The sequence below is a fragment of the Candidatus Enterococcus huntleyi genome, from assembly GCF_009933175.1.
Lineage (GTDB): Bacteria > Bacillota > Bacilli > Lactobacillales > Enterococcaceae > Enterococcus_K > Enterococcus_K huntleyi.
In genome coordinates this window covers 1-57,671 of sequence record NZ_MAEJ01000011.1, presented here as the reverse complement: position 1 = coordinate 57,671, position 57,671 = coordinate 1, and the positions used below count along the sequence as shown (strand labels likewise).

Genomic DNA, 57,671 nt, shown 5'->3' with positions numbered 1-57,671 from the left:
TAGGTGCATTTTCTATATTAATTCTTTCGATTGGCTTTTTTAAAGAAGGACTTGCCGAAAATCATTTAGTAAAACTCGGACTATTGTCGGGTGAGTATACGCAATATAAGATGATTCAAATAGAAAAAACGAACGAGAAAGATTGTTTTGTCACATTTTATAAAACGAAAAATAACCATTTCTCACTTTTATTTGACACGGATGAACGTAAACTTGTAGACTATTTCTCTGATTTAAATGTACCCATTATTCTAGGAGAATTACCAGAAGAAATAGTTGTAAAGAAGCCAAAAAAGAGTAGAAATCGCGCGAAGCAGCGGATAGTAAAAAGTAAAAGTTAATAGTGCACTTACTTAAGTGATAGGAAATACTGTCTTCACTAAGCAAAAAAACAACCAATCGATTGTGAATTTCACGATCGGTTGGTTATTTTAGTTAGAGTCAATTTACATAGTATAGATTCCCAATTCAAGAGTAGGGTGTGCGCTATTCAAAAATAATCTTGAGTTAGAGTTACATCTAGTATTTCTAATTAATTTTAGTCCCTATCTTCCAATTCTTCGATCCCAACTTTAATCAGTTTAAGCTTTTTAATATTCAAAAAGTTCTGCGCAGAAATCGCGAAGGCGCCGTATAGTGTGGCACTTTTTTCTAAGTAAGTGTTTCTGATTAGGACGTCTTTTGAGAAGCGATTTTTTATTTGGGTGTTGATAAAATCGACCATCTCAGGGATTTTGCGATGTAGCGAGCTGTTGATGACAACCATTTCTGGGTCGTACATCATGATGATATTGTTGATTCCAATGCTGAGTAGTTCGGCATTTTTTTCTAATAGGGTGATGGCTTGCTGATTCTTTTCGTTGAATGCTTGTTGGAGAATGTCTGAATTGACATAGTCCAAGCCGGCTTCTTTGGCGTATTCTTGATAAGTGGCTTTATTAGAAGCGTATTGTTCCAAACAGCCTGAGTTGCCACAGGGACAGTCTAGGCCGTGTGGATAAAGAATCGAGTGACCGATTTCTCCAGCGCGTCCGCGATGGCCGACTTGAAGATGCCCGTTCTCCACAATTCCAGCACCAATCCCGCTATGGATACTGATGGATACGAGATTTTGATAGTGGGAGGAAAAGGTATATTCTCCTAAAGCGGCTAAGTTTGCTTCGTTTTCGAGATAGATTGGGAAGTCATAGAGTGCTTGTAATTCTTCCCACAGATTACTTTTGTCTAAGTCGTAATAAGGCGTAAAATGAATGACATTTTTATAGACTTGTCCATGGATAGCGGCGGTTAGGCCGATAATGCCATGGGGCGTTTCTGGTTGGATTGTCAGAAAATAATCCGTAATTTCTTTGATTTGCGCGACGACGGTTTTGGCTGTCACGTCAATTCTTTTCTTACGCGTGCTGTCAATAATTGTGCCATCTATGTAGGCTAGCATTGCTTCGATATAATTGTAGCCGAGGTCAAACGCAATCACGAGGGCGGATTGTCGATTGAAGGTTAGCATGATAGGTTTTCGTCCGCCGACATTTGAAGCATCGCCAATTCTTGTTTCTGTAATAAAATCTTCCTCAATCATTTTTTTGGTGATGGCTGAAACAGAGGCTTTATTTAAACCGGTTAAGGTTGAAAGCTCTGCACGAGAGACTTCTTTTTTATCTATAATGACTGTTAAAATTTTTGCTTCATTTTGTTCACGAATGGTGTATTTACTTGATATCATAGTGAGCTCCTAACTATTTTTTTCACTAATCTTATAATAAAGTGTCTGTAAGCGCTTGACAACTAAATTCGTTTGTTTTATAGTATCCTTGTAAGTTAGTTTATCGTACTAACAAACTTAAATCAAGCGATTTATTAATAGGAGGAAGAAAAGAATGAGCTATTTTCCAAATGTAGAAAAGATTCAATATGAAGGACCAACAACTGAGAACATGTTTGCGTTTCGTCACTATAACCCTGAAGAGTTAGTAATGGGTAAAAAAATGAAGGATCATTTACGTTTTGCAATTGCTTACTGGCATACAATGACACAAGATGGTTCTGATCCGTTTGGTAATCCTGTCAACCAAAGAACTTGGTTTGCTGAAACACCTATGCAAACAGCGAAAAATCGTGTCGAAGCTTTCTTTGAAATTTGCGAAAAATTAGGCGCAGAATACTTCTGTTTCCATGATATCGATGTGGCTCCTGAAGGGGATAGCTTGGAAGAATTCTTTGCAAACATTGATGAAATTACAGACTTGATTAAAGAAAAAATGGATCAAACAGGGATTAAATTATTGTGGAACACTGCGAATATGTTCTCAAATCCTCGTTATATTAACGGAGCTGCTTCAACAAACAATGCGGACGTCTATGCATTTGCAGCAGCACAAGTCAAAAAAGGCTTGGATATTTCTAAAAAATTAGGCGGCGAAAACTATGTCTTCTGGGGCGGCCGTGAAGGATATGAAACATTACTAAATACAGATATGAAATTTGAGCAAGACAACATTGCCCGTTTATTCAAAATGGCGATTGCTTATGGCGAAAAAATTGGCCATAAACCTCAATTCTTATTAGAACCAAAACCAAAAGAGCCTTCAAAACATCAATATGATTTTGATGCGGCAACTACGATGGCCTTTATTCAACATTATGGCTTAGAAGGCGACTTCAAATTAAACTTAGAAGCGAACCATGCGACGTTAGCTGGACATACTTTTGAGCACGAAATTGCGGTTGCTAGAAGCTACAATGCTCTAGGTTCATTGGATGCCAACCAAGGCGATGTGTTATTAGGCTGGGATACGGATGAATTCCCAACAAGTATTTATGACACAACTTTAGCGTTATATGAAGTGTTAGAAAATGGCGGAATCGCGCCTGGCGGAATCAACTTTGACTCGAAAGTACGTCGTTCTTCATTTGAAATGGATGATTTACTATTGGCTCATATCGCTGGGATGGATACGTATGCGCGTGGCTTGAAAGCTGCTGCTAAATTGAAAGAAGATCGTTTCTTCGATAACTTAAAAGAAGAACGTTATGCTACTTTTAAAGAAGGTATCGGCGCGAAAATTGTGAATGATGAAGAAAACTTAGAATCATTGACAGAATACGCATTAGGTCAAGGCGATGTTGCGTTGAAATCTAGCCATATCGAATATGTGAAGAGCCGTTTGAACGATTATTTAGTATAATTCTTCAACTATAATTGAACCAACATAAGTCAAAAACATTAGGAGTGGGGCGCGAGTCCTGCTCCTTCAAAATTTAGTTAATTGTTTTTCAGTAAAGAATTTTCTTAAATAGAGGAGGAGAAATATGTCATACGTTTTAGGGCTAGATTTGGGAACGAGCTCGCTAAAAGGTTTGTTATTCCGTCAAGATGGCGTTTTGGTTGGCGAAGCGAGTGCGGATTATCCGTTATTGACGCCACAAGCTGGCTACAGTGAACAGAATCCTGTGGAGTGGAAAGAAGCGGCGCACAAAGTCATTCAAACATTGGTTTCAGCCCATGCTGAGATGAAAACTGAATTGGTGGGAATTAGCTTTTCTGGCCAAATGCACAGTTTAGTTTTATTAGATGAGCAAAATGAAGTGATTCGTCCGGCCATCTTATGGAATGATGTGCGGACGACGAAGCAGTGTCGAGAAATCATGGAGGTTGCTGGCGAGAAAGTCTTGAAGTTGACGAAGAATGTCGCGTTGGAAGGCTTCACGCTGCCTAAAATTTTGTGGGTGCAAGAGAATGAACCAGAGAATTGGGCGGCGGTTCGTCACCTGATGTTACCGAAGGATTATCTTTCTTTTTGGCTGACAGGCAAATATTCGATGGATTATTCGGATGCTGCTGGTACGTTGTTGCTGGATATGGAAGAAAAGGTTTGGTCGCAAGATATTTTAACTCAGTTCTCAATCTCAGAAAAAATCTTACCGACTTTATATGAATCTTCTGGTGAAGTTGGCGCGATTACGGCTGCCTTAAAAGAGGAATTTGGCTTTGAGAATGACGTGAAGATTTATGCTGGTGGGGCAGATAATGCGTGTGCTGCACTGGGTTCAGGGATTGTTCAAGAAGGCGCTGGTATGGTCTCAATCGGTACGAGTGGGGTCTTTTTATCCTTTGAAAATTCAGATAAGGTGGATTATGAAGGTCAGCTTCATTTATTTAGTCATTCAGTAAAAGATAAAGTCTATTCGATGGGCGTGACGTTAGCAGCTGGGAATTCGTTGAGCTGGTATCGTGAGACATTCGCGCCAGAGAAAGATTTCAGCGAATTACTAGCAGGTGTTGGCGAAGTGAGACCGGGTGCGGACGGGTTACTCTTTACGCCGTATATTGTTGGTGAACGGACGCCGCATACGGATAGTCAGATTCGTGGCAGCTTTGTCGGGATTGATACGCATCATCGTTTGCCGCATTTTAGTCGGGCAGTCTTAGAGGGCATTACTTTTTCTCTGAAAGATTCGCAAGAGATTATGGAGCAGACGGCTAAGCGGACCTTTACTAAAATTGTTTCTGTCGGTGGTGGCGCAAAAAATCCAGATTGGCTACAGATGCAGGCGGATATTTTTGATTCGACGATTGTCACTTTGACGACGGAACAAGGTCCAGGAATGGGTGCGGCGATGTTGGCAGCGATTGGTAGTGGACTATTTGCTGATGCGCAAAGCTGTGTTGAAACCTTTGTGAGCTATGATAAAGAAATTACGCCAATCAAAGAGAATGTTGAGCTGTATAAGAAAGTTTATGGTATTTACAAGCAAGTCTATGGCGCAACGGCGGATGTTTGTCATCAGTTAGCTGAACTGCGCTAAACAATTTAACGAACCAAATGAAATAAAGTAATTTACTGAGAGCCATTTGACTGGGGTTACCCGTCTGATGGCTCTATTTTTTGACGATTATCTGGGTATAATGGGGTAGGTATTTTAAGGAGGCGTGACTACATGAATTCGAGAGCTGCGACAAAAGAAGATTACTCGAGCTTAAGTGAAATTTGGGCACAATCAGTCAGTGCAACCCATACGTTTTTGCACCCGGCTGATTTTTTAGAAATCCAGAAAAATTTGTCTATTTATTTTGAGGGTGTAACCGTAAAAGTTTGGGTAGTTGATGAAGAAATTATTGGCTTCACTGGAACCTCGGGTGAACATTTAGAGATGCTATTTCTGTCACCAAAAGTTTTTAGAAAGGGCTTTGGCAGACAGATTGTTGAGCGCTTAATCGCTCATGAGGGAATCACGTCAGTGGATGTCAATGAACAGAATACTGGAGCTGTTTCTTTTTATGAATCATTAGGCTTTGAGATGATTGCGAGAGATGCGCTGGACGGACAAGGGAAAGCTTACCCGATTCTACATTTGAAGAAAATAGACTGAAATGAGTAGGGAAATAAATCAATGACCGCCCAACGCTAGAGTGAAATCTAATGTTGGGCGGTCATTTGTGGTACATGTGCTATTTCGTAGTATTATGCCTTCAAAATTTCTTCTTTGCTATGGATTAATTGCGTTAAGAAGTCACAGTAAGGCGTAGCTAAGCCATATTTTTTACCTTTGCGAGAAATCGCTCCGTTGATATAGTCGATCTCTGTTAAGCGATGATTGGTGATTAAATCTTGATACATCGAAGGATAATGCAGGCCAATCGTTTCTGGATCAAAGCACTCTTCGACATGGGCAATGACTTCAGGGACATCTAAATGAACGCCTTCGTGGGCAGCGACAGTGGCAAATTCGTTGACGATTGTTGCGACCATCTCATGGGCAGGTTGAGTCGCGCCTAAGCCAGCCATATTGGTATCTAAAATCGTACATAGTCCATTCATCGTGCCGTTGACACAGGCTTTACGGTAGATAGAATAGTGAATATTATCTGAATAGGCAGCATTCAGTCCAGAATCAGAAAGGACTTTAGCTAAAGCAATCGCTGTTTCTTCTTGACCATGGCCCAAATTTTGTAATTCAACAGAACCGTCACCGAATAATTTTACCTTACCAGGACCTTCTAAACCGGCTGTCCACATGGTATTACCGATAAATATATTTTCCATCGGTACATATTTTTCAACGATATCTTCATGACCAATCCCATTCAACAGGCACAAAACTTTTGTGTGGTCGGCGATTAGGGGTTTGATATCTTGCAACATCGCATCGAGCTGCATCGCTTTCGTAAAGAGAATAATTAAGTCTGTTTTTTCGTCTGAGGAGATGTCAGATTGCAATTCAATCGGTAAGTCAGCAGTGAGCTCTTCTCCGTTATAATTTGCTTTCAGACCGTGTTCCTTGATCTCATTTACGTGAGCCGGCCAGCCATCAATCAGAGTGACGTCATTTCCACCTCTGTGTAGCATCAAGCCGAATCGGCTACCCATGGCACCAGCGCCAGCAATTGTAATCTTCATATGTTAAGGACCCCTTGTGATAGTTTTTTGTACTTGCCTATTGTACTGTGTGGCTCTGATAATGTAAAAGGATATGAATGGGGTTGAGGGAATGGGAACGATTGATAGAATGTGTAGGGTGAAAATGAGAAGGTGGAGGTGGCAGCTACTAATATGAAAATGAGTTCGCAGATGGGTGATGAGTCATTACTAGCGATTAAATTTTTTAGGGGGATGTTTGAGTTTTCCATCAGATAATAAACGAGAAATAAGACTGAAAATAGTAGCTCAATTCCACCTAATATTCACAAATATAGCACTGAGTGCAGGCAGCTTAGTTCAGTTAATTCGCATTAAAACAGACGGTCAATCCAAAGGTTTTACCCAATGGACTGACCGTCTTTCTGTCTAATTTTTACTTGTTTATCTGAGTTATTTTTACCCTAGAAACTCGAAGACTTCTTTTCTATTGTAAAGGTTAAGCACTTTTTCGCACAAGACTTGGCTAGCTAAAGCGCATGCTAGTGGGATGAATAACCAGCAAAGAATAACCAATCCGCCGTTTAAGCCGTGATCTAGAGCGGCTAGTGGGCCAACGATTCCAACTAAACCAAAGCCTGCAGAAGCTGGTGTTCCTGAGATAGAGAAGATCGCTACAGGAACTGCCGAGATGATGGCTGTGATAAAGCAAGGGACCAAGATGATGGGTTTTCTAAATAGATTAGGCATCATCATTTTCATTGCGCCAAGAGCGATAGCGAACGTTACACCTGGTTTATTCGTTCTGAATGAGTTCACCACTAATACGATTGTTGTCGCAGCGACACCCATAGCAGCCGCACCAGCAGCGACACCGTCTAGTTGAATCGCCATACCAATGGCAACTGTTGAGATTGGTGAGATGATTAATAGCGCAAATGAACAGCTGATTAGGATACTCATCAAGATTGGTTGTAGTGTCGTGAAGGTGTTGATACCTTCACCAATTGCTGCTGTTACTTTTGTTACGTAAGGATATAGGTAGAAACCGACTGTACCTGAGCCGATTCCGGCAATCATCGGAGTTAATACAATTGAAACGGATCCGAATTTTTCACCAATGAACTGAATTAAAACGACTGCGACGGCAGCGGTAATCATCGTGTTAATGATGTCACCTGTTCCAGATCCAATGTAGGCGCCTGTTTCGCCAACCTCAGCATTGAATTTTACCACGCCGGAACCAACAAATGCGGCCCCGCCGACAACCATCATAGGCATAGGCTTGAAGTCAAATTGGTGTGCAATAAGGGTCCCAATAATTAACGGAGTTGCTAACTGAAAAATAATAGCTGATTGGCCTAATGCGACGGCTAAGGCGTTATCTCCAAATAATTTTAAAATGGCAGCCAGCACCGCGTTTGGAATAAGTCCGACGATAATTCCTGTTGCTGTTCCTGCAAGAATTTTGTTCAAAAAGATTTTTGGGGTTGTTTTCGTATCCATATTACACCTACTTACTTTCTATGTTCTATTTTTTTGTCGTTTTTAATCAGTTCTTTCTATTAATGAGTTAATTTCCGAACATTGTTTTCATAACATGTACGTTTCTCTTACAAAACTAACTACATTAAATGCCTATTATTTATCCTCCTTAAATTCTAATATTTCTATGAAAATACTGACTGATTGATAAAAGTATTTTCATGAGTTGAATAGTTATTTTCAATAGTATATGAAAATATAAGGCGTAAATCAAGCCTTTTTTTCAATTAATCGAAAAAAATACGAATATTCTGATAAATTATAGAATAATTAGAATTAGATGAAGGTATATGTTTTGTTGGTGTAGCAATAACGAGTGAAGTTATCCGTTTTGAAATCATCCAAATATTTTTCTGAAAATAAATTAAGTGAAAAAACCGAAAAATAGTGACGGACAAAAAAATATAGCTAGTAAAATGGGAAATTTAAAAAATCTAAAAGATAAAAACAATTTAACTGCTTTACTAAAATGATCAGAAATTAGGCGCGTTAATCGCTACATAAAAAATCATTTGTCAGCGTTTACAGATTAGATGAGAGAAAATAACTGACATAATAGTAGGGGAAATAGTTGCCGAATGAGGAGGGCGTTTTGCTTGAAAATCAAGGAGAATTATGTCTGGTTTAACCTGTAAAAATGACAGGTGTCATCACTGGCATATTCAAAATTGTTCGGGTATGCTTTATTCATAAAGCGGATACAGGGAAGGTTTTTGATTTATGAAAATTATGATTATTGGAGGTTCATTTGCTGGTGTGAGTTGTGCGTTTCGAGCTCGGCAACTTTATCCAGAGGCACAGATTACGATTGTTGAGAAGAATCAGCTTTTGGGATTTATTCCTAGTGGCTTCATCCAATATGTAACTGGTGCGGTGGCTTCTTTAGAAGAGGCCGTTTTTGTGCAAAAAAAGGACCTTGAAGCGGCGGCAATTGCGATTCACCTTGAGGAGGCGTTGGTGGCCTGTTTTCCAGAAGAACATCGGATTGAAACGACTAAAGGAGGTTACGAGTATGATCGCCTAGTGCTGGCTTACGGCTCAATTCAGGAGTCTCAGTTGTTAGAAGTGAGTGATGAAGAGGCGTTGTCTCTAGTGCCACTGGCGTATAAAAATTTTGAGTCAGCACATATTTTGGCAGAAAAAGTTCCGACGGCTAACTCAATTTCAATTATTGGTGGAGGGCAGGCTGGTATGGAAGCTGCCAGTGCATTCGTTCAATTGGGTAAACAAGTGTCGGTCTTTGAAACGATGGATTATCCCTTGTTTAAATATTTTGATCAGGCTTTTTTGGCGCCTTTTCTTACAGACTTAGAGGGAATTGAAGGATTGACGATTCATTGCAATACAAGTGTCAAAAAAATTACCCAACGAGCCAATCTTGAAAGAACCGTTCTTGAAGAAACTATTCTTGAAGGCACTAATAAGGAAGCTACAAGCTTTGAGATTGAGACGAATTCGGGGGTCGAAAGAAGTGATTTGGCGCTTACGATGGTCAATGTTCATCCTAAGGCTAATCCATTTTATCAGGTGTTTGAGAGTCACAGCGATAATACCATCAAGACAGATGCTTATCTGGAAACTTCACAAGCGGATGTTTTTGCGGTGGGGGATTTAATCCAGATTCCTGCGTTGGCTTTGAAGGAGCAGACCTATATGCCGCTAATCAATAATGCGGTGCGTTCAGGGCTTGTGGCAGCTGAGAATCTTATGAAAAAAACACAGCCATTTAAAGGTGGCTTGCGAACGATTGGTACACAGTTATTTGGCTGGTATTTAGCTAGCACGGGTCTATTAGAGGCTGAGGCTTTTAATTATCCAGGAAAAATTGCGACGAAAAGCTTTGCTGTGCCGGCCCGTTTATTTGGCGGAGCAGTGATTTATAGCAAGGTTACATTTGATGCAGACACGCATCAGGTGCTAGGTGTGCAATTACTCTCACAAGAGAATTGTTTGGAAAAAATAAACACCGCGGCGTTGGCTATTGAAACTAAACAAACGTTAGAAGCTCTGATGCAAAAGGATTACTTTTTCCAGCCGGCCTATACACCGGTCTTTGATGTCATCAATCAGTTGGGAGTAGGAAGTGGTTGCGATGAGATTTGAAGAACTGCTGGAGAAGAAAGAGGCTAAGCAGATTGGTTTGTTGAAGAATCTGGTGATGACAGGAGGAAAACAGCCGATTCAAGAGATGGCCCAACGGCTGCAAGTGACCAAAAAATCGGTTGAAACATACGTAGAGGATTTACAATTATTTCTTAAACGTTATAAAGAGCAGTGCCGACTAGTGTATGACGGCTATTATCTGGCTCTTTCTTTGGCGCCTGAATTTTCAGTTAGCGAGATTGAGAATCAGTTTTACCAAGAAGCGCCTAAATTTCAAATTCTCGTGACCTTACTACAGGAGCGTGAGATTGCTTTTGTCCGAGTTTCTCAGGAGTTACAGATCAGCGAGTCGTCCTTGTCCCGTAAGATTAAAGAATTAAATTTATTACTGAAGGAATTTGATTTGACAATTTGGCAGGGAAAAATGGAAGGGGAAGAGGCCCAAATCCGTTATTTTTATTTTCAGTTGTTGTGGTATATGGGGAATTCGGTTGAGGAAGTCTCTGGACGTAATCAGCGTTATGTTGAGAATATTGAACGTGGTTTGGACATTCAGCTGCGCCCGGAGGCCCGAAAGCGTGTTTTGCTGTGGCTGAAAATTACTAAGCTGCGTCTAAATGTTCCCCATCAAAAATTTGCGCGTTTGAATAAGAAGTTCCAGCCGTATCTGAAGGATCCAATGTATCAAAAGTTGAAACAGATTGTTTATCGTTCGTTTGGTTATTACGCAGTGGAGATTCAAGAGGAGGAGGCGATGCTTCATTTTTGTTTCCTTTTGAGCATGTCGATTTTATCTGAGGCGGAGTTTCATCAGTATTCCTTAGTTCGTTCGCGCTTTACGCCGACGGGTTTGGTGGATACCTTACTATTAGAAAATATTTTACGTTTTTATCGGCCAATCAAGGTGCATCATGAGGTGGAGGCTCTGTGTTATTACTATTTAGCACAGATTCATCCGCAGCTGTATTTCTTTAAAGGGGATATTGAAGTCTACAATCGGGAAAATATTTGGGCGATGGAGCAGGAATTATCTAGTCGAGATATGAGAGGTTTGTGTCAAAAATTATTGGCGCTGGCGCAAGAGTCGTTTGCTCTTCCTGAGGATGAACAGAATAGTTTGCTGGCGATGACGGCTGTGAAGTATTTGAGTGTGTTAGCTATTTTGGATTTTCAAATGAATCGCGAGGTGCGGGTGGGTATCCATTTAAAGATGGAACCGTTGTTTAAAAATGCCACAATTACCATGCTGATTTTACATTTGAAGAGTTTGAATGGTGTGGTGGTGGAGGAATGTCGTGAAAATCAAACGTATGATTTGATCATTAGTAATGAGAAGCTACCTACCCACAAGACTGTCTACTATTTTTCAGAATTGGGTACGAAGTATGACATAGCACAAATAAAACAGCTGATTCGAAATTTATCCTCGTAGTTATTTCTTGTAGATGACGAATAAAAGGCGCTTTATCAAGATTCCGTCAAAAATTTTTAAAAAATAAAAAAATCTGACAGTCTTGTCTAACAAAATGGCTGTAAGATATAAATGTAGAAAGAAAACGTTAACAAAAAAGGAGAAGAGATATTATGGCAGAGAAAAAATACATTATGGCAATTGACCAAGGAACAACTAGTTCACGGGCGATTATTTTTGACAAAGAAGGACAAAATGTTGGCAGTTCGCAAAAAGAGTTTACTCAATACTTTCCAAACTCTGGTTGGGTAGAGCACAATGCAAATGAAATTTGGAACTCTGTACAATCAGTAATTGCCGGTGCATTTATTGAATCAGGCATTAAACCGAGTGAAGTTGCTGCGATTGGGATTACCAATCAACGTGAAACGACAGTTGTGTGGGATAAAGAAACGGGCTTACCAATCTACAATGCAGTGGTCTGGCAGTCTCGTCAGTCTTCACCGATTGCTGATCAATTAATTAAGGATGGGCATAAAGACCTATTGCATAAGAAAACGGGGCTTGTGATTGATGCTTACTTCTCAGCAACGAAGATTCGCTGGATTTTAGATAATGTTGAAGGTGCGCAAGAACGCGCTGAAAAAGGCGAATTGTTATTTGGAACGATCGATTCTTGGTTGGTTTGGAAATTAACTGATGGTCAAGCGCACGTGACGGATTACTCAAATGCGAGCCGGACGATGCTTTACAATATCCACGAATTAGCATGGGATAAAGATATTTTGAAATTGTTGAATATTCCTGAAGCGATGTTACCAGAAGTTAAAAGTAACTCAGAAATTTACGGCTACACACAAAGTTATCATTTCTATGGTAGTGAGGTGCCAATTGCTGGGATGGCTGGTGACCAACAGGCAGCGTTATTTGGTCAAATGGGCTTTGAACCTGGAATGGTCAAAAATACGTATGGTACTGGGTCATTTATCGTAATGAATACCGGCGAAAAACCACAGCTTTCTTCAAATAATCTATTAACAACGATTGGTTATGGGATTAATGGCAAAGTCTATTACGCATTAGAAGGGAGTATCTTCGTTGCCGGATCTGCGATTCAGTGGTTGCGTGATGGCCTGCGAATGATTGACTCGTCTGCAGAATCAGAAGATATTGCAGCTAAAGCGTCAGGGGAAAATGAAGTTTATGTTGTGCCAGCCTTTACTGGTTTGGGTGCGCCATACTGGGATTCAGATGCCAGAGGAGCCGTGTATGGGTTAACGCGTGGGACAACTAAAGAAGATTTCGTCAATGCGACACTTCAAGCGGTGGCTTATCAATCACGCGATGTTATTGATACCATGAAAGTTGACTCAGGAATTGATATTCCGGTCTTAAAAGTCGATGGTGGAGCGGCTAAAAATAATCTGTTAATGCAATTCCAAGCGGATATTTTAAATACGAAGGTTCAACGAGCAGCCAATCTTGAAACAACCGCTCTAGGGGCTGCCTACTTGGCAGGGTTAGCAGTCGGTTTCTGGAAAGATGTTGATGAATTAAAATCAATGCAAAAAGAAGGCGAAATTTTCGAGCCGAAGATGAAAGAAGACGAACGCGCTGACTTATATGCTGGCTGGAAGGAAGCCGTTGCCGCAACGCAAATGTTCAAACATAGAGCAAAAGCAAAGAAAGAAGGGAAATAGCATGACATTCTCTTATGAAAGTCGCAAACAAGGGATTGAAAAAGCGAAAAATACCACCGCCGATTTATTGATTATCGGCGGCGGGATTACCGGCGCAGGTGTAGCGATTCAAGCAGCTGCCTCAGGGATGAAGACGGTCTTAGTTGAGATGCAGGATTTCGCTGAAGGAACCTCTTCTCGTTCAACAAAATTAGTCCATGGCGGGATTCGCTACCTCAAAACATTTGATGTCGAAGTGGTTTCTGACACGGTTAAGGAACGGGCGAACGTCCAACGAGTGGCCCCGCATATTCCAAAACCAGATCCGATGTTATTACCTATTTATGATGAACCAGGTGCAACCTTTAATCTATTTTCCGTGAAAGTGGCAATGGATTTATACGATCGACTGGCTAATGTTTCAGACACAACCTATGCTAACTATATGCTCTCAAAAGAAGAAGTATTAGAGAGAGAACCGCAATTAAATCAAGATAAATTGTTAGGTGGCGGCGTCTATCTCGATTTCCGAAACAATGATTCACGTTTAGTGATTGAAAATATCAAGCGGGCGCATGAAGATGGCGGCATTATGTTGAGTAAAGTCAAAGTCGTTCGTGTCTTGCATGACAAAGAGGGCAAAGCTTGCGGCGCGAAGGTGGAAGATTGCTTAACCGGCGAACAGTTTGATATTCAAGCACGCGTTGTGATTAATACCACCGGTCCATGGTCAGATACAGTCCGTGAAATGGATGAGAACAATGATTTACCTGATCAAATGCGTCCAACAAAAGGGGTTCACTTGGTAGTCGATAAGTCACGTCTGAGTGTCCCGCAACCGACTTATTTTGATACTGGTAAAAATGATGGCCGAATGGTCTTCGTGGTTCCAAGAGAAGGCAAAACCTATTTTGGGACGACTGATACGGATTACACAGGTGATTTGAAACATCCAACTGTGACTCAAGAAGATGTTGATTACTTATTAGAAATCGTAAATGGACGCTATCCTGATATCCATTTGACGATTGATGATATCGAATCTAGCTGGGCTGGCTTACGGCCATTAATTTCAGCGAATGGCGGCTCTGACTACAATGGTGGTAATAATGGCAGTCTTTCTGAAGCTGGTTTTACACAGATTGTTGATGCAGTGAAAGAGTATCTTGCGGATTCTAGTAAAAAATCGGAAGTCGAAAAAGCGGTCAAAAAAGCCGATGCTTCACTAGCTGAAGGAACTTTATCGACGTCGCAATTGTCTCGTGGCAGTTCCTTTGATCGTTCTAAAGATGGTTTATTAACCTTAGCTGGTGGAAAAATCACTGACTACCGTTTAATGGCGGAAGGGGCAATGAAGCATATTCAACAAATTCTAAAAGAAGAATTTGATCAATCCTTCGAGCTTGTTGACTCAATAAATTACCCAGTTTCTGGTGGGGATATTGATCCCGCCAAAGTCGATCAAGAAATTGCTGAGTTGGCTAAAAAGGCAGAAGCGATTGGTTTAAATGAAGAGGATGCCTTATATTTGGCGAACCTCTATGGCTCTAATTTACCAAAAGCATTAACTTATAATGACCTGATTGAAGGCTTAAACTTACGTGAAAGTATCGCCTTAAATTATGCGTTGAACGAAGAGTTAGTCTTGACGCCAGTCGATTATTTACTCCGCAGAACGAACCACATTTTATTCTTCAGAGATACGTTGGATGAAGTGAAGGATGCGGTCGTGAATAAATTCGCGGAATTCTATGACTGGACAGCTGACGAAAAAGCGGCGATGCATCAACAATTGGAGACTGTTTTGGCAGAATCTGATTTGACTAAATTAAAAAAAGGAGAATAGCTGATGAGTGATATGACACAGATTTTTAGTGAATTTTTAGGCACGGCTGTCTTGGTATTATTGGGGAGCGGCGTCTGTGCGGCTTCTAACTTGAAGAAGAGTAAAGCCGAAGCTTCTGGCTGGATCGTGATTGCTATGGGTTGGGGGACGGCGGTAACAATCGCAGTCTACATCTCAGGATTTATGGGACCCGCTCATTTGAACCCGGCCGTGACGTTGGGGATGGCAATTGCCGGTAAGTTTACGTGGAGTTTAGTCTTACCTTTCGTTGTCGCACAAGTTTTAGGTGGGATTGTCGGCGCGATTGTCGTGTGGCTTGCGTACCTACCTTTGTGGGATGAAACGACGGATCAAGATGCAATTTTAGGAACCTTTGCGACAGCTCCAGCGGTTCGTAATTTACCAGCGAATGCCATGACTGAAGCGATTGGGACCTTTGTCTTAGTTTTAGGTTTACTAGCATTTGGTGAAAATAGTTTCTCTGATGGTCTCAATCCAATCGTTGTCGGGATCTTAATCTTAGCCATCGGTTTATCAATTGGTGGCCCAACTGGTTATGCGATTAACCCAGCTCGTGACTTAGGTCCGAGAATTGCCCATCAAATTTTACCAATCAAAAATAAAGGAACCTCTGATTGGGGTTATGCGTTAGTTCCAATCATTGGCCCGGTTATCGGCGCCATCTTGGCAGCTGGTTTATACCTAGCATTGCCAATCTAAGCTTAAAAAACTGTTAACCATAAGACGGAAATAGTTTTGATAGTAAATGGATAGATAGTTAAATGAACGAAGAACAGCTTGTTTGTGTACTTTCTAACCGATGGTCAAAAGTGAAGAATCTGATTGTTTTAAGTCGAGCGAAGACTCATCGACTTTGAACGGTCGGATTCTTTTTGTTTTAGGATCGATTTACTTTTCCCTCTTTTGCCTACAGTCCTATGATAAAATAAGGGATAAACGAAGACTGTGTGTGTGACACACTTAAATTAAAAATGAAATGGGTCGGAAAAAGACTGAGGGGAGTTAGTTGTGGGCGAAGAAGTGAGTGGGAAACAATTAATAGTAGAAAACTTAGTATTGTCTAGGAAAAATAGTCTGGAGAAACCACTAAGTCTTTCTTTAGAAAAAGGCCAAGGACTGGGAATCTATGGACCTAATGGTGCTGGAAAATCGACGTTGTTGGATACGATTAGTGGGATACTGCCAGCTGCAGATGGCCGAATAACCGTCAATGGCACGTTGAGTTATGCGATGCAATTTGATGGGTTCCAGGAAAATTTGAGTTGTTTAGATAATTTATATTTAGAAGCAAATTATGCAGGGATTCCCAAGAATCTGCGCCATGAACGAATTACTCAGCGAGCGCAAGAATGTGGCGTGAATTCTTTTTTAAAGAAGAAAGTTAGTCAGCTGAGTTCAGGGATGCGTGTGCGTGTCATGTTAGCGGCAAGTCTTTTGATCAATCCGGATATCTTGTTATTGGATGAGGCATTTAATGCGCTGGATGAAGAAACGATTGCCAGTATGCAAGAAATTTTACAGCGGGAAAAGGAACGGGGCTTGAGTTTATTGTTTGTTTCTCACAATAAATTTCATTTTGATTCTCTGTGCGAATCAATCTTGTTGTTCCCGAGCCTTGAGGTGGAGACGCGATGAAATTCAAGCAATTAATCATTGGCGAATTCTATCAAGGAAAAAAATCATTCATGCTATTCGTATTGTCATTATTGTTGACATTAGGGGCGTTTATGACGGCTTTGCCGATTGAGTTATTGCAACGGAATTCGGCGGCTCCGGCAGTCAGTGTCGGTCTCTATATGCCGATGGACAATCGCGAAATAACGGGTCTGATTGGCGTACTGGATCACAATCAGTTAATCGAAAAGCTAGAGATTGTTTCGCAGAAGCAAGGTAAACTCGGGGTCGCAAAGGGCGAGTATGATTTGTATATTGAGTTGCCAGAGAATTTTGAAGAGGCGTTATTTGAACGGCAGATGGGCACGGTCAAGCTCTATGCCAAGAATGCAATTATTGGTAATATTGTTTATCAAATTATTTATGAAATGATTCAAACGCTCAATAATCTGCAGAGTCTTTCGCTGGATTATTATCAGGTGCTGAAAACGAGTGATCTTTCCTATACGGAAGCGCGGAAAATGAGCCAAACCTTTGACCTGCAATTAATCCAGATGTTGTTGGATAGAGATGAATCGCTGACCATTCATAAGACGATTGCCCAGTATCCATTACAGCTGAGTGCCTTATTTTTATTTATCAGTTTGGCCGGGATTAGTCTGTTCAGTGGACTGCTGAGTAGCCAACAAATCAGACAGGGGACCATTAAAAAGCTTTTATTTTATAAGTATCCGATAGCGCTGATTTTGGGTGCAAAGTTTTTGCTTAGTTGGTTATTGTCTCTGCCATTCCTGCTTTTTTTATGGCAGGTGGCGAAGTACTTTGGGCTAGTCATTAATGGCGGGCGCTTGCTGATTGGAGCAACCTGTTTACTGGCGGTTTTATTTATTTTAACAACCGGGATAGCTTTCTTAGTAAGTCGTGCAAGAAAAGAAAGTCAGCTATTTTTACTCTACGCGGGAGGGGCTTTTCTGATGCTATTTTTAGGAGGATTAATTTATCCGTTGTATCAGCAACCAGCGTTTCTTACGCGGAGTAATCCGGCTTGGTATGCGCAGGTTGTGATTGAGCAGGCGGTAAGTGGCGCAACGTGGGATTTTAGTCCGTATTTTAAATTATTGCTAGTCAGTGGCGTACTGGCTGGTGGCATAATTTGGAGGTGTCGGCGATGGAATTAGTGCGCATCTATGCAAAACGAATCTGGTTGCCGTTGGTATTCTTACTTGTGATTCTTTTAGGGCAGCTATTGACGACACGAATGAATGTGTATTTTACCAGAGGACAAGCCATTCCTAGTGGGATTGAAGTAGTTGATTTGGCGAAGAACGCGCAATCGACTGACTACATTAAACGTTTAAAAAAAGCGCCAAACATGCAGGTGACGGTGACTGATCAGCTGAATAAAGAGCGCTTGAAAGAGACAATCATTCAAGGAATTCTAGTCTTACCTGAGCAGTTTAGTCAGGCTTTAGAAAATCAGGAAAAAGGCTTTTTGACGTATTATTCAGCGACAGGCATTCAAGATACGGGTCCGATTGAGGAAGTGATCGTGGCAAGCTTGTTGCAGATGCAAGGGGAACGATTGTATCAAGTCACGTTGGAAAAAGACGGGCTGTCTGCAGCTGCAGGAGAGCCGGAGCTTTCTGAATTGTTCCAAGTCGTCTACTATAATTCTTTAGGGGAAGTCGTCAGTGAAAAATCAGCCAAACCAGTCTTTACGTTGGGTTTAGCAGCGTTATTTATTTTGTTAGCTGTCTTGTATTTACAAAATTATTTACCTGGTGCAGACCAGCGACGCTTTGCCTTTTATGGCAAAAAGAATCTCTATCGTCAGCAAGGAGTCGTCGGCGGATTGATTTTTGTCGGCTGGCTGAGTGTGATTGGCGCATTTCTTTTTCTGATGCCACTGCTTATCGATGGCGTCTTCGAGAAAAATAGCTTGATCAGCCTCCTGGGTGTATTAGTTTTTTGTTACGCAATCAGTTTTTTCTTCATCACTATTGGCAAACGACAGTGGCTCTCCTTTCTATTTATTCCATGGTTCATTCTAAACATGACGATGGGCGGAGCAGTCTGGGGTGTTGCCAGCGAGCATCAGTTAGTGACGGCATTTTTACCCGTATCTTATGTGATTAAAGGGCAATGGGGACCACTTTATATCTCAGCGATGCTGGTGACATTGCTGACAATTGGTATCCAATGGCAGCAAACACGAAGGAAAATATAGGATTGCCCCACGCATCCGCTATGATGACCCTTATACAAGAATGGCAGGTACTAATAGAGCGTGCGACTATATCTTCTGGATAAACGAGTTTGGCAGCTAGGGACAGGTAAGGAATGAAAATGTTCCAATTTTTTTATTGTCCTACGAATACCATTCCTACTAGTGCTGAGGTAAGGGAGAGAACTGTTCCAGTTCACTATTATCGCACAACGTTTACCATTCCACTGCTCTGACACTTGGCAAGTGGAACTGGCAACTGGCAATAACAAATCATTTATTCTGTTAATTTTAAATAGAGTCATTGGCTTGATAGTTTCTGCTTTTTTCAAAGTTGTGGCTAGTTGCGGTGTTTTCACGTTTTTCAAAAGAGCTGTAAATGGCATAAATCCATTGTTTAGTGGATTTTCCCGCTAAAAATAGTCTTTTCAACTCAATATTTTCTCAAAAAGGTACGCAACTAGCCACAAGTATCTAAAAAATGGCTAGTTTATTCCCTATCAAATGATAGGGTTGAGGATTATAAGAGCTATAAACGTTGCAAAATAAGGATTCTACGAACAATCAGTATAAAAGTTATCTGAGTTAAATTCATGTTTTGCTGAAATTTACGATTTTTAGTGTTTTTTCAAAGTTGTGGCTAGTTGCGCTGTTTTTTCATAATTTAGCAAAGTCAAAAAAACGAAAAATCCATTGCCTAGTGGGTTCTGCTTTTAAAAGTAGCCTTTTCACCTCAATATTCCCCCAAAATGATGCGCAACTAGCCACAAGTATTTAAAAAGTAGTGATTTTGACGCTTTTTTATGGAGTTTATTCTGTTTTAAATAACGATTTTCAAAGAGTTTAAAAACCTCAGCAGTCTGTATTAACCTCCAAAAGTTAGATTTTTGGGGTCACTATAGATGCTGAGGTTTGCTATTTAGAAGATATTAATTTCTCGTTTATTTAGTAGTGACAGGTACGTAGATTGTAAATTCATCTGTATTTTCTAAGATGAAGCAGTCGACAATCTCGATGAGATAATTTCCATTAATCTGAACGGTTGGTGACTGATACAGCTCGCCGTAAGACGCGGCAATAAAAGCATCTGCTGCAGGTCGATCAGCTACTTTTTCTGAGAAAACGGCATAGGTTCCTGCGGGCATGTTGAAATAATCTAACTCAGCAATTTCTTTTTCAGCCTGGACACCGACAAGATAATGTGGGTCGCCAGTGGCTTCATTGATTGCATAATAATGACTATTGGTAGCATATTTAGCTACATCCGCTTTAATTTGACGTAAATTAGCTAGCTGCTCGAGTTTATGGGCACTCATTTCAGAAAAATCATCTGGCTGTTGAGGAACGGACACGGGGGTTGAGAAACCGACAAAGGACGTACTAGGAAATTCTTTCACAACAAAGGTCATACGCTCATCTCCTGACTTATTATTTTAGCAAGAATCTACTAAAGTTGTCTTGAATATAACATAGCGTAGCGGAATTAGATAAGGATTTGCATTCGAAATTTGAGTGACAACAAGAGGGTCGGTCGTGTGGATTAATTGGCGCGTGGTTAGGCTTAGATTAGCTAGAAGAGGCGTGGCTGTGATAAAATAAATGTATAAGGAGGCGATGAAAATGACAAGTCGTTACAAGAACATTTTAGTTGCTGTAGATGGGTCAAAAAATGCAGAAAAAGCGTTTCTCGAAGCCATTGAATTGTCAAAAGAACATGAAGCACACTTGTATATCGCGTATGTGGTGAATGAAGTGGAAGTCACTCATAGCGCCTATGCCTACTCGAAATTGTTAGCGGAAGAACAAGCACATGTCGAAAAAGTCTTGCTGGAGAAAGTCAAACACGCCAAAGAAGTTGGATTACGCGAAGTCACCCCCTTAACACAAATTGGAAACGTCAAACGAGTCTTAACTAAGACGATTCCAGAGCAATACCCAATCGATTTACTAATTGTCGGCGCAACCGGTAAAGGAGCCATCCAACGCGTCACCGTGGGCTCAACCGCCGCTTATGTGGTCAATCAAGCACCTTGTAATGTGTTGGTTGTGAAGTAAAAGAATATATATATATAAACTCATTAATAAATGTTGATTTTCAAATGTTAGATTGACTCTAACATTAGAAGGTTAGGTTTACATTTATTATGAGTTTTTTTTATAGATAGGTGATGTCCAACAGGTGAGACAGTTCAACAATATCTTTTACTAAAGAAGTGTTGAATTGTTATAAAATTAGTTGAAAACCTCTATATAATTTTCCGTTCTATTCGGTAAGATTGAACTAAGAATCTTATTGATTAGGAGGTATATAATGAGTATAAAAAATGATAAGTTTGTATTAAATGTATCGGGAAATGGAACTGTTAAACAGCTGATTTTAAGAGATGATCCGCATAAAATGAACTGGGTATTAACAGAAGATTATTTGAAAAAGGCGGATTTTTTTTCTACAAATAAGCTATTCGGTCAATTTAATTTTGTGATTGAGGATAAAATTTATGATAGTTCATCTGTTCAACCGATCATTAAACAAATGGGAAAAAAATATAGAGTCATTTATGATTTTCATTCTTATATAGTGGAAATTATTTATGATTTAGAAAGCTTATCAGAACTAGTGTGGACTATTCGGGTGACTAATAGTAGAAAAATATCAGTAAAGCTACAATCATTTGGCATCTGGTGTTCTTTTAACTATGCGATGTATAGAGATACCAATGTGCTGAAAAATGTTTTTCATTCAGCAGCGATTTTCCCTACCATTTCAATAGATTATACAAAACTAGCAGTCATGAGAAGAACAACTGATGTTGCTAGCCTAGGAATGTATCAGTTAAAGGGTAGAACAAACTCGTTGGGTTCTTATTGCGATTTTAGTAATAAATTTTTAGAGGATGCATCACCTTCGTTGGATGGGGTCATTTTCCACCAACTTGTTTTATCCGGGAATCATAGTGGTGAACAGGATTGGATATATTCAAAAGATCAAGTTGTTTTGCAGGCTGAAGAAACAACAGAGTGGAAGTATGTAATAAAAGAAGTTACTAATCAGGAAGACTTTTACAAGAAAGGTATGGCAATAGGACATCCAAAAATCCATGCGCCAAAAATGGTGAAAATAAATCAGCCTTTTGAAATTTCAATTGAAAATGGAATTGTACAATTTATAGAAGCAGTCTATAAAAAAGACGATGTACTTGTTCAAACTTCACTAAATAAGTTAGATACAAATACATATGGAATTGTATTTAAAACTGCTGGAGAGCATAAAATAATCATACATTTTGAAGATGGAACATCAGATTTGATTGTTATTAATGTGATGGATGATCTAAAGACGCTTGTTAGAGAGCGAGTGAATTATTTGTGTGAAACTGCCTATAACCATGAAATAAAGGCTTTCCTTCCACTATCTAATCAGGGTGAATCGGTTGGGAAAATGAGTCTTATATTGAAAAAGAATCTTATTGATACTGTTGATAAAGACCAGTTACTTAGAGTAGAGGAAAGTGCAAATCTCTATGTTAAACAAAAGTGGTTTGAGGATGGGATGTTGGGGCAGCCTAAGAAAGTATATGGCGATTTTTATCGGGTAATGGATTTTGAGTATATTGGTCACCTATTTTTCCTTCTCTCTCAATTTACTGAAGATCAGTTAACCATGCAGAAACCAGATACTTATTTATTATGGGCTTCACAGGTAGTTGATTTGAGAATAAACCCAGAGCTGCATGTAGATATGAGAGAAAAAGAAGAGTCAGAGATGTTAGGTGTATTTTTCCTATATATTAATGAATTGCTTACGGCGCTGGAAGAGAAAAAAATTGGCGAATATGAAAAACTAGCAAAGCTGTGGGAAAATAATTTATTTAAAATTTTAGAAGAAAAATCAACTTTGTCAGCTGCAATGACCGAACATTATTTTGATAATGCTGGTTTTGGACCTGCCGCAGCATCTTTGTCAAATGCCGGGTATCTAGAAGAATGTAAAAGCTATGGAAGTCTTGTTCTGGCTAATATTGGCTTTAGTAATGATTTTCGAGCACAAAATCCAGATAGATGGTGGGAAGCTTTATCATATATGATTCACTCCTTATGGGGAGGGATTACAGCTGCAGCTTCTTTAGATTTATTTCTAGCTTTGAAAGATCCACAATATTTGGAAGCGAGTTATCGAGCATTTACCGGTGTATTGTATTGTTATGATACTGCTGCAACTGCAGTAAAATCGATAAGTAAAGGTGAAGCTGTCTCTAGTTATGCAGTGGCAAGTCCACATTATAATCGCATAGATTTATCAAAAGAACGGTTTGGACAAGAAACATTTGCTAAAGATGGTGGGCTATTTGCTAGAATTTTTTCAGAGGAACCAAATCAGACAAGTGATTGGGATATGGGAGAAGAATTGGTCGCTTATCTAGAACGTTTTGGTCAATCAGCTTATTGCTATTATGACAATGATAACGAATTACATGGTGTGAATTGTTCAATTAAATTTGAGGACAACAAGGTGAAGATTATGAGCATGGCACCTTATCCAAAACATATTTATTTGTTAAAAGAAGGTGAGCTTAGTCAATTAGATGGCAATGGTCACGTAGCTTATATTTCTATAACCTAATCAAAAAAAGCTTATTCATAAGTGTGTAAACTTACGAGTAAGCTTTTTTTAATTGAAGCAATATTTAAGGATACTCAATCCCAGTGTGTGATTTTCTATATAGAAGGGGAGATGTCAAAAATTTTCGTTTAAAACATAGAGAAAAATATGCAGGACTTTGGAAACCACATTTTATAGATATATCATTGACCGATAAGTTTGTTTTGATTAAGAAGCTAGATGCTTTTTCCAGTCTATAATTTGCAAGATATTCTAAAGGTGTACATTGAAATACCTGTTTCATACAACGAATCAAATAGTTTTCATGAAAATGAAATGCTTCTGAAAGCGAGGAATTAGTGATAGTAGAAGCATAATTCTCTTTGATAAAGAGCTCAATATTCTCTGCAAGTTCGATTGCACCAGTTTTTGAATAACTTTGCTCTTCTAAGGATTTTAAAAGTTGAGAAAATCTTTTTTGATTATCCCAGAAAACGATCGACTTCTTCTCCTCCTTAGTTCCCCAAAGTAAACGCTGAAGTAGAGCATAAATATATTTAGAATCGGACAGTTTCTGAAATTTTTTTAGATGTATCGTGTAGTCTTCGTTATGAAAATGTAAATCGGGCATTGTTACACTAGAGGTTAATTGAATAGGGTAAGGAGAGCTTTCCCAAATACCATCATAATGAAAATGAATCCAGAAAAATTTAGTTTCAGAATCACATGGTTTTGTCGGGTAATGATGTTTGTAGGGCTCTAAAATTAACATTTCATTCTCAGAAATAACATAATCTTGGAATTCTTCAGTTAGGTATAGACAACCCTCAACAACAAAAATGACATCAAAGTAAGGCAACCCGTTTCTATTAGGATGTACTTGCCCTGAGGAATATTCTGTATAATTTCCTTCTACAAATGTTGGAAAAGGAGGAGCGATTAGTGAGAGAATGTTATTTGGTTCCATGATTTTCTCCTTTAGTGTGAAATTTTATAAATATAAGTTGAATCTCTATAAAAAATAAAAGCGATTACATTATATAATATAATCAAATCAGTAGGGAAATGCAAATCCATATCTTTAAGGAGAAATTTCATGAAGGCAAAAATACTGACAAATAAAGGGAATCTGTTTAGTGAAATAGACAACCGTATTTACGGATCATTTATTGAGCATATGGGAAGAGCAGTGTACGGTGGGATTTATGAACCAAACAGTCATATGTCAGATAGTTATGGTTTTAGAGAAGATGTAAAAGAACTGGTGAGAGAGTTAAATGTACCCATTATTCGCTATCCGGGAGGAAATTTTTTATCGGGATACAACTGGGAAGATGGTGTGGGACCAATTGAAAAGAGACCTACTCGGCTTGATCTCGCTTGGCAAACTATTGAAACGAATGAAGTTGGATTACATGAATTTTTCAATTGGTCCACGCAAGTTCAATCGGAAGTCATGATGGGGGTTAACTTAGGTACTAGAGGAATTGATGCAGCAAGAAATTTAGTCGAATACTGCAATTTCCCGGCTGGAAGTTATTATAGTAATCTGCGAATACAAAATGGACAAGTAGAACCATTCGGAATAAAAACATGGTGTTTGGGAAATGAAATGGATGGTCCTTGGCAGATAGGAGCTAAGACAGCCGATGAATATGGCAGACTAGCATGTGAAACAGCGAAGGTGATGAAACTTGTAGATGATTCTATCGAATTAGTGGTTTGTGGGAGTTCAATTAGCACAATGCCTACTTTCGGTTCGTGGGAGCAAACAGTATTAGAACATACGTATGAGCATGTAGATTATTTATCTTTACACATGTATTATGGAAATCCTGAAAATGATATAAAAAGCTACTTGGCAAAATCACTGGATATGGATCGATTTATTAAGGGAGTAGTAGCAATTTGTGATTCTATCAAAGCAAAAAAGCGAAGTAGTAAGCAAATAAATTTGTCCTTTGATGAGTGGAATATTTGGTACCATACTTTGGAATCTGATAACACAATTGAAAAATGGCAGAAAGCGAGACCATTATTAGAAGATGTCTATAATTTTGAAGATGCTTTGGTTGTAGGCTGTTTACTTATTACGTTACTCAAAAATAGTAATCGGGTAAAAATGGCTTGTCTTGCCCAACTAGTCAATGTAATTGCACCAATTATGACTGAAAATAATGGAGAGAGTTGGCAACAGACGACCTATTATCCATTTCAACAAGTTTCAGCATACGGAAGAGGAAATGTTCTTATCACAAAAATAGAGTCCGATGGATATGATACAAAGGATTTCCTAGATGTACCATATCTTGAAAGTGTCGTCGTAGATAACATTGAACGAAAGGAACTAGTGGTTTTTGCTGTGAGTCGTTCGATAGATGAGCAAATGGAATTTTCAGCAGATTTAATTGGCTATGAACTGACTAAGGTAATAGAATTTAGTTCATTATATGGCTTTGATTTAAAACAGGCTAATACTAGTAATCAAAGAGATGTCCGACCAAAGAATGGTGGAACTGCTGATTTGTTAGAAGAGAAAGTAATCACCATTCTACAACCGCTATCTTGGAATATGATTCGCATTGGGTACAAATAAACAAACAGCTGTTTATTTAAAAATATAAAAATGGAAAGAGGGAATTATTGGTATGTTTAAAAAAATTATTTTAAGTAGTTTTATTGCTATTTCGAGTGTATTATTATTGGCTGCATGTGGTTCAGGAGGAAAAGATGACAGTTCCGACAGTGCTTCTAGTGATAAAGTGAAAATTCGTTTTTCAGCTTGGGATAAATTTCCTGATAATATTGTTGAAGAGTTTAATAAAGAATATCCAAATATCGAAATAGAACTAGTTCAAATTCCGGATTCAGATTACTCGCAAAAAATTAATCAAATGTTGGTCGGTGGTACTGCGCCTGATGTAATACTTTCATTTGAAACTGATTTACCTAAATTCGCAGAGACTGGATCGGTCATCTCGCTAGATGATTATTTGAAAGATACAGATAAGATTGATGTCGATGACTTTATTCCAGCAGTGAATAAACTAAGTGAACAAACTGGTGGGAACTATGGATTGCCTTGGGCATACGCCTCTGAAATTTTATTTTACAACAAGGATATGTTCGATGCAGCTGGGGTAGATTATCCAACGAAAGATTGGACATGGGATGATTTTGAAAAAGCAGCTGAAAAATTGACAATTAAAGATGGCAATAAAACGACTCAATGGGGAGCCGATGCTCTTACATTCCGTGGATTGTGGTGGTCGCTCGCTGGACAAGGTGGAGACGACGTAGTTAAAGATGGCAAACTTAGTCTAAGTAGTGGATTGAAAGATGCATTAACGTATCAAGATAAATTAACTAATTCATTAAAAGTGAGTCCAGAACCGTCAGCTGGAGACTCTGTAGCAGATTTATTTGCTTCTGGACAAGCGGCTATGGCAAGAACTGGTAGTTGGATGACTGGTCAATATAAAGATGTTGATTTCAATTGGGACATTGAAACTTTACCAAAAGGAGAACGTGCTTATAATTCACTACACACTGGCTTTTATACGATTAATTCAAAAAGCGAACATAAAGATGAAGCTTGGAAATTTGTAGAATTTATGATGAGCGAACAGGGCCAAACATTGAATTCTAAGTGGGGGAATAATCCTTCAGCATTGAAGACAATAGCTGAACAAGGTGCATATAAGAATTCTGGAGAAAATGGTCCAACTAATTGGGAAGCAATTGAACGCGCAGGGCAAGAAGGCGAATTTGGCTATGTGTTAGTTAATGCATCAACGACAACAAATCTTGTAAATCAATTTGATGCTTATCTTTTAGGAACAACTCCATTAGACGAAATTTTTGATAAATATATTCCAAATGCGAATAAAGAAATTGAAGACAATCAGTAAGTAGGTGGATATTGCTATACTGATAGCGTGATTGATAGTGTATGAACTAGTTAGTGTGTGTGTCTAACTAGTTCATATCTATTAAACGATTTCGGAAATATAAGGAACTATTTTATAGATAAAGAGGGGATTTACATGAAGAATAGGCAAAAACTAAAAGATACATTAGCTGCTTATGGTTTTCTGTCACCATGGATTATTGGGTTTATTTTTTTTACAGGTGGTCCTATTTTACTATCATTTTTACTGAGTATGACAAAATGGAATTTGCTAGGAGATCCTAAGTTTGTAGGCTTACAAAACTATCAGCAATTATTTTCGGAAAACTCGGATTTTTTCAACACTCTTAAAATAACATTTCTATTTACTATATTAAATGTAGTCGTTACAGTGAGTGCTTCTTTATTTTTAGCAGTTCTTCTGAATTTTAAAGTGAAGCTAATTGGCATTTTCCAGTTTTTCTATTTTGTACCAGCTGTAATGCCATCAGTAGTTATGACTAGCTGCTTTATATTGATGTTTAATAATCAACTAGGAGTAGTGAATTATTTTCTTTCTAGCGTAGGAATCGATGGCCCGAACTGGCTCGGGAATCCTCAACTAGTGTGGGTTGTTGTGGGACTAGCAAGTATTTTTACATTCTCTACAGGACAAATGATGTTAATTTTTAATTCGAGTTTAAAAGAAGTTCCTATTGAACTCTATGAAGCAGCTCACCTCGATGGGGCGAATGCATGGCAAAGATTTAAAAATGTAACACTACCTTCAATTTCACCAATTTTATTATTTAATACAGTGGTAGCGACTGTGAACTCATTTAATGGTGCATTTACTTTACTATATCCGCTAACTGGTGGAGGACCAGGCGATGCAACGAAAGTGTTGAGTTTGCTGATTTATGATAAAGCATTTAAACAATTTGACATGGGGACGGCATCGACATTAGCCTTCATTATGTTTATTATTGTAGCGCTAGTTTCGATCATTCAATTTAAATTATCAGATAGTAAAGTGAACTATGGGTAAGGGAGGGAACACGTATGAAACATAATTATGATTCAAAAGGCGTAAAAATTATTCAATACATCATCTTAGTATTTTTTGCTCTTCTAATGTTTTTTCCTATTTTTTGGATATTCTCTAATTCGTTAAAAACATTAAATGGGATTAGTCAGTTTCCACCAGAAATATTCCCATCTAATCCTCAATGGCAGAATTATATTGAAGTGTTACAAAAGAGTGACGCACTTAACTATTTGAAAAATAGTGCAATCTTAGTTGTTGGAAATACGGTAGGAACTTTAGTGTCTAGTTCACTAGTTGCTTATCCTTTAGCAAGAATGGAATTTAAAGGAAGAGGAGTAATTTTTGGGTTTATTTTAGCTACCATGATGGTTCCAACCGTTACATTAGTAATTCCACAATTTTTACTATTTAGATCATTCGGTTGGTTAGATAGCTTCTTACCAATGATTGTTCCAAGTTTCTTTGCCTTTCCGTATAATGTATTCTTATTCCGGCAGTTCTTTATGACTATACCAAAAAGTATTGATGAATCTGCAATGCTTGATGGATGTAGTAAAATCCAAGTATTTACGAAAGTGATTGCCCCATTAGCAAAACCAATCTTTATCACTGTTGGAGTTTTATCTGCTATTTTCTGGTGGAATGAACTTTTCCAACCACTTATTTTTATCGATTCAGAGAATTTAAAACCACTTACATTAGGTGCGCTAACTGCTTTCAAATTAGAAGGAGGTCAAAATCAGACAGCTTGGAATTTACAAATGGCTTTTGCGATGATTATGGCAATTCCTCCGATGATACTTTACATGTTTGCATCTAGACATTTAGTTGCAGGAATAAAGACTTCTGGAATGAAAGATTAAAAAATAATAGAAACATTTTTTTAGAGCTAGTATTATTAGCTCTATTTTTATGCTTTGCTTTCACAATGAATAGAGATATTGTATGATGACTATAAAAAAGTGAGGTGTGACAATGCGGGTAATTATTTTCGGTGGGAGTGGCTTTGTCGGGCAAGCAATCATCAAGGCTATTCAAAAGGCGAGTTTGGCAGCGGTGAGTGAACCTTACGAAATAATTAGTGTTTCGAGGCATGGCAAGCCAGAAGGAACTGCACTGTCAGATATTGGAGTTACCTGGGTTGCAGCGGATGTTTTTCAGCCGACTACCTGGGCGAATTATGTGCGAAGTGGAGATATTGTGATTGATGCGATTGGTATCTTTTATCAGCATAAAAAGCGTGATGTGACATATAAAAAGATGCATTATGAGGCAGCGATTGTGATAGCTAATATTTGTGAAGAACAGGATGCTAGTCAGTTGTTTTACATCTCAGCTGCTCATGGAATCCCATTTTTCAAGGAGTATCTTGTATGGAAAAGACATGCAGAGGAAAAGCTTTTGGCGATGCAGACGCCTGTTGTAATTCTTCGGCCGAGTCTGCTCTATAGCAGACGCCATCAATATTACCTGGCTAACGCAATTCTTTTAGCCAAAAAGCTGCCAATTATTGGAACTTTTTTTAGGAAAATGAATCCTCTGCAAGTAGAAAAATTTGCTAGTAACGTGGTAGAAAATATCGAGCAAACAAGTCAGGTTCAAAGATAAATTGATTAACTAATGGAATAAGTGAGCGGAACTGCCTCATTAGCAATAACTAAATAGAAGAAATGCGATACGTATCGACACCAAAATTGTCTAAATCTGGCGATTTTGGTGTTAATTTTTGTATAAATTGTCAAAAGTTGACAAATAGTGCCTGTAATATTGGGAAACGACCTTGACCATTAAATTACAAGGTTTATAATATTTTATAGGGCTTTTTTGTATCTGCTTCGTAGACTGTCCTGTACATAGAGAAGGATTTGGAGTGATTCATTTGGTAAATAATACATATATAAAAAGAATCGGGATTTTCTTGTTTCCTCTCATTCAGGTATTTTTTTCTGTGAGGGTAGGAAGCGAGCTGCATCAGTCAGGGAAGCTTAGTTTATTAGGCAATGTTCCCTTGTTTTGTTGTTATCTATTTGTTCATTATTTCTTTTTGGACATCGCTCAAAAAAATATAGATAGAGGGAGACTGGTCCCCTTACCGATCTACGCTATTAAAGTAATCTTAGCATTCATTTTTTGGTTCGCCATGGGCAATTATCGGATAACAGCTTACTTTTTGCTTTTTATTTTTATCGAGCTTTATCAAGTATGCCTTCTTTTACCAAAAATGAATTTGGGGCAGGAGTGGATACACGTAATTGTCGAAAGTTTTTTTGCTGGAGGGCTTTTTCCATTATTAGCCGCGCTTACACTGCCGTTCAAACTGGATGCGTCCTATTTATGGTTGTTCGTGCCAGCATGCTTATTTATTTATTTGGTCAAAGGATTGGCTCAAAATAGGTCAATTCGTCCTGAGAAAAATAATAGTACAGGACTTTCGTTGTGGGTCGTTGCTTGCTTATTAGTTGTCTTACAGGGGATTAATAGAGGACTGATTCAAGGGGTAATCCTCTTATTGTTGATTGCTGTTTACTTTGTTTTATATAAACGGTTTCGTTATTCAAATTATAAACAATATAGTCTAAGTGTGCTGCTACTGTTGGGAACAATTTTGTTATATTAAAGTGAGGAAAACGGATGAATTTAACTAGGGGAAAAGTGAATATTTATATAGGGATTGGTATAATCCTCGCTTGTATGCTGGCTCTATTTGGCATCAATAGATTTGGAGAAAATGTTCAAGCAGAGGAAAAGAAAGCACAACAGGCACAACAAGAAAAAGAAAAAAATGAGCGACAAGCACAGTATCAGCAGCAGCTAGAAGTCTTGTATGGGGAAATAAATGCCCTCATAAAGGAGAAAGAATCGTTAAAAAGTGAAGCAATCGGGATAGGTTTCTATGATTTAAGTACCAAACGAGCATTCTCATTAAATGGGGATGAAGAGTTTTTAGCCGCAAGTACTTCAAAAGTAATGTTGGCGATGTTAGTGGCTGACAAAATTCAAGCAGGTGAATTGGCCTTGGATCAACAGGTTTTATATACAGTTGATGACTATGCAGATGGCACGGGTGCGATTATCAATCATCGGATTGAGACGAATTACTCAATTGAAGCTTTGTTAGAGTATATGCTGGTTTATTCTGATAATGTGGCGACGAATATGCTTTATAGGAAGCTAGGAGGGCGGATTGTTATACGCGATGAGTTCCGCAAAAATTATTTGCCAGAGTTGAATGTTTCGAAAAACTTATTGACCGCGAATCAAGCACGAGATTTATTGATTCAACTGAATGAAAATAAGAAAAAGAATCCTTTGTATGGGCAAATAATTCAGTGGTTAAAACAGACGGAGTTTCCGATTCGTTTGTCGACGGATCGAACAATCGAGCACGTGGCGCATAAGATTGGCTCAGTCAATCATAGCGTGCATGATATTGGGTTATTTGATATCGAGCACCCGTATATCTTGACCTTTTATTCGACAGGTTTACCAGAAGCAGAGGCTGAAATTAGTACTCTTTCTGATAAAATTTATCAATTGATGACTGAATCTTATCCAGTTTTGGATAAATAAATCGATGTTCGCTACTTACAGGAGGTAGTTATTTCTGCTTTTCCTGAGGTAGTGGACTTTTTTAGCTAAAATGGATGTGGTAGAATAAGTCGATAGCTTATTTCTTTTAGCGAGAATCAGTTCTTACGAGGAGAATGAAAGCCAATCTTTTGCTCGCCAAAAAGGCTGAGTAATAGGAGGACACGATGAATAATAATGATATTTTGATACGTTTACGTTATGCGTTAGATTTAAAAAATCAAGACATGCTTAAGATTTTCGAACTAGGCGGTATGACAATTGATCAAACGAGACTAGCTGAGTTACTGACGAAACAGCCGGCTGATGATGACTTACAGAGAGATGCCGTATGTGATGCGAAAACATTGGAGACATTTCTTAACGGCTTTATTATCTTCAAACGGGGCAAACAAAAGTTGAAGCCTGGGACAACTCCGCCGAATCCATTTCAGATTACCAATCAAGCGAGTGTTAATAATGTGTTATTGAAAAAAGTTCGGATTGCTTTATCAATGACCAGCGATGATATTTTAGATGTGTTACGTTTAGCTGAAGTTTATGCTTCACCAAGTGAAATTAGTGCGATTTTGCGTAAAGAAGGCCACCGAAACTATGTGGCTTGTGGGGATCGTTATGCCAGAAATTTCTTAAAAGGCTTAACCATTCGCTATCGTGAAGACTTAGCCTAAAGAGGAATACTTATACAAGGTAGAATGAGAAGAAGATAGAAAAAGTAGAAATAGTGCTAGTTATGACAGACTACGATAGAGCTGAAATGTAGAGAAATCTACATTTTTGACTCTATTTTTTGTTCACTTTTTGCTAAATTCCCTAGTTATTAAGTAAAGGCTAGTCGTATCCTATTAAATTTACTGAGATTTATTTAGTTTCGTTGTGAAGCTATGATAAAATAGAGAGTAAGCAAAACTAAGACCAAAATAGAGGGGTGTAGAATAAATGCAACCATTTATCGAGCGAGATTTATACATAACAATTACAGGGACCCATCACTATTTTGGGATGAAGCCTTTTGAGATTGGCAATTTTTTGTCATTGGTGAAAGAGCCAAATAATTTTTTTGATGAGGAAGCGATTGCTGTCATGGCGCCGGTGATTGGTAAGGTTGGCTATGTTGCGAATAGTCCTCATACATTGGCGAGAGGTTGTATGAGCGCGGGTCGAATATATGATTTATTGCCGAATGAATGTATGGTAGTCCCTCGTTTTATCACGCAAACGAAGATTATTGCCCGTGTCTATCCAGATAAAAAATTAGTAACACATACGGAAATTACGATTGCTGATTCAGAAGAGTTCAAAGAAATGACCGATTTTTATCGAAAATTAACGGAAGAAGACTGAAAAGTGAGGAAAGCTGATGCACAATAAAATATATTTAGTCGAAGATGATGAAATGATTCGCACGATGGTGTCAGAAGCCTTAGGAAAATGGGGTTTTATCATCTATTGTGTCGAAAATTTTCAACGAGTGATGGAAGAGTTTGAGGAAATTCAGCCAGATTTGGTGTTACTGGATATCGGATTACCGTATTTTAACGGCTACCATTGGTGCGAAGAAATTCGGAAGGTTTCGAATGTGCCGACGATTTTCCTGTCTTCTGCCAGCGATAAGATGAATATTGTGATGGCAGTTAATATCGGCGGCGATGACTTCATTAGTAAACCGTTTGATCTAGACATTTTGGTAGCGAAGGTCCAGGCGGTTTTACGGAGAACGTACACATTTAAAGAGAATGAGCAGCAGGTTACCTATAAAGAATGGTCTTTGGCCTTGGCTGAAAATCAGTTATTTTATGGCGACCAGATGCTGTCACTTACTCCAAATGAAACGAAGATTTTGGCGTTATTATTTGCCACGCCTGAAAAAGCTGTGTCAAAGGAATTGATTATGGAAAAACTCTGGGAAAGCGAAGAGTTTATTAGTAAGAATACGCTGACTGTTAACGTGGCGCGCTTGCGTAAAAAACTTTCTGATCAAGGCGTACCTTCGATTATCCAAACAATCAAAGGGAAAGGCTATGTATTGGTGGAATCTGATGAAGAATAAGCGCTCGTTTATTTTTCGCTTATTGCGAGATTATCTTTGGCAGTTACTACTTTATTTTGTGGTAATTGGCTTAGTGGCAGTGACGTTTTATTTACATAACCTTTCGTGGGCTATTTATCAGGATGCGATTCTATTTTCCTTTCCAATTGTCCTAATTTTATTTGTCGTGAAAGTGACAATTGACTGGCAGAAGCACAAAAAAATTCAGCGGCTGATTCAAAAATCGTGGCAAGTTGAGTCTCTAGATGAGCTGACGCAGAGCACGCTGTTGGAGCAGGATTATTATCAGCTTTTGACAAATATCACCAAAGAAATGAGTCAGATTACCTATCAAAAAGAGTCGCAACAGAAAGAATTAATCGATTATTATGCGATGTGGAGTCATCAGATAAAAACGCCTTTAGCGGCTTTAGATTTGATGGTTCAAGTAGAGGAGAGTCCACGCAAGCAGGAATTTAAGAATGAAATTTTTAAGATGGAACAGTATCTAGACATGATGTTGCAGTATTTGCGCATCCAATCGCCGGAGAATGATTTTGTTTTTAAGGAAGTATCACTCGCACAAGTGGTTAAACCGATTATCAAAAAATATGCGCCTTTTTTCATTGCCAAAGATTTAGGAATCGAGCTTGAAATAGACGAGGTTCGCTTAGTGACGGATGAAAAGTGGTTGAGTTTTATTTTAGAACAAATCATCTTTAATGGCATTAAGTATACCAAGACGGGTCAGATTACCATTAAGAGTGATGGGCCGCAGTCGTTTGTTATTTGTGATACAGGGTTGGGAATTCTGGAAGAGGATATTCCGCGTATTTTTGAAAAGGGCTATACCGGTCTTAATGGACGTGGAAATAAGAAAGCAACTGGTTTGGGATTGTATATGAGTAAGGTGATTGCTGACAAATTGGAAATTCAGTTAACGGTGACTTCGACAGTGGGTCAGGGAACACAGGTGAAATTTCAATGGCAACAAAGTGAAAGCTGAGCAGATAGTAGGCACGCAGGGAATACTGTAGTTGAGCAGTGAAATGTGATAGCTGGCGTACTCCAAGCTGAATGTCTTAATGAATGGAAAAGGCTGAGACAAAAAAGTCCAGCCTTTTTCTGTCGACAATTTGTGGTCTAAAATTTCAATTTATACGTTAAGCCTACAAAAATGTAAGGTTATGTTAGTTAACTGTTGGTGGTGACAGGCCGTGGTTCTTAGTAGACTATAGGAGAACAAACAAGAGGAGGAATTATTATCATGGCATTTTTAAACGTTAATCACATTCAGAAAATTTATAGTAGTCGTCACCAAATCGCGCAGGTTGAAGCGCTGAAGGATGTTAATTTTAGTGTCGAAAAAGGCGAATATATCGCAATCATGGGTGAATCAGGTTCTGGGAAGAGTAGTTTATTAAATATTCTGGCGACCTTAGATAAAGCAACCAAAGGCGAAGTGTTGTTAGAGACACAGGATCTAAGTAAAATTCCTGAAGGAAAGCTTGCTCATTTTCGTCGGGAGCATCTGGGCTTCGTATTCCAAGATTTCAATTTGTTGGATACTTTCAATATTAAAGACAATATCTTCTTACCGCTAGTCTTATCGAAAGTCAAAGTCAGAGAAATGGAAGCACGCTTAGCACCGTTGGCAAAATCATTGAAGATTGTCGATTTATTGGATAAATACCCGTATGAAATTTCTGGGGGTCAAAAACAGAGAGTGGCAGTGGCTCGAGCATTGATCACAAATCCGGATTTAGTTTTAGCGGATGAACCGACCGGCGCTTTGGATTCTCGTTCGGCGGATGCGCTACTTGAACTATTTGAAGAGGTCAATAAAAATGGTCAAACAATTTTGATGGTGACCCACAGTGCGCTGGCAGCGAGTCATGCAAATCGCGTTTTGTTCATCAAAGATGGACAAGTCTTCCACCAAGTATATCGCGGACAGCAAACTAACCAAGAATTTCTTACGAGCATCAATGACACGATGACGGTGCTGTTGACAAAGGGGGCGTAAGGAATGTTTTATCTAAAATTAGGCTGGAATAATCTTAAAAAGAACAAAACAACCTATGGGCCATTCTTACTTTCGATGATCTTCTTAGTGGCTTTGAATATTTTGATGCAGGTCATGTTAGGCAATGAGGGAATGCGCACTCTTCCACAGGCGGCAACCGTGCGCTCAATCTTCGGTTTTGGGAATTATGTCGTAATGATCTTTTCTTTGATCTTTTCATTTTACACAAATAGTTTCTTAATTAAACAACGGAAAAAAGAACTCGGTTTGTATAATATTTTAGGACTCGGCAAGAATTCATTAGGTGTTATGTTGTTTGTTGAAACTTTATTGAGCTTGTTGATTGTCTTAGTCGCAGGTGTTGTGAGTGGCACAATCTTTTCTAAATTTTTATTCTTAGTTATGAAAAAAATGACTGGTTTTGGCGCAGAATTTGTTTTCCAATTATCAGTGACGATGTTTGTTTCAATTGCTGTATTATTTGTCGGCATCTTTCTAATTTTATTCTTCTATAATTTCCTACAAGTAATTAAAACCAACCCGATTGAATTATTACACGGAGGGCAAACTGGGGAAAAAGAACCGAAATCAAGATGGATTTTGAGTATCATCGGAGCTGTTTTATTAGGGGTAGGTTACTATCTGTCATTGACTATTAAATCACCGGTAGAAGCTTTTGCAGCCTTTTTCATCGCAATCATTTTAGTGATCGTCGGTACCTATTTATTGACAATTGCCGGTAGTGTGACGGTCTTAAAATTTTTGCGTGGACGTAAAAAATATTACTACAATCCTAAGCATTTTGTGAATGTTTCAGGGATGATTTATCGAATGAAACAAAATGGCGCGGGGCTTGCCAGCATCTGTATTCTTTGTACGATGGTGCTTGTGACGGTTTCGTCGACAGCGGGTCTTTATTTTGGGAAAGAGAATGTTCTCAGTGGTCGTAATCCATTTGATGTTTCACTTTCTACGCAACAACAGACGCCAGAAATTGAAGCAACATTTGAACAACTGGCCAAAGAAAATAACGTCGAAGTAACGGACGGTTATTACTTAGAATTACCGAATAGTGTCGGTGTAGTGAGAGATAACCAGAAATTTGCACCAACTAAAAAAGAGGAAATTAATTTTTCAGCCTTTGCAATGATCCAATTCATGCCAGTAGAAGAGTACAACCGCTTGACTGGTCAAACGGAGACTCTTTCAGAGAATGAAGTGTTGTTGTATCCCATAGCTGGCGCATTTGAAGGGACAGAAATGCAGTTGCCTGAGCAAACATTGACAGTCAAAAAACAATTAACAGAGGTAGAATTCTTACCTAGCATCCCAGAAATTTCCGATTCTTATTTGGTGGTGACGGCTTCTACAACAGTTAGCAATCAACTGATCAAAGAGCTTGAACAACCTGAGAATTATGAAAAAGCCATTCAATTGCAGTCAGAAGTAACCGGTAATCTGAAAGGCACGCAAGCCAATCGCGACAAATTTACTCAAGCATTAGCGAGCTACGCGACAGAGTTAAATAACGCGAATGCTGGGAAAGAGTTACCTCAACCAAACATGGACTTTGCCGATTATACATCAATTGACGATGATCGAACGGAAACGAATGCGTTTGTCGGTGGCTTCCTATTTATTGGTTTGGTCTTTGGACTTAGCTTTACGTTAGCAACGGCTTTAATCATCTACTATAAGCAAATTTCTGAAGGTTATGGCGATGCAAAACGTTTTGAGATTATGCAAAAAGTTGGGATGAGTCATCAAGAAGTGCGTCAAACGATTGTCAGTCAAATTTTGATGGTTTTCTTATTCCCAATTACCTTAGCGGCGATTCATTTGGCCTTCGCCTTACCGATTATCCGCAAACTACTCTTGCTATTTGGCTTAACTGATCAAAACTTGATGAGTCTTGTGACGGTGATTTCAGTCGTGCTCTTCGCAGCGTGTTACTTACTAGTGTACCTATTTACTTCAAAAGTGTATTACCGAATTGTTGAACGGAAATAAGTAATAGCAAATGGAATTTAGTGAATAAGAACAAAAAAATCAACGCCACTCGTCGAAGTGCGCGTTGATTTTTTTTGACTTAATTTAATTGTCTGCGTAGTTACGCGAAAAGGCGCAATTTACTTGAGTTTCGTTTGTGCATAATAGTCTTCAAAGATTTGATGAATCTGAGGGTGCGTTTTCTTTAACCGGATTAAACGCTGTGTTTCAGCGGATAAAAAGCAGTGACTGCTGGTGCCTGTAGTCAGAATAGTGTCACCGTCAACGGGATAAATCGTATAACCAAAAGTCAGGCGTGTCCCGGTATAAGAATGAATCGCGATATCAATCCGAATCTCGTCGCCAAAACGAATCATGCCTTTATATTGGCAAGAGACATCTAGCACAGGAATAATAATCCCAGCATCTTCAATTTCCTTGTAGCTACAATTCAGAAAATCTAGTAGCTGAACGCGGGCTTCTTCAAACCAGCGAATGTAATTAGAATGGTGCACGATGCCCATTTGATCAGTTTCATAATAATGAGGCGTTCTGAGGTAGCCTGAATAAATCGTGTCTGTCATAGTGAAAGCTCCATTTCATTTGATGAAATAAGCATAGCGAGAATTGCAAAAGAAAGCAAGTGGACGTTGAAAATTGCTGATAATAAGGAGCGATCGAATATTCTCAATAACAGATTTTAATTGAGAATAATTATTCTGCGCACACGCCAAGCTTATGAATTATCTCAAACTAAATTAAATTAATTCTAAAAAACTGTTGACATTTTATCGAATAAAAGGAATAATTTCAATAGAGAACTTAGTTTAGAATATTTATTATCTGGGAGGAAAATACATGTCATTAATTGGTAAAGAAGTTGAAGAATTTGCAGCAAAAGCATTCCACAAGGGAGAGTTCATTGATATCCATTCGGAAGAGTTAAAAGGACATTGGAGCGTTGTGTGTTTCTATCCTGCTGACTTCACGTTTGTCTGCCCAACTGAATTGGAAGATTTACAAGATCAATATGCAACATTAAAAGACTTAGGCGTGGAAGTTTACTCAGTTTCAACAGATACTCATTTTACCCATAAAGCTTGGCACGATCATTCAGATGCGATTGGCAAGATTGAATACATCATGATTGGTGATCCAAACCATAAAATCACGCAAATTTTTGACGTTTTAGATGAAGAAGAAGGCCTTGCACAACGTGGCACGTTCATTATTGACCCAGACGGTATCGTGCAAAGTATGGAAATTAATGCGGACGGAATTGGCCGTGACGCTAGCATTTTAGTGGATAAAATTAAAGCAGCGCAGTATGTGCGTAGCCATCCAGGTGAAGTTTGTCCTGCAAAATGGAAAGAAGGCGCTGAAACATTGAAACCTAGCTTAGATCTTGTTGGAAAGATTTAAGGGGGGCATACAATGGTCTTAGAAGCAGATATTAAAAGTCAATTAGCTCAATATTTAGAGTTATTAGAGAAAAATCTTGTCTTAACAATCAGTGCAGATGACAGCAAAAATGGTCAAGATATGTTGGCTTTCGTTGAAGAATTAGCAGCGATGACACCGAAAATTCGCGTAGCTACTGGTTCACTTACTAGAACGCCTAGCTTTAGCGTCAGTACAGAAGACGAGGATCCAGGGATTGTCTTTGCCGGGATTCCTTTAGGCCATGAATTTAACTCATTAGTCTTGGCTTTATTACAAGTCGGAGGCCGTGCGCCGAAGATTGAGCAAGCAGTCGCAGATCGCATCAAAAAGATCTCAAAAACTTACCATTTCGATTCATATATCAGCTTGACTTGTCATAACTGTCCGGATGTCGTGCAAGCGTTGAATATTATGAGTGTTTTAAATCCGAATATCACGCATACCATGATTGATGGTGGCTTTTTCAAAGAGGAAGTCGAAGCAAAAGAAATTTTAGCGGTACCTGCTGTCTTTTTAGATGGCGAATTCTTTGTCAGTGGTCGTAGCTCACTAGAAGAAATCTTGCAACAATTAGAAGGTTCAGATGCTAGCGCAGAAGAATTTTCTGAAAAAGAACCGTATGATGTCTTAGTTGTTGGTGGCGGACCAGCTGGCGCGAGTGCTGCTATTTATGCGGCTCGTAAAGGGATTCGCACAGGCTTAGTTGCTGAAAAATTTGGCGGACAAGTCATGGAAACATTAGGTATTGAAAATGTGATTGGGACGAAATATACAGAAGGTCCTAAATTAATTGCTTCTATAGAAGAGCATGTGAATGAGTACGATGTTGACGTGATGAAAGTACAACGCGCAAAAGGTATCGAGAAAAAAGAATTTGTTGAAGTTACATTAGAAAATGGCGCAGTCTTAAAAACGAAAACAGCGATTTTAGCGACGGGTGCACGCTGGCGGAATGTCGGTGTTCCTGGTGAAGCGGAATTCAAAAACAAAGGGGTCGCTTACTGTCCTCATTGTGATGGACCTTTATTTTCTGGAAAAGAGGTTGCCGTAATTGGTGGCGGAAATTCAGGAATTGAAGCGGCGATTGATTTAGCAGGCGTTGTGAAGCATGTGACTGTCTTAGAATTTATGCCTGAATTAAAAGCAGACAGTGTTTTACAGGAACGTTTAGCTTCTTTACCGAATGTGACGGTCTTGAAGAATGTTCAAACCAAAGAAATCACCGGCGACAGCAAAGTCAATGGGATTACCTATGTTGATCGTGAGACGAACGAAGAAACGCACCTTGATTTGGAAGGCGTCTTTATTCTGATTGGCTTAGTGCCGAATACAGAATGGGCGAAAGAAACTATCGAGTGTAATCGTTTCGGCGAAATCGTTGTCGATAAAAAAGGTGCAACCAATCTGCCAGGCGTTTTTGCTGCTGGGGATTGTACAGATAGCGCCTATAAACAAATTATTATTTCAATGGGATCTGGTGCAACTGCAGCCCTTGGAGCCTTTGATTATATGATGCGTAACTAAAAATAAAAAGATAAGTCTAGTTCTGACAGATTGATATTTCCTTGAGGGAGTATCGCTGTCTGGGCTAGATTTTTTTAGTACTTAGTCTTTGTCTGGAAACGTGTGTGCATCCGGTGTTCCTTCCATCAAAAAAGCTAAGATACATTTATAGGAATATTAAGAGCTATCCTGTATGAGATTTTATTTGTGTACTAAACTAAGATTATTTGTTGTGAGATTTACTAATCAATTGTGAAATCGTGGCTGTTGATGTTTTCTTTTGTTTCTTTTTGTGTTACAGTCAGCCTGCGTAAGAGCGGTGCGGACGAAAAAAATTAAATGTATAGCAACCAAAATTGGTGGGCTTCGACGGTTTGATAGAGTGAAATTAAATCGTTGAAACTACTCTTTTTAATTGTTGAACAGAAAATAGTTGATTAAGAAAGCTATAACAAGCATGGGTTTTTAAATAAATAGTTAAGAAGGATTCAAAATAATTGCAATCATGCGCATCATTGCGTATAATTACATGTATAAAGGAAGATAGTGATATGCCGAAAACAGCTAGAGAGGTTTTGAAAATTCTAAAAAAAAATGGATTTATAAAGATTAACCAGAATGGTAGCCACATAAAAATGTATAATCCAAAGACAAACAAAACTGCTATCGTTCCTATTCACATAGGAGACATCCCACTGGGAACAGAAAGAAATATTTGGAAACAAGCGAATTTGAACAGTCCACGTATTTACCATTGAGGTATTCACAATCGAACAAATGATAGGAGAAGATAGTATGCGTAATAAACACCTAGTTATTTATCCAGCAATATTTAGTCCCGAAGATAAAAATTATAACGTTACTTTTCCAGACATTCCAGAGGCAATCACGTTTGGTGAAGGGATTGATGAGGCAGTCGAGATGGCGCAATCCGCACTAGGTTTAGCAATCTATGATCAAGAAAGCTATCCAAATGCTACAAATCCAAAGAGTATTGTTCTGGAAAATGAAGATGATTTTATTTTGATGGTTACGTTAGATTTGGCAGAGTATAGACGAAAAAATCATGCGAAAACTATCCGAAAAAATACTTCTATACCAGAGTGGTTGAATGTAATCGCTGAAAAAGAGAACATTAATTTTTCTCAAACCCTAACCGAAGCATTAAAAGAAAAGTTAGGGGTATAAAAATTAAACGGCGGCTTTTATTTCTTTAGGTAACGTCTATTTTAATAGGAAAAAGAATTGCATTTTGTAGAGCCTCCTATTTATGTTATATTGTAAAAAAGGAAATATTTTACAGAAGGTAGGGAGCATAATGAAGGAATTTGAAGAGTATCTGGCTAATTTTAAAGAAGAGTCACAGCGGGAAAAAATGACGGAAATCCTCAGTTGGGTTCACGAAACGTTTCCGGAATTGGGTAGGCGGATTGCGTGGAGCGAGCCAATGTTTACAGATCATGGCACGTTTATTATTGGCTTTAGTGCATCAAAAAAACATATTGCGGTCTCGCCTGAAGTGGCGGGAATTACCCATTTTGCTAAGAAAATTGAAGAGGCAGGCTATAGCCATACCAACAATATCATGCGCATTACTTGGGATAGTCCGGTGAATTATGGATTATTGAAGGAAATGATTGAATTTAATCTACTGGAAAAAATCGATTGCCAAACGTTTTGGCGAAAAGCTTAATCGCTGTAGGTTGGCTTGGATTGAGCTTAGTAAAAACAAAAATGACTAATAAAACCTCATTGGAAGTAGCAATTTTTCTGCTCTTTCAATGAGGTTATTTTTAATTTTGTGTGAGTGTTCCATTTTCTAACTGATAGATTTGATCAGCGATAGCGAGGGTGGTTTCGCGATGTGAAATCATCAAGACTGTTTTCTGATCAAAGCCATTTTTTAAGCTGGCTAATATCGCTTGTTCATTGAGATAGTCCAGATTACTTGTCGGCTCATCTAGTAGAAGTAGTGGCGCATCGTGCAAGAATAAACGCGCCATGCCAATTCGTTGCCGTTCTCCATCAGAGACATTCCGAGCGTTACCACCGATAATTGTTTGATAACCTTCAGGAAGCGTCGAAATCCAGTCGTGAATCGCGGCTTTTTTGGCTGCTTGTTCCAATTCATCTTGTGAGGCTTGCGGATTTCCCAGACGAATGTTGGCTGCCAGAGTATCTTCAAAAATGAAGGTACTTTGTTCCATAACTCCTTGTGTCTGATGCAAACTATCCTCTGTTATTTTCGGTAAAGGCGTCTGATTGAGGTTGATTCGTCCTTTATCAGGGTCCCAATAACGCATCAAAAGTTTCAATAAAGTACTTTTGCCGTTGCCACTTTCGCCGCCAATCCCAATTTTATCCCCTTTATTTATCGAAAGAGAAATATTCTTGAGCAGTTCTTGCGTATCTGTATATGAAAAGTCAATTTGCTGAAAGTCGATTGCATCGATCGTTGGTAATTCTTCGGTTGACTCTGCAAATGAGACAATTGGCTGTTCTTTCGTTAAGGCATATAGACGACGTCCACTGGCAAAAGTGGTTAAGAGAGCACTACCTAGGCCGCTCAAGGCTAAGACTGAACCGAAGGAACTGAGACTAAGAATTGTGCCAATCAAGACATCTTTTGCTTCCATTTGAAGAGTAGCTCCGACTAAGAATAAAGCTACAGCGGTGATGAGTAGAATTAGTTCGCTACTAATTCTAAGCCAACTTTCTTGGGTTAGACGGCGTCTATATTGTTGATTTAGATTGTCACCGGCTTCATCTAATGAAGCTAAACGTTCTTCTTCGAGTGAATAGTAGGTGATTTCTTGTAGACTAGCCACATTTTCCATCACCTGCTGATTTAAGTCGACAAATGATTGTTGATAATCATCGCCCAACTGCTGACTTTTTTGATAGCCCACGACAGGGATTAAAATGCCAACAATCAGTTGTCCGACGAATAAAATACAGGCTAAAATCGGTTGATGACTGGCTAGAAAAGCGATCGTCGCAATCGTTGTACCAAAGGCAATCAGAATAGGGGAAATCGTATGGGCAAAAAAGACTTCCAAGGCTTCGACATCACTGGTGATTGCTGTGACTAGATCACCACTCTTGTGGCCGGATAATTTTGCCGGACCAATCGCTCGCAGTGTCTCGAAGATTCGGTCACGAATGATGGCCAATAAACGAAAGGCAATCTCGTGATTGAGATATTGTTCCAAATAACGGGCTACGCCGCGGATAACGCCACAGATTAGCATGAAAATAAATGTTTGTTTGGGCTGTGTAGGCGCTCCTGAGACGAGGGCAAATAGTTCGTTGAGTCCTAATATAGGAATCGCTATAACAGAAAGATTGCTGATGATTCCCAAGAAAGCGGCCAAAAAGACTTTTCCAGTCATTGGTCGGACAAACGAGAGGAGCCATTTGATTAAATCAGTTGTTTTCATTGACTGCTACCTCCTGTTAATACCGTTTGTTCATCTGCAAAATAATTTTTAAAGTAAGCGGATGTTTCGTTCAATTCTTTTGGCGTACCCGTTGCAACCAGCTGACTGTCATCAAAGACCATGACCTGATCAGCATCGAGAACATTGTACAAACGATGAGAAATAAATAAGACAATCTTCGTTTTTGCTAGTTCTTTTAGGCAAGAAAGGATAATTTTCTCACTAGCTAGATCGACGCCAGAAGTAATCTCATCAAAGATATAAATTTCCGTCTCTTTTAATAAAGCTCTTGCGAGTAATAGTCGTTGCCGTTGACCTCCAGAAAGATTGTCGCCATTTTCATAGAGCACTTCGTCAAGCTGTTGCGGTAGTTGACGCACAAAGGATGTCAATTGGACTTGTTCCAATGTCTGCCACAGCATTTCTTCAGAGGCTTCAGGATTCCCTAGTAATAAGTTTTCTTTGATTGTTTTCGGATAGAGATAACTGTGATTGTCCACCAGTAAAGCCTTGTTTAAAATAGTTTCTTTAGCTAGCGTCCGAAGCTCTGTGTGATTCCAATAAATGGCTCCTGTGTAGTCTGTTAACTGATGCAAAAGTAAGCGAACGAGGGTGCTTTTCCCTGATCCAGATTTCCCGACAATTGCGGTGAACTGGCCTTTTTTAAGAGTGAGTTGAATATTTTTTAAGGCATCCGTAGCTTCTTCGGTGTAACGAAAGCTGACGCCATCTAGTGCAATTGTCTCAATGGGTTGGTTGATTGTTTCAGTCCCATAGACGGGTTCCTTCAATTCTAGATAGGTGAATAATTTTTTACAGGCGCTAATCCCATTCATGGCAACATGGAAAAGCGAACCTAGTTGGCGCATCGGAATAAAGAACTCGGCACTTAATAAAAGAAACATCAACATTCCTTCAAAGGAAAGCTGACCATTTTGATAAGAAAATAACGCCACGCCAATCCCGCTAGCTGCACCACAGTAAGAAACGATATCCATAATGGTAATCGAATTGAGCTGCATAGAAAGTAAACTCATAGTGACTTTTCGGAATTTCTCAGCATTCGTTGCAGCTTCAGTTTGTTTTGTTTCATCTTGATTGTAGGCTTTTAACGTACTCAGACCACTCAGATTTTCATGGAATTTTGCACCAAGATCGGTATAAGTTGTCCAGTAGCCACTCAATATTCGTTTGGCAATCTTCATGACGCTCATAATAACTAGCGGAATAAGTGGCATGCAGATAAGTAAAATTAGTGCGGGTTTAATCGCAAAAAGACTCAGCGTTACGAAAATCATTAGAGAAGCGATGAGACAATAAAATAGTTGCGGTAAGAAGCGCGCATAATAGATTTCTAATTGCTCGATTCCATCGACGGAAAGCTGAGCCAAGGTTGCTGAAGGGAGTTGATTTTGACTTTTTCCTAGTCGAAACGCTTTTTCCATAATTTTCTTACGCAAATTGAGGCGAAGCTCAGAGGAGGCCCGGAAAGTTAGGGATTCCTGTAGTTTTGCTAAGATGACTTTTAAGATACAAACGCTAAACAGCACACCTAATAGCAGTGTGCTGGGACTGGTTCTTGCTTGAAAGTACTGGGTAAGTGAGACCGAAATCGTCCACCATAAGGCAATCGAAGACAATAGATTGAGTAAGCGTACAGCAACTAAGAGAAATAGATTTCGTTTTTCAGTTAGCTGGAATAAACGTTTATCAATCATTGCCGTCACCTAATTGAACAGATTCCGCAGTTTGTTTCTTATTTTTACCTTTAAGATACCAAGTCAAACCAATGACATGCGCGACATAGACAATTGTCAAGGTAATCCGCATCACCAAGTTGTTGACAAGGATACCAGGAATGGCAAAGACGATTAAAATCATCAAGAACATTTTAATCATGCCTTTATTTGTGATTTTTTTCTCAACCAACGTTTCTTGTATGTACTTTTGATAATTTTTTGATTGGATAAATTTTTGATGAAGCTTTTCTGAACTTCTTAACCAAAAGAAACCAGTTAGTAGATAAAAAACGGTTGTTGGTAGGAAAGGCAGGAAGATTCCTAACGTACCAATCGCAAATGTAATAGAACCTAAAATAATAAATAGCCACTTTTTCATATCGTTACTCCTCGGAGATTAATTTTATGATTGTTTGAACAATCTCGATTAGTATACCATAAATCTCGGTCATTGAGAATGATTATCATTTTCGATTTTAAGTATTTTTGAAGGTTCGTTGTTTACGTGAGTGCACGAGTTTCGGGGATATAAAAGGCTTGTTGGCATGCGGGTGTAGAATTGTAGAGGTCGTGGTGAATCACTTTCAAACTTGTAATTATAAATTACACATTGGTTCTGAAAGGGGTTTTGCCAGTGAATAACAGTGGAATGAGGAAGGTTGAATTTTGAATGATAGTGTGTGCTTACATTATCATAGATAGGCTAAAAAAAACGTTCAGCTCCGAGAAATAAAAAGGAATTCATGAAAATTGTCCTCCAAATTTTTTTGAATTTCGGTTTATTTCCGAAGGAGTTGTTTTTTATCGCCGTATATCGCAATTCTGACAATAGTTAAACTATTGTTAGAAATTGCAATAATAATAAAAAAAAGCTTAAAGGAGTAATCCTTTAAGCCATACCTAAATCCACTGCCGAAGCAATTTTGTAAGAGGTGTTACCCGCACCTTTTACCTACACCCGCATTATAGCAAGACTTTTCTGCCTAGTCAAAATAATAAGTAAGTGTATAACTCGAGATTAGTGATATCACGAATCCATCCTAGGGCAAGTGGTTATCGAAGTAACTTTATATTTTATTAGTTTGTTCAGAAAAATAGTTCATCCAATGGGGGATAGCTTCGCTAATGGTTGTCGGTAAGACAACATAGTGATCTTTTGCTAGCTGATCGCCAATATAGCTGTGAAGATAGACAGCGGCACTGATCGTTTGAGTAGTTTTTGGAAATTGAGCTAAGAAGGCAGTTATTATTCCAGCGAGCGTATCGCCCATTCCGCCGGTTGCCATGCCGGGATTGCCTAAGGGATTTTCTTAAATTTCGGTTGTTGTATAAATCTGAGTCCGATGACTTTTCAAGACGATAGTCGCGCCGATAGTTTGTTGTGCTTGTTGATTGTGTTCAGTGGTTTGATTAGCAATTAATAATCCGCTTAGTCGTTGACATTCCATTTGATGTGGCGTAAAGACGGTTTTTTCTGGAAAAGGTAGTGAAAGTTTTTCTTGGGCGAACAAAGTGATTGCTGATCCGTCGATGACTAGCCACTGCTGCTCAGTCTGATGTGCTAGAACTTGCTTTACTTGTTGAAGAGCTGTTTTATTTAAACCAAGTCCGGGTCCAATCAATAAAACATCCGCAGACTGAATCGCTTCTATAACTGACGATGTTTCAGTCCAATCGATCAGCATCGCTTCTGGTAGTCGGGCATGAAGAGCGCTTCGATTCAACGAATCAGTTATGACTGTTGTCAGGCCGGCACCACTGGCCACGCAGGCTTGGGCGGCCATAATAATCGCGCCTCCGTATTGGGCGTTGCCACCAATCAGCACGGTTCGACCAAAGTTTCCTTTATGACTGATGGTTGGGCGTGGCGTAATGACAGATTTTAGGTCTTTTTCAGAGAGTTGCTTCATAGTGATTCATCCTTTGTTCAGCTTATTTTAGGCGCATGCAATCTATAGATAGAAAGGCTGTTTCTTTCTATTATACTGCGCGCTAGTAAAAATGCCGACTGTTACAAATGGAAATCCAGTTTTTATCCAAAAAATACGCTAATTTTTTTGTGCCTTTTTTTAATAAATGGTATGATTAGACACGAGAGACAAACGAAGTGGAGGATATAAACATGACAATTGATTGGCAAAAAGAAGTCGAAGCACGTAAAGACGACTTACTAAAAGATTTAAGTGATTTATTACGTATCAACAGCGAAAGAGATGATTCAAAAGTAACGGCGGATGCGCCTTTTGGACCAGGACCTAGAGATGCACTAAAACATATGCTAGCTTACGGCGAACGTGATGGCTTTGCGGTTAAAAACGTTGATAATTATGCAGGACATATCGATTTTGGGGAAGGCGACGAAACGCTAGGAATCTTCGGTCACATGGACGTTGTACCTGCTGGCGATGGTTGGTCAACTGATCCTTACGAGCCAGTTATTAAAGACGGCAAAATTTTTGCTCGTGGCTCAAGTGACGATAAAGGCCCAAGCATGGCGGCTTATTATGCAATGCGAATTATCAAAGATTTAGATTTGAAATTATCTAAAAAAATCCGTTTTGTCGTAGGTAGTGATGAAGAAAGCGGCTGGGGCGATATGGATTATTATTTCCAACACGAAGAAGCGCCTGATTTTGGCTTCTCACCAGATGCTGAATTCCCAATCATCAATGGTGAAAAAGGGAACATCACACTGACTTTAAACTTTAAAGGAACGAATGATGGCGAAATCCATCTGATTGATTTTAAATCAGGTTTACGTGAAAATATGGTTCCAGGAACTGCGACTGCGACAGTAACGGTTGCTGATGAAGCGTTGAGCGCTGAAATGGCGAAAAATTTAACTGAATTCACAGAAGCACATCCAGTGAGTGGCACGATTAAAGTGGATGGCACAACTGTTGCCATTGAAATCGTCGGTAAAGGCGCGCACGGTGCGCATCCAGAAGCTGGTATTAATGCCGGAACTTTCCTAGCTTTATTCCTAGATCAATTTGATTTTGCTGGGGGAGCGAAACAGTTCTTACACACAGCGGCGGCTTACGTTCATGAAGACTTCTACGGTGAAAAATTAGGGGTCGCTTATGAAGATGCCAAGATGGGTAAATTAACGATGAATGCTGGTCTATTAGCGTTCACTGAAGGCAGTGAAGACAACTATATCCGCACAAATTATCGTTACCCTCAAGGAACAAATCCAGATACTTTAGTGTCAGGACTAGAAAAAACTTTAGCAGCCCAAGGTGTGACAATCACTCGCGGCGAACGCAATATGGAGCCTCATTATGTACCAATCGATGATCCATTGGTAGCAACATTACTACAAGTTTATGAAGACCATACGGGACAAAAAGGCTTCGAACAAATTATCGGTGGCGGAACTTATGGACGTCTATTAAAACGCGGCGTTGCCTATGGCGCAATGTTCCCAGGCTACACAGACACGATGCATCAAGCCAATGAATTCATGAGTTTGGATGATTTATTCCGCGCAACAGCTATTTATGCTGACGCAATTTATCGCCTAACAAAATAAACTTGTTTCTTAAATAGTATATAGCTAGCTGGTTTTGATTGAGTAATCAATCAATTGACCAGCTAGTTTTTCTTTTTGCTATGAAATTTTTTGTTGTAGTGATTTAGTGTAGACATCAATAATAATCTAAGAAAAATATCACTGGCTTTCCCTCGGGAAAATCAGTGATATTTTTTGATTCTGATTAATCTGATAGATTCGAAGAGTGTTCAGATAAATAAATTTAGCCGTTTTCTACAATTACTATAACTCGGTCTAGTCTTCTATCACAAGACCCATACCCATGGCGATAATGATGGCTTGTTCTTGATTGACTACGAGTCCGCGCATTAGGTCTTGGGATAGAGCGATTTTTTCGAAATAATTACTTGAGAGATTTAGCTTGTTTAGTTTGGTATGAAACCAGCTAGAGCCTGTGAGTTGGCTTTTTTCTAGTGTTAGGTTTCGCCAAGTGACTTCGACAAATTCGGTGTCTGTCAGATTACAATTCGTGAAACTGACGGCTTTCAGATTGGTGTTACTGAAGGAAGAAAGTGTGCCAAGACAGTCGTCAAATTGACAGTCACGCAGGTAACTATCGGCAAAATTCGTGCCAATTAATTTGCATTGTTTGAAGAGGCATTGTTGAAAACTTGCGGCCAGCCACTCTAGATTGGATAAGTCACATTTTTCAAAGATGACATTGCTACATTCAAAGCGTTCGAGTTTGGTACGCTGCATGGTCAGACGTTTCAGGTGAGATTCACGAATCACGAGATTGTTGCAGCTGTCGTAGCTATAATCAGCATCATCAAGCTTGAGTCCTTGAAAGAAAGCTTCATCTTCAAGATAGAAATCTTGCTCGGTTAATTCGGGTAGGATTGGGGCGATGGGTAGGACTTTTTTCATGGGTAAGCTCCTTTTTCTTTCTATTATAACAAATAAGCAAGCACAATGTAGATTGGTGACTTGAACTATTTTAAACGGGGAATAAATGAAAGGAGCGTTGAAAAATATCAGAAAATAGGATGAGAAACAAATCGGACTTTAGTCCCATACGCAATTGTTGAAGGTATGTGAGAATAAATAGAGAAAGAAAAAGTGAAACGTAGGAGGACAATATGACAGTTATTGAAGCAAGAAATCTGAAAAAGATATACGGCACGGGCCAAGCGAGTTTTTCGGCGCTAAAGGGTGTTGATATACGTATTGAGAAGGGCGAATCGGTGGCGATTGTCGGTAAGAGTGGTTCAGGAAAATCAACATTGATGCACATCTTAGCGTTATTGGACAAGCCGACTTCTGGGGAAATCCTTTTATTGGGTAAGGATACCAATCAGGTTAAGAAAAAAGAGTTAAATAAAGTACGTAATGAAACATTCGGCTTTGTATTCCAACAATTTTTCATGAATACGAAGGATACGGTGTTAGAGAATGTTATGCTGCCGTTGAAAATTTCAGGGCTGTCTTCTAGAAAGAGAAAAGAGTTAGCGATGGCTGCTTTAGAGGCGGTGGAATTAACCGATAAGGCGAAGAATAAAGCCAACGATTTATCCGGTGGACAGAAGCAACGGGTGTGTATTGCTCGAGCGATTGTTAATCAACCGGAGATTATTTTTGCTGACGAACCAACCGGGAATTTGGATAGTGCAACCGGTGAAAAGATTGAGCAATTGTTATTTAATTTAAATAGAGAAAAGAACATTACCTTAATTGTTGTGACGCATGACCCAGAACTTGCGGCGCGTTGCGATCGACAAATTTACATAAAAGATGGGGAAGTTGTTTCAGGGGGTGCAGCATGAAATTTACAGATATCTTAAAGTCAGCTAGTTCAAATTTATGGCGCAATAAAGGCCGGACTATTTTAACAATTGTCGCAATCTTTATTGGCGCATTTACGATTTCAGTCACAACTGGGGTCAATATCGGGGTCAACGACTACATCGACAAACAGGTGAATAGCGTCGGCGCTTCCGATATGCTGGTGGTTCAACCTTTACAGCCAGGTATGACGAATACTGAAGGGCCTGAGGAATATCAAGAGAATACGCAGGCTGGTACACAAGAAATGATTGCTCAGGATGACCTAAAAACGATGGAGGGTCTGAAGAATGTTGAAAAAGCGGAGGCTTACTTAATTCCGCAAATTGATTATATACAAGGGCAGTCGGACAAAAAATATGTCTTTCAAGCATCGCCTTCAAGCGAGCTAGCCCGTGATATGGAAGTTGGTCGTGAAGTGTCCACTAAGTCAGAGAAGTACGAAGTGACACTTTCGCCAGAATATGTCGAGAGTTTAGGCTACAAATCCGCTAAAGATGCAATTGGAAAGACAGTTACATTAGCTTTTTCTTCGCCAGCAACCAAAGAGCAAAAGACAGTTTCTGCTGAAGTAGTGGGTGTCCAAACGACTAGCTTGGTTAATGGGGGCGATTCGGTAATCAACCCAGCGTTAGCGGACGAAGTTTTCAAGCAAAATAACGATGGCTTGCCAGAAGCGATGAAAGAAAATTATTACATTGCAACGTTGACAATGGAAAAAGGGCTTTCTAAGGATAAAATTACTGATTTAAAAAATGAATTAGAAGATAAAGGCTTCCTAGCAATGACGGTGGAAGATCAGATTGGTATGATCCGTCAAGTGATTAATGCGATTACCGGCGTTTTAACGATGTTTGGTGCAATTGCCTTATTAGCCGCAAGTTTTGGAATTATCAATACCTTGTATATGTCTGTTCAAGACCGGACGCGCGAGATTGGTTTGATGAAAGCCATGGGTATGAGTAGTGGCAAAATCTTTTTAATGTTCAGTACAGAAGCTTTATTGATTGGTTTCTGGGGATCAGTTCTTGGTGTTTTGGGCGCGATGGGTGCTGGTGGTTTGATTAACAATATTGCGGCGACTTCGTTCCTTGATGGCTTGACGGGCTTCTCGCTTGTGCAGTTCTCAATTCCGTCGGTCTTAATGATTATGGCGATTATTATGCTGATTGCTTTCTTAGCCGGGACTTTACCAGCCAACAGAGCAGCTCGTCTAGATCCAATCAATGCGTTACGTTATGAATAAATGTGTGCCGTTTATTTTAGCTAGTTTGTAAATGAGTAGTGAGGCTGTCTTTACGAAGGCTATTTACTGAAAAACAGCATGATTCTTGAAAATTCTCAGGATAGTTTTCTAAAACCACTTGACAATCAAGGCAGTTCCTAGTAGTTTATAAGTAATATTAAAAATCGATGAAGGAACGAGTAAGTGTCAAGGACTTAGTAGAGAGAACTGTCGAGGCTGAGAGCAGTTTAGGACTTGTAACCGAAAAGACAATCTGGAGATGAGTGCGTGAAAAGCCACTCCGTTACGAGCGTTAATCGTTAAAGGAAAACATCAGACAGCTGAGGCAGTCGTTTGTTTTCAAAATTAGGTGGTACCACGTATGACATTCATTCGTCCTTGTTCTATTGAACGAGGGCGAATTTTTTTTATTTTTTACGAAAGAGGAGAGAATACTATGAGTTATCAAGGTCCAAAAGGGACAAATGATCTTTTACCTGGAGAATCAGACAAATGGCAATTTATTGAAGAAACGGCTCGTTTAATTTTTAGAGATTACCAGTTCAATGAGATTCGGACACCGATTTTTGAACATTATGAAGTAATTGCTCGTAGTGTTGGAGATACAACGGATATTGTTTCAAAAGAAATGTATGACTTTTATGACAAAGGGGAGCGCCACGTGACCTTGCGTCCAGAAGGCACGGCACCGATTGTTCGCTCGTATATTGAACATAAATTATTTGGCCCAGAATTTGCAAAACCATATAAAACTTATTACATGGGACCAATGTTCCGCTATGAACGCCCACAAAAAGGCCGTTTGCGTCAATTCCACCAAATTGGTGTGGAAGCATTTGGTAGTGCCAATCCAGCGACGGATGTCGAAACCATGGCGATGGCCTTGGATTTCTTCAAACAACTAGGCATTCAAAAGATTCGTCTAGTCATTAATTCTTTAGGTGATCAAGAAACACGTCAAAACTATCGCCAAGCCTTGATTGATTATCTAGAACCGCATGAAGAAGAATTAAGCGGAGATTCTAAACGTCGTTTACATGAAAATCCATTGCGGGTGTTGGATAGTAAAGACAAGAAGGATCAGCTAGTCGTGGCTGATGCACCGTCTATTTTGGATTATTTGAGCGAGACAGCGAAAGCTCATTTTGAAGAAGTTAAAGCAATGTTGACGGCTTTAGAGATTCCCTTTGAAGTCGATAAAAATATGGTGCGCGGGTTAGATTATTATACTCACACGATTTTTGAGATTATCAGTGATGCACCTGGAATGGGCGCACAATCAACGGTTTGTGCAGGCGGACGTTATGACCGTCTTGTCGAAGAGTTGGGCGGACCAGAAACACCAGGATTTGGATTTGCTTTAGGAATTGAACGTGTCTTACTTACTTTAGAAGCCGAAGAAGTTGTTATTCCTGTCTTAAATGAAATCGATGCCTATGTTGTCGGCTTGGGTGAAGGTACGAATGTTGAAACGCTGAAAGTTGTTCAGGCGATTCGTAATTTTGGCTTCTCAGCGGATCGAGATTATCTGAATCGTAAAGCCAAAGCGCAATTTAAATCAGCAGATAAAGCCAATGCTAAGCTGGTCTTAACCTTAGGGGAAGAGGAATTAGCTAAAGGCATGATTAATGTCAAAGTGATGGCAACGAGAGAAGAAAAAAGTGTGCTTTTAGATGAAATTTATCAACAATTCGATGAGATTTTTGATGAGTTACTCACTGAAAAATAAAGGATAAAAAATGGATAAGGTATAAGGGAGAGAAAAAGGATGGCAAAAAGAACAGTGTATAATGGTTTAGTATCAAGTGAACAGTTGGGTCAAGTCGTGACTCTAAAAGGCTGGGTTCAAAAAAGACGGGACCACGGTGGCGTTATTTTTATCGATTTACGTGACCGCGAAGGAATCGTTCAAATCGTTTTTAATCCAGAGCTTTCAAAAGAAGCTTGGCAGATAGCTGATAAATGTCGGAGTGAATATGTCATTGAAATTACGGGGACTGTCAGAAACCGTGATGCAGAAGTGATTAATCCGAAAATGAAAACTGGTGAATTTGAAGTCATGGCGACTGAAATTACGGTCTTGAATACAGCAAAAACACCGCCGTTTACTATTGAAGATGACCAAATTATTGGCGATGAAATCCGCATGAAGTATCGCTATTTAGATCTTCGTCGTCCAAAGATGACGAACAATATTAAATTGAGAAATAACACAACGAAAGCAATCCGTCATTATTTAGATGACCAAGATTTCTTAGATATCGAAACACCGTATCTTGCGAAATCAACACCAGAAGGAGCACGTGATTACTTGGTGCCTTCTCGTGTGCATGCTGGACATTTTTATGCGTTGCCGCAATCACCACAAATTTTCAAACAGTTATTAATGAATGCTGGTTTCGATAGATATTATCAAATCGTGCGTTGTTTCCGTGATGAAGATTTACGTGGCGACCGTCAGCCTGAATTTACGCAGGTCGATATTGAAACAACTTTCCTAACAGCAGAAGAAATTCAAGATCATACGGAAGCACTGATTGCTAAAGTTATGAAGGAAGTCAAAGGCTTAGACGTGACTTTGCCGTTCCCTAGAATGACTTATGATGAAGCGATGGCCCGTTACGGTAGCGACAAACCGGATACTCGTTTTGATATGGAATTGATTGACTTAAGCGAAACTGTTAAAGATGTTGAATTTAAAGTCTTCCAAATGGCTTTAGAAAATGGTGGCGTGGTCAAAGCCGTTAATGCGAAAGGCGCTGCGGCTAACTATTCACGTAAAGACATGGATCAATTAGGTCAGTATGTTACACAATTTGGCGCGAAAGGTTTGGCTTGGCTAAAAGTGGAAGAAGATGGCTTGAAAGGCCCAATCGCTAAATTTATCACAGAAGCAACAGAAGATATCATCAAAGCAACTAACGCTGAAGTCGGCGATTTATTGATGTTTGGTGCTGATAAATTTGAGGTTGTTGCAGCAACTTTAGGCGCCGTTCGTTCTCGCATGGGGAAAGAATTAGGCTTGATTGATGAGAGCAAATTCAACTTCTTATGGGTGACTGATTGGCCACAATTTGAATACGATGAAGAAGCAGGACGTTATGTTTCTGCGCATCACCCATTCACAATGCCAAAAGAATCAGATGTGGCTTTATTAGACACAGATCCAGCATCAGTCTATGCAGAAGCTTACGATATCGTCTTAAATGGGTACGAATTAGGTGGCGGATCGTTACGTATCCACAGCCGCGAATTACAAGAGAAAGTCTTCGAAACATTAGGCTTCTCGAAAGAAGATATGGAAGAACAATTCGGCTTCTTATTAGAAGCATTAGACTACGGCTTCCCACCACACGGCGGAATTGCTCTAGGACTTGACCGTTTTGCAATGTTACTTGCCGGTGAAGACAATATCCGTGAAGTCATTGCCTTCCCTAAAAACGGGAAAGCTGTTGACCCAATGTCAGCAGCACCAAGCACGGTTTCACCTTTACAATTATTTGAATTGAATATCGATGTAACAGCGATTGAAGAGTAAGATTCAAAGAATAACAATTGAAGAATAGTAAGCAAAGAATAAGATTAAAGAATGGCAAAGAAATAGGAAAGATTGGGACGACTGTTAGAGTTGTCCTTTTCTTTTTATTGATAAACCCTTATAATGTGAGGGACAAATCTATTAAGTGAGGCTTTTTCATGAAAAATAAAGTAGAGAGCTGGGCGCATCATGATTATACGACCAAGCTTTCCGTTGCCATTGTTTATGCAATATTAGCATCTGTTGCAATCAATTTTTTCTATCAACCGGGAAATATTTATTCTAGTGGGATTACTGGGTTAGCGCAGATTCTTACGACATTATCCAAAAAAATTGTCGGCTTTAATGTGCCGATTTCTACCACGCTGTATTTACTAAATATTCCTTTGTTTGTTTTATCTTGGCTAAAAATTGGCCGGAAGTTCACGATTTTCACGATGATCACCGTGACATTGACTTCGGTCTTTATCCATATCATTCCCCAAACAATTCTCTCAACTGATCCGATTATCTGCGCCATTTTTGGTGGAGCGGTGATGGGCTTTGGGATTGGCTTTGCCTTGAAGAATGGTTTATCTTCTGGTGGATTAGACATTCTGAGTATCACAATCCGCAAAAAAACGGGGCGTTCAGTAGGCTCGATTTCAATTTACTTTAATGCTTTGATTGTTTTTGTTGCAGGCCTATTGTTCGGTTGGCAATACATGTTTTATAGCACGCTCTCAATTTTTGTCAGCGGCAAAGTAACAGACGCGGTCTTTACCAAGCAAAAGAAGATGCAAGTCATGATTGTGACTAAGCATCCTGAAAAAGTTGTCAATGAGATTCAAAAATCGCTGCGTCGAGGAATTACGATTATTAATGAAGCCGAGGGTGCCTATAAGCATGATAAACAAACGGTACTTTTAACGATTGTGACGCGCTTTGAATTGCCACAATTGGAAGCGGCAATGCGTTGTTCTGATCCGCAAGCCTTTGTCAGCATCTCTGACAATGTGCAGATTTTAGGGCGCTTTTATGAAGAAGATCTTTAATGAATAACTAGATAAATGAGTAAGGCCAGCAACGTGAGTCATGTCACGGTTGTTGGCCTTTTTTGCTTATTAATTTATAGATGCTAGTTGTTTTTCCGGAAATAAAAAGGTTGGAAAATTTCCTAGGAAAGTTAAAATCCTAGGAAATGCGACAGTCAATTTGCTAGAATACATAACACATCTAAAGGCACATTTGAATTTAGAAATCTAGATTATCTACTGAAAAAAGACGAATAATATCGTCTGCAAAATTTCCTTATGATTTTTAAAGAAAACGTGCCTTTTGTATTTTTTGAGCAATAATAAATTGAAAGTCCCAAATTAGACCCGAAAACTTTAAGTATACCAAATTTTTGGAATAACCTTCCTATTACGCGTCAAAATTCTTCAAAAGCTAAATTGGAAAAACATTAAGTATACTT

Annotated in this window: 48 protein-coding genes and 1 pseudogene (1 of these 49 running past the window's edge); 38 read left to right on the top strand and 11 right to left on the bottom strand. The window is 39.1% G+C overall.

Translation table 11 applies throughout. The features are described 5' to 3' along the window. Positions 1–341 carry the 3' portion of a hypothetical protein gene (locus BAU15_RS07755; protein ID WP_161842176.1) on the top strand. The gene continues 181 nt to the left of window position 1, outside the view, so 341 of the gene's 522 nt are visible here — the last part of the coding sequence; the start codon falls outside the window, past its left edge; it ends in the stop codon at positions 339–341. A 197-nt stretch (positions 342–538) separates the two neighbouring features. Here BAU15_RS07755 and BAU15_RS07750 read toward each other — a convergent pair whose 3' ends face one another. Beyond that, on the bottom strand, positions 539–1,723 hold the full coding sequence (locus BAU15_RS07750) for an ROK family transcriptional regulator (protein ID WP_161842175.1): 1,185 nt from the start codon (positions 1,721–1,723) through the stop codon (positions 539–541). Between the two features lie 154 nt (positions 1,724–1,877). Between BAU15_RS07750 and xylA the strand changes: the two genes are divergently transcribed. The 3 genes from xylA (at position 1,878) to BAU15_RS07735 (ending at position 5,370) form a co-directional block, all read left to right on the top strand. After that, positions 1,878–3,185: a xylose isomerase gene (xylA, locus tag BAU15_RS07745; protein WP_161842174.1), complete on the top strand. Its 1,308-nt coding sequence runs from the start codon at positions 1,878–1,880 to the stop codon at positions 3,183–3,185. Positions 3,186–3,309: 124 nt separating this feature from the next. Further along, on the top strand, positions 3,310–4,806 hold the full coding sequence (gene xylB, locus BAU15_RS07740; protein WP_161842173.1) for a xylulokinase: 1,497 nt from the start codon (positions 3,310–3,312) through the stop codon (positions 4,804–4,806). A 132-nt stretch (positions 4,807–4,938) separates the two neighbouring features. Then, the gene (locus BAU15_RS07735; protein ID WP_161842172.1) at positions 4,939–5,370 is read left to right on the top strand and encodes a GNAT family N-acetyltransferase; all 432 of its coding nucleotides are present in this window, start codon (positions 4,939–4,941) and stop codon (positions 5,368–5,370) included. 92 nt (positions 5,371–5,462) lie between these two features. Here the strand turns inward: BAU15_RS07735 and BAU15_RS07730 are convergent, their stop codons facing one another. Next, positions 5,463–6,398: a 2-dehydropantoate 2-reductase gene (locus tag BAU15_RS07730; RefSeq protein WP_161842171.1), complete on the bottom strand. Its 936-nt coding sequence runs from the start codon at positions 6,396–6,398 to the stop codon at positions 5,463–5,465. Between the two features lie 417 nt (positions 6,399–6,815). Beyond that, complete coding sequence (locus BAU15_RS07725; RefSeq protein WP_161842170.1) at positions 6,816–7,862, bottom strand: PTS sugar transporter subunit IIC; 1,047 nt, start codon at positions 7,860–7,862, stop codon at positions 6,816–6,818. A 759-nt stretch (positions 7,863–8,621) separates the two neighbouring features. On the opposite strand from BAU15_RS07725, the gene BAU15_RS07720 reads away from it, so the two are divergent. The 8 genes from BAU15_RS07720 to BAU15_RS07685 all read left to right on the top strand — a co-directional run bounded on the left by BAU15_RS07720 (position 8,622) and on the right by BAU15_RS07685 (position 18,802). Further along, positions 8,622–10,004: an NAD(P)/FAD-dependent oxidoreductase gene (locus tag BAU15_RS07720; RefSeq protein ID WP_161842169.1), complete on the top strand. Its 1,383-nt coding sequence runs from the start codon at positions 8,622–8,624 to the stop codon at positions 10,002–10,004. Then, a complete protein-coding gene (locus BAU15_RS07715; protein ID WP_161842168.1) occupies positions 9,994–11,436 on the top strand; it encodes an AcpB/EbpR/MafR family transcriptional regulator in 1,443 nt (480 codons plus the stop codon). Before BAU15_RS07720 ends, BAU15_RS07715 begins: the two co-directional genes overlap by 11 nt. 152 nt (positions 11,437–11,588) lie before the next feature. Beyond that, entirely contained in the window at positions 11,589–13,115 is a 1,527-nt protein-coding gene (gene glpK, locus BAU15_RS07710; protein WP_161842167.1) for a glycerol kinase GlpK, read from the top strand. Position 13,116: 1 nt separating this feature from the next. Further along, entirely contained in the window at positions 13,117–14,940 is a 1,824-nt protein-coding gene (gene glpO, locus BAU15_RS07705) for a type 1 glycerol-3-phosphate oxidase (RefSeq protein WP_161842166.1), read from the top strand. 3 nt (positions 14,941–14,943) lie between these two features. Next, positions 14,944–15,660, top strand: a complete 717-nt coding sequence (locus BAU15_RS07700; protein ID WP_161842165.1) for an MIP/aquaporin family protein — start codon at positions 14,944–14,946, stop codon at positions 15,658–15,660. Positions 15,661–15,969: 309 nt separating this feature from the next. Then, positions 15,970–16,596 carry an ATP-binding cassette domain-containing protein gene (locus BAU15_RS07695; RefSeq protein ID WP_161842164.1) on the top strand — a complete coding sequence of 209 codons (627 nt, stop codon included), beginning with the start codon at positions 15,970–15,972 and terminating at the stop codon, positions 16,594–16,596. Further along, positions 16,593–17,753 (top strand): YhgE/Pip domain-containing protein, encoded by a 1,161-nt coding sequence (locus BAU15_RS07690; protein ID WP_161842163.1) that lies wholly within the window; start codon positions 16,593–16,595, stop codon positions 17,751–17,753. The genes BAU15_RS07695 and BAU15_RS07690 overlap by 4 nt, the downstream gene beginning before the upstream one ends. After that, positions 17,744–18,802 (top strand): hypothetical protein, encoded by a 1,059-nt coding sequence (locus BAU15_RS07685; RefSeq protein ID WP_161842162.1) that lies wholly within the window; start codon positions 17,744–17,746, stop codon positions 18,800–18,802. The genes BAU15_RS07690 and BAU15_RS07685 overlap by 10 nt, the downstream gene beginning before the upstream one ends. A 938-nt stretch (positions 18,803–19,740) precedes the next feature. Here the strand turns inward: BAU15_RS07685 and BAU15_RS07680 are convergent. Then, on the bottom strand, positions 19,741–20,208 hold the full coding sequence (locus tag BAU15_RS07680; RefSeq protein WP_161842161.1) for an effector binding domain-containing protein: 468 nt from the start codon (positions 20,206–20,208) through the stop codon (positions 19,741–19,743). 211 nt (positions 20,209–20,419) lie between these two features. Here BAU15_RS07680 and BAU15_RS07675 point away from each other — a divergent pair, with 211 nt between their 5' ends. Then, positions 20,420–20,854 (top strand): universal stress protein, encoded by a 435-nt coding sequence (locus tag BAU15_RS07675; protein ID WP_161842160.1) that lies wholly within the window; start codon positions 20,420–20,422, stop codon positions 20,852–20,854. 256 nt (positions 20,855–21,110) lie between these two features. After that, entirely contained in the window at positions 21,111–23,420 is a 2,310-nt protein-coding gene (locus BAU15_RS07670; protein ID WP_161842159.1) for a hypothetical protein, read from the top strand. Between the two features lie 64 nt (positions 23,421–23,484). Here BAU15_RS07670 and BAU15_RS07665 read toward each other — a convergent pair whose 3' ends face one another. Next, a complete protein-coding gene (locus BAU15_RS07665) occupies positions 23,485–24,366 on the bottom strand; it encodes a helix-turn-helix transcriptional regulator (protein ID WP_161842158.1) in 882 nt (293 codons plus the stop codon). A gap of 129 nt (positions 24,367–24,495) precedes the next feature. On the opposite strand from BAU15_RS07665, the gene arfA reads away from it, so the two are divergent. The 13 genes from arfA to BAU15_RS07600 all read left to right on the top strand — a co-directional run bounded on the left by arfA (position 24,496) and on the right by BAU15_RS07600 (position 37,989). Next, positions 24,496–25,995 carry an arabinosylfuranosidase ArfA gene (gene arfA / locus BAU15_RS07660; protein ID WP_161842157.1) on the top strand — a complete coding sequence of 500 codons (1,500 nt, stop codon included), beginning with the start codon at positions 24,496–24,498 and terminating at the stop codon, positions 25,993–25,995. Positions 25,996–26,047: 52 nt separating this feature from the next. Next, entirely contained in the window at positions 26,048–27,310 is a 1,263-nt protein-coding gene (locus BAU15_RS07655; protein ID WP_161842156.1) for an ABC transporter substrate-binding protein, read from the top strand. A 135-nt stretch (positions 27,311–27,445) separates the two neighbouring features. Next, the gene (locus BAU15_RS07650; RefSeq protein ID WP_161842155.1) at positions 27,446–28,336 is read left to right on the top strand and encodes a carbohydrate ABC transporter permease; all 891 of its coding nucleotides are present in this window, start codon (positions 27,446–27,448) and stop codon (positions 28,334–28,336) included. 14 nt (positions 28,337–28,350) lie between these two features. Continuing rightward, complete coding sequence (locus BAU15_RS07645) at positions 28,351–29,199, top strand: carbohydrate ABC transporter permease (protein ID WP_161842154.1); 849 nt, start codon at positions 28,351–28,353, stop codon at positions 29,197–29,199. Positions 29,200–29,311: 112 nt separating this feature from the next. Beyond that, entirely contained in the window at positions 29,312–29,944 is a 633-nt protein-coding gene (locus BAU15_RS07640; RefSeq protein ID WP_161842153.1) for an NAD(P)H-binding protein, read from the top strand. Between the two features lie 613 nt (positions 29,945–30,557). Beyond that, positions 30,558–30,953, top strand: a complete 396-nt coding sequence (locus BAU15_RS07635; RefSeq protein ID WP_161842152.1) for a hypothetical protein — start codon at positions 30,558–30,560, stop codon at positions 30,951–30,953. 14 nt (positions 30,954–30,967) lie between these two features. Next, the gene (locus tag BAU15_RS07630; RefSeq protein ID WP_161842151.1) at positions 30,968–31,906 is read left to right on the top strand and encodes a serine hydrolase; all 939 of its coding nucleotides are present in this window, start codon (positions 30,968–30,970) and stop codon (positions 31,904–31,906) included. 185 nt (positions 31,907–32,091) lie between these two features. Then, positions 32,092–32,595, top strand: coding sequence for a YehS family protein (locus tag BAU15_RS07625; RefSeq protein WP_161842150.1), 504 nt, complete (start codon positions 32,092–32,094; stop codon positions 32,593–32,595). A gap of 268 nt (positions 32,596–32,863) precedes the next feature. Beyond that, positions 32,864–33,268 carry an HIRAN domain-containing protein gene (locus BAU15_RS07620; protein ID WP_161842149.1) on the top strand — a complete coding sequence of 135 codons (405 nt, stop codon included), beginning with the start codon at positions 32,864–32,866 and terminating at the stop codon, positions 33,266–33,268. Between the two features lie 16 nt (positions 33,269–33,284). Beyond that, positions 33,285–33,974, top strand: a complete 690-nt coding sequence (locus BAU15_RS07615; protein WP_161842148.1) for a response regulator transcription factor — start codon at positions 33,285–33,287, stop codon at positions 33,972–33,974. Next, positions 33,964–34,959 (top strand): sensor histidine kinase, encoded by a 996-nt coding sequence (locus tag BAU15_RS07610; protein WP_161842147.1) that lies wholly within the window; start codon positions 33,964–33,966, stop codon positions 34,957–34,959. The genes BAU15_RS07615 and BAU15_RS07610 overlap by 11 nt, the downstream gene beginning before the upstream one ends. A 261-nt stretch (positions 34,960–35,220) precedes the next feature. Beyond that, positions 35,221–35,979 (top strand): ABC transporter ATP-binding protein, encoded by a 759-nt coding sequence (locus tag BAU15_RS07605; protein WP_161842146.1) that lies wholly within the window; start codon positions 35,221–35,223, stop codon positions 35,977–35,979. Between the two features lie 3 nt (positions 35,980–35,982). Further along, on the top strand, positions 35,983–37,989 hold the full coding sequence (locus tag BAU15_RS07600) for an ABC transporter permease (protein WP_161842145.1): 2,007 nt from the start codon (positions 35,983–35,985) through the stop codon (positions 37,987–37,989). A 119-nt stretch (positions 37,990–38,108) separates the two neighbouring features. On the opposite strand, the gene BAU15_RS07595 is transcribed toward BAU15_RS07600, so the two are convergent. Next, a complete protein-coding gene (locus tag BAU15_RS07595) occupies positions 38,109–38,552 on the bottom strand; it encodes an acyl-CoA thioesterase (protein WP_161842144.1) in 444 nt (147 codons plus the stop codon). A 274-nt stretch (positions 38,553–38,826) separates the two neighbouring features. Here BAU15_RS07595 and ahpC point away from each other — a divergent pair, with 274 nt between their 5' ends. The 5 genes from ahpC (at position 38,827) to BAU15_RS07570 (ending at position 42,607) form a co-directional block, all read left to right on the top strand. Continuing rightward, positions 38,827–39,390, top strand: a complete 564-nt coding sequence (gene ahpC / locus BAU15_RS07590; protein ID WP_161842143.1) for an alkyl hydroperoxide reductase subunit C — start codon at positions 38,827–38,829, stop codon at positions 39,388–39,390. A 12-nt stretch (positions 39,391–39,402) separates the two neighbouring features. Continuing rightward, the gene (gene ahpF / locus BAU15_RS07585) at positions 39,403–40,935 is read left to right on the top strand and encodes an alkyl hydroperoxide reductase subunit F (protein WP_161842142.1); all 1,533 of its coding nucleotides are present in this window, start codon (positions 39,403–39,405) and stop codon (positions 40,933–40,935) included. 530 nt (positions 40,936–41,465) lie between these two features. Beyond that, a complete protein-coding gene (locus tag BAU15_RS07580; protein ID WP_161842141.1) occupies positions 41,466–41,672 on the top strand; it encodes a type II toxin-antitoxin system HicA family toxin in 207 nt (68 codons plus the stop codon). Between the two features lie 37 nt (positions 41,673–41,709). Next, complete coding sequence (locus tag BAU15_RS07575) at positions 41,710–42,102, top strand: type II toxin-antitoxin system HicB family antitoxin (protein WP_161842140.1); 393 nt, start codon at positions 41,710–41,712, stop codon at positions 42,100–42,102. 130 nt (positions 42,103–42,232) lie between these two features. Then, a complete protein-coding gene (locus BAU15_RS07570) occupies positions 42,233–42,607 on the top strand; it encodes an iron chaperone (protein WP_161842139.1) in 375 nt (124 codons plus the stop codon). A gap of 100 nt (positions 42,608–42,707) precedes the next feature. Here the strand turns inward: BAU15_RS07570 and BAU15_RS07565 are convergent, their stop codons facing one another. From BAU15_RS07565 to BAU15_RS07550, 4 genes and pseudogenes are all read right to left on the bottom strand, one after another. Continuing rightward, the gene (locus BAU15_RS07565) at positions 42,708–44,354 is read right to left on the bottom strand and encodes an amino acid ABC transporter ATP-binding/permease protein (protein WP_161842138.1); all 1,647 of its coding nucleotides are present in this window, start codon (positions 44,352–44,354) and stop codon (positions 42,708–42,710) included. After that, complete coding sequence (locus tag BAU15_RS07560; protein WP_161842137.1) at positions 44,351–46,072, bottom strand: ABC transporter ATP-binding protein/permease; 1,722 nt, start codon at positions 46,070–46,072, stop codon at positions 44,351–44,353. Before BAU15_RS07560 ends, BAU15_RS07565 begins: the two co-directional genes overlap by 4 nt. Beyond that, complete coding sequence (locus tag BAU15_RS07555; protein WP_161842136.1) at positions 46,065–46,472, bottom strand: YbaN family protein; 408 nt, start codon at positions 46,470–46,472, stop codon at positions 46,065–46,067. The genes BAU15_RS07560 and BAU15_RS07555 overlap by 8 nt, the downstream gene beginning before the upstream one ends. Positions 46,473–47,160: 688 nt before the next feature. Beyond that, positions 47,161–48,003 (bottom strand): annotated as a pseudogene (locus tag BAU15_RS07550) (NAD(P)H-hydrate dehydratase). A 212-nt stretch (positions 48,004–48,215) separates the two neighbouring features. Here BAU15_RS07550 and pepV point away from each other — a divergent pair. Continuing rightward, positions 48,216–49,628: a dipeptidase PepV gene (pepV, locus tag BAU15_RS07545; protein ID WP_161842135.1), complete on the top strand. Its 1,413-nt coding sequence runs from the start codon at positions 48,216–48,218 to the stop codon at positions 49,626–49,628. 255 nt (positions 49,629–49,883) lie between these two features. Here pepV and BAU15_RS07540 read toward each other — a convergent pair whose 3' ends face one another. Beyond that, on the bottom strand, positions 49,884–50,516 hold the full coding sequence (locus BAU15_RS07540; protein WP_161842134.1) for a pentapeptide repeat-containing protein: 633 nt from the start codon (positions 50,514–50,516) through the stop codon (positions 49,884–49,886). A gap of 212 nt (positions 50,517–50,728) precedes the next feature. Between BAU15_RS07540 and BAU15_RS07535 the strand changes: the two genes are divergently transcribed. The 5 genes from BAU15_RS07535 (at position 50,729) to BAU15_RS07515 (ending at position 57,249) form a co-directional block, all read left to right on the top strand. Continuing rightward, positions 50,729–51,412, top strand: coding sequence for an ABC transporter ATP-binding protein (locus BAU15_RS07535; RefSeq protein WP_161842133.1), 684 nt, complete (start codon positions 50,729–50,731; stop codon positions 51,410–51,412). Beyond that, positions 51,409–52,677 carry an ABC transporter permease gene (locus BAU15_RS07530; RefSeq protein WP_161842132.1) on the top strand — a complete coding sequence of 423 codons (1,269 nt, stop codon included), beginning with the start codon at positions 51,409–51,411 and terminating at the stop codon, positions 52,675–52,677. Before BAU15_RS07535 ends, BAU15_RS07530 begins: the two co-directional genes overlap by 4 nt. A gap of 436 nt (positions 52,678–53,113) precedes the next feature. Further along, entirely contained in the window at positions 53,114–54,406 is a 1,293-nt protein-coding gene (gene hisS, locus BAU15_RS07525) for a histidine--tRNA ligase (protein ID WP_161842131.1), read from the top strand. Positions 54,407–54,445: 39 nt separating this feature from the next. After that, complete coding sequence (gene aspS, locus BAU15_RS07520; RefSeq protein WP_161842130.1) at positions 54,446–56,215, top strand: aspartate--tRNA ligase; 1,770 nt, start codon at positions 54,446–54,448, stop codon at positions 56,213–56,215. Positions 56,216–56,373: 158 nt separating this feature from the next. After that, complete coding sequence (locus BAU15_RS07515; protein ID WP_161842129.1) at positions 56,374–57,249, top strand: YitT family protein; 876 nt, start codon at positions 56,374–56,376, stop codon at positions 57,247–57,249. The last annotated feature ends 422 nt before the right edge of the window (positions 57,250–57,671 follow it).

Coding starts and splice junctions, on each gene's coding strand:
- BAU15_RS07750 (WP_161842175.1), bottom strand. CDS start 1,723: ATGATATCAAGTAAATACACCATTCGTGAACAAAATGAAGCAAAAATT.
- xylA (WP_161842174.1), top strand. CDS start 1,878: ATGAGCTATTTTCCAAATGTAGAAAAGATTCAATATGAAGGACCAACA.
- xylB (WP_161842173.1), top strand. CDS start 3,310: ATGTCATACGTTTTAGGGCTAGATTTGGGAACGAGCTCGCTAAAAGGT.
- BAU15_RS07735 (WP_161842172.1), top strand. CDS start 4,939: ATGAATTCGAGAGCTGCGACAAAAGAAGATTACTCGAGCTTAAGTGAA.
- BAU15_RS07730 (WP_161842171.1), bottom strand. CDS start 6,398: ATGAAGATTACAATTGCTGGCGCTGGTGCCATGGGTAGCCGATTCGGC.
- BAU15_RS07725 (WP_161842170.1), bottom strand. CDS start 7,862: ATGGATACGAAAACAACCCCAAAAATCTTTTTGAACAAAATTCTTGCA.
- BAU15_RS07720 (WP_161842169.1), top strand. CDS start 8,622: ATGAAAATTATGATTATTGGAGGTTCATTTGCTGGTGTGAGTTGTGCG.
- BAU15_RS07715 (WP_161842168.1), top strand. CDS start 9,994: ATGAGATTTGAAGAACTGCTGGAGAAGAAAGAGGCTAAGCAGATTGGT.
- glpK (WP_161842167.1), top strand. CDS start 11,589: ATGGCAGAGAAAAAATACATTATGGCAATTGACCAAGGAACAACTAGT.
- glpO (WP_161842166.1), top strand. CDS start 13,117: ATGACATTCTCTTATGAAAGTCGCAAACAAGGGATTGAAAAAGCGAAA.
- BAU15_RS07700 (WP_161842165.1), top strand. CDS start 14,944: ATGAGTGATATGACACAGATTTTTAGTGAATTTTTAGGCACGGCTGTC.
- BAU15_RS07690 (WP_161842163.1), top strand. CDS start 16,593: ATGAAATTCAAGCAATTAATCATTGGCGAATTCTATCAAGGAAAAAAA.
- BAU15_RS07685 (WP_161842162.1), top strand. CDS start 17,744: ATGGAATTAGTGCGCATCTATGCAAAACGAATCTGGTTGCCGTTGGTA.
- BAU15_RS07680 (WP_161842161.1), bottom strand. CDS start 20,208: ATGACCTTTGTTGTGAAAGAATTTCCTAGTACGTCCTTTGTCGGTTTC.
- BAU15_RS07675 (WP_161842160.1), top strand. CDS start 20,420: ATGACAAGTCGTTACAAGAACATTTTAGTTGCTGTAGATGGGTCAAAA.
- BAU15_RS07670 (WP_161842159.1), top strand. CDS start 21,111: ATGAGTATAAAAAATGATAAGTTTGTATTAAATGTATCGGGAAATGGA.
- BAU15_RS07665 (WP_161842158.1), bottom strand. CDS start 24,366: ATGGAACCAAATAACATTCTCTCACTAATCGCTCCTCCTTTTCCAACA.
- arfA (WP_161842157.1), top strand. CDS start 24,496: ATGAAGGCAAAAATACTGACAAATAAAGGGAATCTGTTTAGTGAAATA.
- BAU15_RS07655 (WP_161842156.1), top strand. CDS start 26,048: ATGTTTAAAAAAATTATTTTAAGTAGTTTTATTGCTATTTCGAGTGTA.
- BAU15_RS07650 (WP_161842155.1), top strand. CDS start 27,446: ATGAAGAATAGGCAAAAACTAAAAGATACATTAGCTGCTTATGGTTTT.
- BAU15_RS07645 (WP_161842154.1), top strand. CDS start 28,351: ATGAAACATAATTATGATTCAAAAGGCGTAAAAATTATTCAATACATC.
- BAU15_RS07640 (WP_161842153.1), top strand. CDS start 29,312: ATGCGGGTAATTATTTTCGGTGGGAGTGGCTTTGTCGGGCAAGCAATC.
- BAU15_RS07635 (WP_161842152.1), top strand. CDS start 30,558: ATGAATTTGGGGCAGGAGTGGATACACGTAATTGTCGAAAGTTTTTTT.
- BAU15_RS07630 (WP_161842151.1), top strand. CDS start 30,968: ATGAATTTAACTAGGGGAAAAGTGAATATTTATATAGGGATTGGTATA.
- BAU15_RS07625 (WP_161842150.1), top strand. CDS start 32,092: ATGAATAATAATGATATTTTGATACGTTTACGTTATGCGTTAGATTTA.
- BAU15_RS07620 (WP_161842149.1), top strand. CDS start 32,864: ATGCAACCATTTATCGAGCGAGATTTATACATAACAATTACAGGGACC.
- BAU15_RS07615 (WP_161842148.1), top strand. CDS start 33,285: ATGCACAATAAAATATATTTAGTCGAAGATGATGAAATGATTCGCACG.
- BAU15_RS07610 (WP_161842147.1), top strand. CDS start 33,964: ATGAAGAATAAGCGCTCGTTTATTTTTCGCTTATTGCGAGATTATCTT.
- BAU15_RS07605 (WP_161842146.1), top strand. CDS start 35,221: ATGGCATTTTTAAACGTTAATCACATTCAGAAAATTTATAGTAGTCGT.
- BAU15_RS07600 (WP_161842145.1), top strand. CDS start 35,983: ATGTTTTATCTAAAATTAGGCTGGAATAATCTTAAAAAGAACAAAACA.
- BAU15_RS07595 (WP_161842144.1), bottom strand. CDS start 38,552: ATGACAGACACGATTTATTCAGGCTACCTCAGAACGCCTCATTATTAT.
- ahpC (WP_161842143.1), top strand. CDS start 38,827: ATGTCATTAATTGGTAAAGAAGTTGAAGAATTTGCAGCAAAAGCATTC.
- ahpF (WP_161842142.1), top strand. CDS start 39,403: ATGGTCTTAGAAGCAGATATTAAAAGTCAATTAGCTCAATATTTAGAG.
- BAU15_RS07580 (WP_161842141.1), top strand. CDS start 41,466: ATGCCGAAAACAGCTAGAGAGGTTTTGAAAATTCTAAAAAAAAATGGA.
- BAU15_RS07575 (WP_161842140.1), top strand. CDS start 41,710: ATGCGTAATAAACACCTAGTTATTTATCCAGCAATATTTAGTCCCGAA.
- BAU15_RS07570 (WP_161842139.1), top strand. CDS start 42,233: ATGAAGGAATTTGAAGAGTATCTGGCTAATTTTAAAGAAGAGTCACAG.
- BAU15_RS07565 (WP_161842138.1), bottom strand. CDS start 44,354: ATGAAAACAACTGATTTAATCAAATGGCTCCTCTCGTTTGTCCGACCA.
- BAU15_RS07560 (WP_161842137.1), bottom strand. CDS start 46,072: ATGATTGATAAACGTTTATTCCAGCTAACTGAAAAACGAAATCTATTT.
- BAU15_RS07555 (WP_161842136.1), bottom strand. CDS start 46,472: ATGAAAAAGTGGCTATTTATTATTTTAGGTTCTATTACATTTGCGATT.
- pepV (WP_161842135.1), top strand. CDS start 48,216: ATGACAATTGATTGGCAAAAAGAAGTCGAAGCACGTAAAGACGACTTA.
- BAU15_RS07540 (WP_161842134.1), bottom strand. CDS start 50,516: ATGAAAAAAGTCCTACCCATCGCCCCAATCCTACCCGAATTAACCGAG.
- BAU15_RS07535 (WP_161842133.1), top strand. CDS start 50,729: ATGACAGTTATTGAAGCAAGAAATCTGAAAAAGATATACGGCACGGGC.
- BAU15_RS07530 (WP_161842132.1), top strand. CDS start 51,409: ATGAAATTTACAGATATCTTAAAGTCAGCTAGTTCAAATTTATGGCGC.
- hisS (WP_161842131.1), top strand. CDS start 53,114: ATGAGTTATCAAGGTCCAAAAGGGACAAATGATCTTTTACCTGGAGAA.
- aspS (WP_161842130.1), top strand. CDS start 54,446: ATGGCAAAAAGAACAGTGTATAATGGTTTAGTATCAAGTGAACAGTTG.
- BAU15_RS07515 (WP_161842129.1), top strand. CDS start 56,374: ATGAAAAATAAAGTAGAGAGCTGGGCGCATCATGATTATACGACCAAG.